The organism is Kineococcus endophyticus (assembly GCF_040796495.1).
GTDB classification, from domain to species: domain Bacteria; phylum Actinomycetota; class Actinomycetes; order Actinomycetales; family Kineococcaceae; genus Kineococcus; species Kineococcus endophyticus.
This window is the reverse complement of sequence record NZ_JBFNQN010000011.1, coordinates 173,015-230,005: the sequence shown is the minus strand read 5'-3', so window position 1 is coordinate 230,005 and position 56,991 is coordinate 173,015. Positions and strand designations below refer to the sequence as shown.

The 56,991-nt window shown below is 73.5% G+C and carries 55 protein-coding genes and 1 pseudogene (1 of these 56 running past the window's edge); 17 read left to right on the top strand and 39 right to left on the bottom strand.

The window, feature by feature from the left end; translation table 11 throughout:
- Together AB1207_RS16915 and AB1207_RS16910 are read left to right on the top strand one after the other, a co-directional pair.
- Positions 1-450 (top strand): HNH endonuclease signature motif containing protein (locus AB1207_RS16915; protein WP_367639553.1); only part of this gene is annotated, 450 nt, incomplete at its 5' end.
- A 63-nt stretch (positions 451-513) separates the two neighbouring features.
- Positions 514-2,454, top strand: coding sequence for a putative bifunctional diguanylate cyclase/phosphodiesterase (locus AB1207_RS16910; protein WP_367639552.1), 1,941 nt, complete (start codon positions 514-516; stop codon positions 2,452-2,454).
- On the opposite strand, the gene mnmA is transcribed toward AB1207_RS16910, so the two are convergent.
- Positions 2,367-3,479 (bottom strand): tRNA 2-thiouridine(34) synthase MnmA, encoded by a 1,113-nt coding sequence (gene mnmA / locus AB1207_RS16905; RefSeq protein WP_367639551.1) that lies wholly within the window; start codon positions 3,477-3,479, stop codon positions 2,367-2,369. The two genes, AB1207_RS16910 and mnmA, sit on opposite strands and share 88 nt — an antisense overlap.
- Positions 3,479-4,708 (bottom strand): cysteine desulfurase family protein, encoded by a 1,230-nt coding sequence (locus AB1207_RS16900; RefSeq protein ID WP_367639550.1) that lies wholly within the window; start codon positions 4,706-4,708, stop codon positions 3,479-3,481. The genes mnmA and AB1207_RS16900 overlap by 1 nt, the downstream gene beginning before the upstream one ends.
- A 34-nt stretch (positions 4,709-4,742) precedes the next feature.
- Between AB1207_RS16900 and glgX the strand changes: the two genes are divergently transcribed.
- A complete protein-coding gene (gene glgX / locus AB1207_RS16895; protein ID WP_367639549.1) occupies positions 4,743-6,914 on the top strand; it encodes a glycogen debranching protein GlgX in 2,172 nt (723 codons plus the stop codon).
- A 13-nt stretch (positions 6,915-6,927) separates the two neighbouring features.
- On the top strand, positions 6,928-7,602 hold the full coding sequence (locus tag AB1207_RS16890) for an alpha/beta fold hydrolase (RefSeq protein ID WP_367639548.1): 675 nt from the start codon (positions 6,928-6,930) through the stop codon (positions 7,600-7,602).
- Positions 7,603-7,614: 12 nt separating this feature from the next.
- On the opposite strand, the gene glgP is transcribed toward AB1207_RS16890, so the two are convergent.
- A complete protein-coding gene (gene glgP / locus AB1207_RS16885; RefSeq protein ID WP_367639547.1) occupies positions 7,615-10,179 on the bottom strand; it encodes an alpha-glucan family phosphorylase in 2,565 nt (854 codons plus the stop codon).
- A gap of 165 nt (positions 10,180-10,344) precedes the next feature.
- On the opposite strand from glgP, the gene AB1207_RS16880 reads away from it, so the two are divergent.
- The 4 genes from AB1207_RS16880 to glgB are packed head-to-tail and all read left to right on the top strand — an operon-like array spanning position 10,345 to position 17,703.
- Positions 10,345-12,357 carry an alpha-1,4-glucan--maltose-1-phosphate maltosyltransferase gene (locus AB1207_RS16880; RefSeq protein WP_367639572.1) on the top strand — a complete coding sequence of 671 codons (2,013 nt, stop codon included), beginning with the start codon at positions 10,345-10,347 and terminating at the stop codon, positions 12,355-12,357.
- Between the two features lie 24 nt (positions 12,358-12,381).
- Positions 12,382-14,076 carry a maltose alpha-D-glucosyltransferase gene (gene treS, locus AB1207_RS16875; RefSeq protein ID WP_367639546.1) on the top strand — a complete coding sequence of 565 codons (1,695 nt, stop codon included), beginning with the start codon at positions 12,382-12,384 and terminating at the stop codon, positions 14,074-14,076.
- 11 nt (positions 14,077-14,087) lie between these two features.
- Positions 14,088-15,479 (top strand): maltokinase N-terminal cap-like domain-containing protein, encoded by a 1,392-nt coding sequence (locus tag AB1207_RS16870; RefSeq protein WP_367639545.1) that lies wholly within the window; start codon positions 14,088-14,090, stop codon positions 15,477-15,479.
- A 37-nt stretch (positions 15,480-15,516) separates the two neighbouring features.
- A complete protein-coding gene (glgB, locus tag AB1207_RS16865) occupies positions 15,517-17,703 on the top strand; it encodes a 1,4-alpha-glucan branching protein GlgB (RefSeq protein ID WP_367639544.1) in 2,187 nt (728 codons plus the stop codon).
- Between the two features lie 29 nt (positions 17,704-17,732).
- On the opposite strand, the gene AB1207_RS16860 is transcribed toward glgB, so the two are convergent.
- From AB1207_RS16860 to AB1207_RS16840, 5 genes are read right to left on the bottom strand one after another with little or no spacing between them, the layout of a single operon-like run.
- Positions 17,733-18,710: an SDR family NAD(P)-dependent oxidoreductase gene (locus AB1207_RS16860; protein ID WP_367639543.1), complete on the bottom strand. Its 978-nt coding sequence runs from the start codon at positions 18,708-18,710 to the stop codon at positions 17,733-17,735.
- A gap of 33 nt (positions 18,711-18,743) precedes the next feature.
- A complete protein-coding gene (locus AB1207_RS16855) occupies positions 18,744-19,682 on the bottom strand; it encodes an ABC transporter substrate-binding protein (protein ID WP_367639542.1) in 939 nt (312 codons plus the stop codon).
- Positions 19,679-20,428, bottom strand: a complete 750-nt coding sequence (locus AB1207_RS16850; protein ID WP_367639541.1) for an ABC transporter permease — start codon at positions 20,426-20,428, stop codon at positions 19,679-19,681. Before AB1207_RS16850 ends, AB1207_RS16855 begins: the two co-directional genes overlap by 4 nt.
- A gap of 1 nt (position 20,429) precedes the next feature.
- Positions 20,430-21,086, bottom strand: coding sequence for an ABC transporter permease (locus AB1207_RS16845; RefSeq protein WP_367639540.1), 657 nt, complete (start codon positions 21,084-21,086; stop codon positions 20,430-20,432).
- On the bottom strand, positions 21,083-22,051 hold the full coding sequence (locus AB1207_RS16840; protein ID WP_367639539.1) for an ABC transporter ATP-binding protein: 969 nt from the start codon (positions 22,049-22,051) through the stop codon (positions 21,083-21,085). The genes AB1207_RS16845 and AB1207_RS16840 overlap by 4 nt, the downstream gene beginning before the upstream one ends.
- 136 nt (positions 22,052-22,187) lie before the next feature.
- Here AB1207_RS16840 and AB1207_RS16835 point away from each other — a divergent pair, with 136 nt between their 5' ends.
- Positions 22,188-23,693 (top strand): aromatic amino acid lyase, encoded by a 1,506-nt coding sequence (locus AB1207_RS16835; RefSeq protein WP_367639538.1) that lies wholly within the window; start codon positions 22,188-22,190, stop codon positions 23,691-23,693.
- On the opposite strand, the gene AB1207_RS16830 is transcribed toward AB1207_RS16835, so the two are convergent.
- Both AB1207_RS16830 and AB1207_RS16825 read right to left on the bottom strand, forming a co-directional pair.
- Positions 23,673-24,200: a cysteine dioxygenase gene (locus tag AB1207_RS16830; RefSeq protein WP_367639537.1), complete on the bottom strand. Its 528-nt coding sequence runs from the start codon at positions 24,198-24,200 to the stop codon at positions 23,673-23,675. The two genes, AB1207_RS16835 and AB1207_RS16830, sit on opposite strands and share 21 nt — an antisense overlap.
- Entirely contained in the window at positions 24,197-25,102 is a 906-nt protein-coding gene (locus AB1207_RS16825) for an amidohydrolase family protein (protein ID WP_367639536.1), read from the bottom strand. Before AB1207_RS16825 ends, AB1207_RS16830 begins: the two co-directional genes overlap by 4 nt.
- Between AB1207_RS16825 and AB1207_RS16820 the strand changes: the two are divergent.
- Positions 25,095-25,835, top strand: a pseudogene (locus AB1207_RS16820) (GNAT family N-acetyltransferase); the annotation flags it as partial. The gene AB1207_RS16825 and the pseudogene AB1207_RS16820 sit on opposite strands and share 8 nt — an antisense overlap.
- Positions 25,836-25,927: 92 nt before the next feature.
- A complete protein-coding gene (locus tag AB1207_RS16815; RefSeq protein ID WP_367639535.1) occupies positions 25,928-26,926 on the top strand; it encodes a LacI family DNA-binding transcriptional regulator in 999 nt (332 codons plus the stop codon).
- A gap of 10 nt (positions 26,927-26,936) precedes the next feature.
- On the opposite strand, the gene AB1207_RS16810 is transcribed toward AB1207_RS16815, so the two are convergent.
- Positions 26,937-28,379, bottom strand: coding sequence for an aromatic amino acid ammonia-lyase (locus tag AB1207_RS16810; RefSeq protein ID WP_367639534.1), 1,443 nt, complete (start codon positions 28,377-28,379; stop codon positions 26,937-26,939).
- A gap of 1 nt (position 28,380) precedes the next feature.
- Positions 28,381-29,775 (bottom strand): serine hydrolase domain-containing protein, encoded by a 1,395-nt coding sequence (locus AB1207_RS16805; RefSeq protein WP_367639533.1) that lies wholly within the window; start codon positions 29,773-29,775, stop codon positions 28,381-28,383.
- A 190-nt stretch (positions 29,776-29,965) separates the two neighbouring features.
- Here AB1207_RS16805 and AB1207_RS16800 point away from each other — a divergent pair, with 190 nt between their 5' ends.
- Positions 29,966-31,639, top strand: a complete 1,674-nt coding sequence (locus AB1207_RS16800; RefSeq protein ID WP_367639532.1) for an ABC-F family ATP-binding cassette domain-containing protein — start codon at positions 29,966-29,968, stop codon at positions 31,637-31,639.
- The gene (locus AB1207_RS16795; protein ID WP_367639531.1) at positions 31,624-32,208 is read left to right on the top strand and encodes a hypothetical protein; all 585 of its coding nucleotides are present in this window, start codon (positions 31,624-31,626) and stop codon (positions 32,206-32,208) included. Before AB1207_RS16800 ends, AB1207_RS16795 begins: the two co-directional genes overlap by 16 nt.
- Here the strand turns inward: AB1207_RS16795 and AB1207_RS16790 are convergent.
- The 3 genes from AB1207_RS16790 to AB1207_RS16780 are packed head-to-tail and all read right to left on the bottom strand — an operon-like array spanning position 32,189 to position 34,854.
- Positions 32,189-33,154 (bottom strand): co-chaperone YbbN, encoded by a 966-nt coding sequence (locus tag AB1207_RS16790; RefSeq protein WP_367639530.1) that lies wholly within the window; start codon positions 33,152-33,154, stop codon positions 32,189-32,191. The two genes, AB1207_RS16795 and AB1207_RS16790, sit on opposite strands and share 20 nt — an antisense overlap.
- Positions 33,155-33,178: 24 nt before the next feature.
- Positions 33,179-34,201 carry a DUF8094 domain-containing protein gene (locus tag AB1207_RS16785; protein ID WP_367639529.1) on the bottom strand — a complete coding sequence of 341 codons (1,023 nt, stop codon included), beginning with the start codon at positions 34,199-34,201 and terminating at the stop codon, positions 33,179-33,181.
- Positions 34,198-34,854 carry a hypothetical protein gene (locus AB1207_RS16780; protein WP_367639528.1) on the bottom strand — a complete coding sequence of 219 codons (657 nt, stop codon included), beginning with the start codon at positions 34,852-34,854 and terminating at the stop codon, positions 34,198-34,200. Before AB1207_RS16780 ends, AB1207_RS16785 begins: the two co-directional genes overlap by 4 nt.
- 311 nt (positions 34,855-35,165) lie before the next feature.
- On the opposite strand from AB1207_RS16780, the gene AB1207_RS16775 reads away from it, so the two are divergent.
- A complete protein-coding gene (locus AB1207_RS16775) occupies positions 35,166-35,627 on the top strand; it encodes a DoxX family protein (RefSeq protein ID WP_367639527.1) in 462 nt (153 codons plus the stop codon).
- 54 nt (positions 35,628-35,681) lie between these two features.
- On the opposite strand, the gene AB1207_RS16770 is transcribed toward AB1207_RS16775, so the two are convergent.
- On the bottom strand, positions 35,682-36,023 hold the full coding sequence (locus AB1207_RS16770; RefSeq protein ID WP_367639526.1) for a thiamine-binding protein: 342 nt from the start codon (positions 36,021-36,023) through the stop codon (positions 35,682-35,684).
- 109 nt (positions 36,024-36,132) lie between these two features.
- Between AB1207_RS16770 and AB1207_RS16765 the strand changes: the two genes are divergently transcribed.
- Positions 36,133-37,227, top strand: a complete 1,095-nt coding sequence (locus tag AB1207_RS16765) for a coiled-coil domain-containing protein (protein WP_367639525.1) — start codon at positions 36,133-36,135, stop codon at positions 37,225-37,227.
- A 9-nt stretch (positions 37,228-37,236) separates the two neighbouring features.
- Here the strand turns inward: AB1207_RS16765 and AB1207_RS16760 are convergent, their stop codons facing one another.
- Genes AB1207_RS16760 through AB1207_RS16750 form a run of 3 tightly spaced genes read right to left on the bottom strand, consistent with a single transcriptional unit; the run spans position 37,237 to position 39,359 of the window.
- Positions 37,237-37,956, bottom strand: coding sequence for an alpha/beta hydrolase (locus tag AB1207_RS16760; protein WP_367639524.1), 720 nt, complete (start codon positions 37,954-37,956; stop codon positions 37,237-37,239).
- The gene (locus AB1207_RS16755) at positions 37,949-39,040 is read right to left on the bottom strand and encodes a threonine aldolase family protein (RefSeq protein WP_367639523.1); all 1,092 of its coding nucleotides are present in this window, start codon (positions 39,038-39,040) and stop codon (positions 37,949-37,951) included. The genes AB1207_RS16760 and AB1207_RS16755 overlap by 8 nt, the downstream gene beginning before the upstream one ends.
- 22 nt (positions 39,041-39,062) lie before the next feature.
- Positions 39,063-39,359, bottom strand: a complete 297-nt coding sequence (locus AB1207_RS16750; protein ID WP_367639522.1) for an Rv1322 family protein — start codon at positions 39,357-39,359, stop codon at positions 39,063-39,065.
- 164 nt (positions 39,360-39,523) lie between these two features.
- On the opposite strand from AB1207_RS16750, the gene nucS reads away from it, so the two are divergent.
- Positions 39,524-40,219, top strand: a complete 696-nt coding sequence (gene nucS, locus AB1207_RS16745) for an endonuclease NucS (RefSeq protein ID WP_367639521.1) — start codon at positions 39,524-39,526, stop codon at positions 40,217-40,219.
- Here the strand turns inward: nucS and AB1207_RS16740 are convergent.
- Entirely contained in the window at positions 40,171-40,716 is a 546-nt protein-coding gene (locus tag AB1207_RS16740; protein ID WP_367639520.1) for an STAS domain-containing protein, read from the bottom strand. The two genes, nucS and AB1207_RS16740, sit on opposite strands and share 49 nt — an antisense overlap.
- A 228-nt stretch (positions 40,717-40,944) precedes the next feature.
- Between AB1207_RS16740 and AB1207_RS16735 the strand changes: the two genes are divergently transcribed.
- Positions 40,945-41,274 carry a hypothetical protein gene (locus tag AB1207_RS16735; protein ID WP_367639519.1) on the top strand — a complete coding sequence of 110 codons (330 nt, stop codon included), beginning with the start codon at positions 40,945-40,947 and terminating at the stop codon, positions 41,272-41,274.
- On the opposite strand, the gene AB1207_RS16730 is transcribed toward AB1207_RS16735, so the two are convergent.
- The 19 genes from AB1207_RS16730 to rho all read right to left on the bottom strand — a co-directional run.
- Complete coding sequence (locus tag AB1207_RS16730) at positions 41,271-41,723, bottom strand: DUF2550 domain-containing protein (protein WP_367639518.1); 453 nt, start codon at positions 41,721-41,723, stop codon at positions 41,271-41,273. The genes AB1207_RS16735 and AB1207_RS16730 overlap by 4 nt on opposite strands.
- Positions 41,724-41,739: 16 nt before the next feature.
- Complete coding sequence (locus AB1207_RS16725) at positions 41,740-42,015, bottom strand: F0F1 ATP synthase subunit epsilon (protein WP_380170086.1); 276 nt, start codon at positions 42,013-42,015, stop codon at positions 41,740-41,742.
- The gene (gene atpD, locus AB1207_RS16720; protein ID WP_367639517.1) at positions 42,015-43,475 is read right to left on the bottom strand and encodes a F0F1 ATP synthase subunit beta; all 1,461 of its coding nucleotides are present in this window, start codon (positions 43,473-43,475) and stop codon (positions 42,015-42,017) included. The genes AB1207_RS16725 and atpD overlap by 1 nt, the downstream gene beginning before the upstream one ends.
- 65 nt (positions 43,476-43,540) lie before the next feature.
- A complete protein-coding gene (locus AB1207_RS16715; protein WP_367639516.1) occupies positions 43,541-44,449 on the bottom strand; it encodes a F0F1 ATP synthase subunit gamma in 909 nt (302 codons plus the stop codon).
- A 49-nt stretch (positions 44,450-44,498) separates the two neighbouring features.
- Positions 44,499-46,136 (bottom strand): F0F1 ATP synthase subunit alpha, encoded by a 1,638-nt coding sequence (gene atpA / locus AB1207_RS16710; protein ID WP_367639515.1) that lies wholly within the window; start codon positions 46,134-46,136, stop codon positions 44,499-44,501.
- Between the two features lie 87 nt (positions 46,137-46,223).
- Positions 46,224-47,051 carry a F0F1 ATP synthase subunit delta gene (locus AB1207_RS16705; protein ID WP_367639514.1) on the bottom strand — a complete coding sequence of 276 codons (828 nt, stop codon included), beginning with the start codon at positions 47,049-47,051 and terminating at the stop codon, positions 46,224-46,226.
- Positions 47,048-47,623, bottom strand: coding sequence for a F0F1 ATP synthase subunit B (locus tag AB1207_RS16700; protein WP_367639513.1), 576 nt, complete (start codon positions 47,621-47,623; stop codon positions 47,048-47,050). Before AB1207_RS16700 ends, AB1207_RS16705 begins: the two co-directional genes overlap by 4 nt.
- Before the next feature lie 46 nt (positions 47,624-47,669).
- A complete protein-coding gene (gene atpE, locus AB1207_RS16695; protein ID WP_367639512.1) occupies positions 47,670-47,882 on the bottom strand; it encodes an ATP synthase F0 subunit C in 213 nt (70 codons plus the stop codon).
- A 65-nt stretch (positions 47,883-47,947) separates the two neighbouring features.
- Positions 47,948-48,736, bottom strand: coding sequence for a F0F1 ATP synthase subunit A (atpB, locus tag AB1207_RS16690; protein WP_367639511.1), 789 nt, complete (start codon positions 48,734-48,736; stop codon positions 47,948-47,950).
- A gap of 88 nt (positions 48,737-48,824) precedes the next feature.
- Positions 48,825-49,055: a hypothetical protein gene (locus tag AB1207_RS16685; protein WP_367639510.1), complete on the bottom strand. Its 231-nt coding sequence runs from the start codon at positions 49,053-49,055 to the stop codon at positions 48,825-48,827.
- Positions 49,052-49,489: a Cg1360 family ATP-synthase-associated protein gene (locus AB1207_RS16680; RefSeq protein WP_367639509.1), complete on the bottom strand. Its 438-nt coding sequence runs from the start codon at positions 49,487-49,489 to the stop codon at positions 49,052-49,054. Before AB1207_RS16680 ends, AB1207_RS16685 begins: the two co-directional genes overlap by 4 nt.
- 143 nt (positions 49,490-49,632) lie before the next feature.
- Positions 49,633-50,808, bottom strand: coding sequence for an MraY family glycosyltransferase (locus tag AB1207_RS16675; protein WP_367639508.1), 1,176 nt, complete (start codon positions 50,806-50,808; stop codon positions 49,633-49,635).
- Positions 50,805-51,536 carry an L-threonylcarbamoyladenylate synthase gene (locus tag AB1207_RS16670; protein WP_367639507.1) on the bottom strand — a complete coding sequence of 244 codons (732 nt, stop codon included), beginning with the start codon at positions 51,534-51,536 and terminating at the stop codon, positions 50,805-50,807. Before AB1207_RS16670 ends, AB1207_RS16675 begins: the two co-directional genes overlap by 4 nt.
- A gap of 57 nt (positions 51,537-51,593) precedes the next feature.
- Positions 51,594-52,439 carry a peptide chain release factor N(5)-glutamine methyltransferase gene (prmC, locus tag AB1207_RS16665; RefSeq protein WP_367639506.1) on the bottom strand — a complete coding sequence of 282 codons (846 nt, stop codon included), beginning with the start codon at positions 52,437-52,439 and terminating at the stop codon, positions 51,594-51,596.
- 9 nt (positions 52,440-52,448) lie between these two features.
- Positions 52,449-53,567 (bottom strand): serine hydrolase domain-containing protein, encoded by a 1,119-nt coding sequence (locus AB1207_RS16660; protein WP_367639505.1) that lies wholly within the window; start codon positions 53,565-53,567, stop codon positions 52,449-52,451.
- Between the two features lie 5 nt (positions 53,568-53,572).
- Positions 53,573-54,058 (bottom strand): ArsR/SmtB family transcription factor, encoded by a 486-nt coding sequence (locus tag AB1207_RS16655; RefSeq protein WP_367639504.1) that lies wholly within the window; start codon positions 54,056-54,058, stop codon positions 53,573-53,575.
- A 135-nt stretch (positions 54,059-54,193) separates the two neighbouring features.
- Entirely contained in the window at positions 54,194-55,255 is a 1,062-nt protein-coding gene (gene prfA, locus AB1207_RS16650; RefSeq protein WP_367639503.1) for a peptide chain release factor 1, read from the bottom strand.
- A 91-nt stretch (positions 55,256-55,346) separates the two neighbouring features.
- Positions 55,347-55,562, bottom strand: coding sequence for a 50S ribosomal protein L31 (rpmE, locus tag AB1207_RS16645; RefSeq protein ID WP_367639502.1), 216 nt, complete (start codon positions 55,560-55,562; stop codon positions 55,347-55,349).
- Between the two features lie 137 nt (positions 55,563-55,699).
- Positions 55,700-56,991, bottom strand: partial view of a transcription termination factor Rho gene (rho, locus tag AB1207_RS16640; protein WP_367639501.1) — the 3' portion only. Its footprint extends 889 nt past the window's final position; 1,292 of the gene's 2,181 nt are visible here — the last part of the coding sequence; the start codon falls outside the window, past its right edge; the stop codon is at positions 55,700-55,702.

Here is a 56,991-nt window from a genome sequence, read left to right as displayed (position 1 = left end):
GCCGCCACCTGCGACGCCGACCTGTCCGTCGCGGTCCTGGACCGCCTCGGCCGGCCCCGCTCCCTGCACTCCCAGGACCGGCACGCCACCCCCGCCCAGCGCCTCCTGGTCGCCGAACGCGACCGCGGCTGCACCGCCCCCGGCTGCGGCGCACCGGCGTGGGCCTGCCACTACCACCACGTCGTCCACTGGGCCGACGGCGGACCCACCAGCATCGAGAACCTGATCCTGCTCTGCGGCCGGCACCACCGCGCCCTGCACGCCGGACGACTCGAAGCAAGGTTCGGTGAGGACGGGCTCCCGGAAACGCGCACTCTGCACCGTCACCTCGGGCGGCTCGCCGACCCCGGACCGTGGACCCGCAACGACCACCCCGGCCTCCTCGACCGAGCCCGGGAACTCGCCCACGCCCTCCGAAGCGACGACCCACCCGAGCGCACTGCTGCCTGAAACGTCATCCGCCGATCGGGGGACGCTCCTGCAGTTGAGACGTCAAGCGGTCGAAGGTGTGGCGTGAGCTCCCCCCGCAGCCTGCTGCGACGTTCCACCGGCGCAGTGGTGTCCCTGCTGCCCCAGGGTCGGATGCTGCCCGACGAGGTGTGGCACCGCCGGCACGGCGCGATCGTGCGCGTCGCCGCGTTGCAGGCCATCGGTCTCGTGGTGTTCGGCGCGTTCCAGGGGCTGTCGCCGTGGACGGTGCTCGCCGGCGGCGCCCTCGTGCTGGCTCCGCTGGCTCTCGCGGTCCCCACCGGCTACTCGCGCAAGCTGCGGTCGGCGGGAGCCTCAGCCAGCCTGTTCACCGCCTCCACCGTCCTGGTGCAGTTCTGGGACGGGCAAACCGAGGCGCACTTCCACTTCTTCGTGATGATCGGTCTGGTGGCGCTCTACCAGGACTGGGTGCCCTTCTCGATCGGGCTCTTCATCGTCGTCGTGCACCACGGCGTCCTCGGCACCCTCGAACCCCGGTTCGTCTACAGCCACCACGCGGCGATGGACCACCCCTGGCGCTGGATGGTCGTCCACGCGGCGTTCGTCCTCGCCGCCAGCGTCACCCACCTCGCCTCCTGGCGGCTCAACGAGCAGCAGGGGTTGCGCGACCCGTTGACGGGGTTGGCGAACCGCACGCTGCTGCAGGAGTTCCTCACCCGCGCCCTGTCCCGACGCGACGACGTCGGCGTCCTGTTCGTCGACCTCGACGACTTCAAGAACGTCAACGACTCCCGCGGGCACGCGGCCGGCGACCAGTTGCTGCTCGCCGTCGCCCAGAGGCTGCGCGCCTGCGTGCGCAGCGGTGACCTCGTCGCCCGGCTCGGCGGGGACGAGTTCGCCGTCGTCATCCACGGCGGCGAGGCGGCCGCCCGGCGCGTCGGCGACCGGTTCCTGGCCAGCCTGTCCCAGCCGGTCCTGCTCGACGGTCAGCAGGTCCACGTCCACGCCAGCCTCGGCACGGCCGACGCCTCCACGCTGTGCCAGCAGCGCAGCGACCTGGACTCCGCCGCCGAACTCCTGCGCAACGCCGACCTGGCCATGTACTGGGCCAAGTCCAGCGGCAAGAACCGCCTCGTCGCCTACGCCGAGGGCATGTCCGCCGCCGCGCAGGACAAGGCGTCCCTGCGCGACGACCTCGGCCGGGCCCTGGCGGAAGGCCAGTTCGAGGTCTTCTACCAGGCGACGGTCGACTACCGGCGCCAGACCGAGGACTGCGGACCGGCCGGGCAGGCCGCGCGCGCCAAGGGGTACGAGGCGCTGCTGCGCTGGCGCCACCCCGAGCGCGGCATGGTCTCCCCGCTCGACTTCGTGCCCCTCGCCGAGGCCAGCGGCGAGATCCTCGCCATCGGGGCCTGGGTGCTGCGCACCGCGACGCACCAGGCCGCCGCGTGGACGGCCGAACGGGGCTACCCCGTGGGCATCGCGGTGAACCTGTCCGCGGTCCAGCTCGCGAACGACGACGTCCTCACCGTGGTGCGGGACGCGTTGCGCGACAGCGGGCTGCGGCCGTCCCAGCTCACGCTGGAGGTGACCGAGAGCGTGCTCGTGGGGGACCTCGAGGCGGTGTCGGCGCGCCTCGCGCAACTGCGCGCCGCCGGGGTCCTCGTCGCCATCGACGACTTCGGCACCGGCTACTCGAGCCTGTCCTACCTGCGCCGCCTGCCGGTCGACACCGTCAAGATCGACCGGTCCTTCGTCAGCGACCTCTCCCTCGGCGGGTCGGCGACGCTGCTCGTCGCCTCCATCATCGAACTCGCCCGCAGCCTCGGGCTGGACGTCGTCGCCGAGGGCGTCGAGACCGAGCAGCAGGCCGAGGTGCTCCGCGAGCTCAGCTGCACCTACGCCCAGGGGTACCTGTACGCCAAGCCGCAGCCGGCTCAGGAGGTCCGCGCGGAACTTCCCGGCGAACTCCCCGTGGACGTCCCCGCGATGGTCGCCGAACCCAGCACCCTCGTCCCCCGGTAGACGGCGACCGTCTGCCCCGGCGCGACGCCCGTCAACGACGTGCGCAGCGCCACGGAGATCCCGTCGCCCACGGGTTCGACGACCGCCGCAACGGCCTCGCCGTGGGCCCGCACCTGCACGTGGACCTCGACGGGCCCCTGCGGCGGCGGGCAGGTCCACACCGGGTCGACGGCGTGCAGGCCGCTCACGGCCAGCCGCTCGGCCGGGCCGACGGTCACCGTGCGGCGGACCGGTTCGATGCTCAGCACGTACCGGGGCCGGCCGTCGGGGGCGGGCCGGGAGATCCCCAGGCCCTTGCGCTGCCCCACCGTGAAGCCGTACGTCCCCGTGTGGTCGCCGAGGACCTCGCCGGACTCGTCGACGATCTGCCCGGGAACCTCCCCGAGCTTGTCGGCGAGGAACCCGCGGGTGTCCCCGTCGGGGATGAAGCAGATGTCGTGGCTGTCCGGCTTGTCCGCCACGGGCAGCCCGCGGCGGCGCGCCTCCTCGCGCACCTGCGCCTTCGTCGGGGCGTCGCCGAGAGGGAACATCGCGTGCGCGACCTGGTCGGCGTCGAGGACGGCGAGCACGTAGGACTGGTCCTTCGCCTCGTCCGCGGCGCGGTGCAGTTCGGCGCTGCCGTCCGGGCCCGTCCGCACCTGCGCGTAGTGGCCGGTCGCGACGGCGTCGAACCCCAGCGCGATGCCCTTGTCGAGCAGCGCGGCGAACTTGATGCGCTCGTTGCACCGGACGCACGGGTTCGGGGTCCGGCCCGCGGCGTACTCGGCGACGAAGTCCTCGACGACGTCCTCGACGAAGTCCTCGGAGAGGTCCCACACGTAGAACGGGATGCCCAGCAGGTCCGCGGCGCGGCGGGCGTCGAGGGAGTCCTCGATCGTGCAGCACCCGCGCGACCCCGTCCGCAGCGTCCCGGGGTTCCGGTTGAGCGCCATGTGGACGCCGACGACGTCGTGCCCGGCCTCGACGGCGCGGGCGGCGGCGACCGCGGAGTCCACTCCCCCGCTCATGGCGGCCAGGACGCGCATCAGGCGCCCCCCGCCAGGGCCGGGCGCCGCCGGTGGGCCCGGCCGGCCCGGGAACCGCTGGCCCGGCGCGCCCGCTCGACGGCCGGCCCCAACGCGGCCACGGCCGCGTCGACGTCGGCCTCGGTGGACGTCCAGCCGAGGGAGAACCGCAGCGCGCCCGCGGCCTCCGCCGGCGACAGGCCCATCGCGAGCAGCACGTGGCTGGGCTGCGGGACACCGGCCTGGCAGGCCGAGCCCGTCGAGCACTCCACGCCGGCCGCGTCGAGCAGGTAGGTCAGGGAGTCCCCCTCGCAGCCCTCGACGGTGACGTGCGCGTTGCCCGGCAGGCGCCCCGGCCCCGGCGCCGCCCCCCGCACGACGGCCCCGGGCACCTGCGAGACCCCGGCCAGCAGGCGGTCGCGCAGGGCGGCGAGCCGCTGCGCCTCGGCCGGCAGGCCGCCGGCCGCCGCGCGCAGCGCCGCCGCGGTCGCGCGTGCGCCGGGCGCGTCGAGGGTGCCCGAGCGCACGCCCAGCTCCTGCCCGCCGCCCTGCTGCAGCGGCACGAGCGTCGTCCCGCGCTTGACGAGCAGCGCACCGGTGCCGACGGGCCCGCCGAACTTGTGCGCCGACAGCGACAGCAGGTCCGCCCCGGAGGCGGCGAAGTCGACCGGCAGGTGGCCGACGGCCTGGACGGCGTCGGTGTGCAGCGGCACCCCCACGGCGTGGGCGGTCTCGGCGGCGGCGGCCACGGGCTGGACGGTGCCGACCTCGTTGTTGGCCCACATGAGCGAGACCAGCGCGACGTCCGCGCCGTCCCCGAGCACCTCGGCCAGGACCGCCGGGTCCACCAGGCCCGTGGCGTCGACGGGGACCCAGGTGACGACGGCGTCCTCGCGCGCCTCGAGCCACTCGACGCAGTCCAGGACCGCGTGGTGCTCGGTGGCGGCCAGGACGATGCGCCGACGCACCGGGTCGGCGTCGCGCCGCGCCCGGTACAGCCCGGTGAGGGCCAGGTTGTCGCTCTCGGTGCCCCCGGAGGTCCAGACGACCTCGCCCGGACGGGCTCCCAGCAGCTCCGCCAGCGTCTCGCGGCTCTCCTCCACGGCCACCCGGGCGCGGCGCCCGGCCGAGTGCAGCGACGACGGGTTGCCCGCGCCGCGGGCGGTCTCGGCCACGTACGCCTGCAGGGCCTCGGGCCGCAGGGCGGTCGTCGAGGCGTGGTCCAGGTAGGCCCGGTGGTCCGCCGTCACAGCGTCGAGTGTAAGGAACTGACAGACTGCGCCGGTGCCCGTCCCGATCCGTCCGGCCCCACCAGCACCTCCCGGCACCGGCAGCCGGAGCCACCCGCTGGGGGTGACGCTGCGCGCGGACGGGCACGGGGCCGACGTCGCGGTCTTCGCCGGGCACGCCGACGCGGTCGACGTCTGCGTCGTCGCGACCGACGGGTCCGAGACGCGCACGCGGCTGACCGACGTCGACCACGGCGTCTGGCACGGGCACGTCCCCGACCTCGTCGTCGGCGCCCGCTACGGCCTGCGCGTCCACGGCCGCTGGGACCCCGAACGCGGGCTGCGGCACAACCCCGCCAAGCTCCTGCTCGACCCGTACGCCCGGGGGATCGAGGGCGAGGTCGCCCTGGCCCCGGAGGTGTTCGGCCACACCGTCGACGAGACGCTGCGCGGCGACCTCGCCGTCGCGGACCCCCGCGACAGCGGGCCGCACGTGCCGCTCGGCGTCGTCCTGCCCGGACTCCCGCAGGAGCTGCGGGTCCGGGCCGACGAGCGGCCGCGCGTCCCGTGGGCGGAGACCGTCGTCTACGAGGCGCACGTGCGGGGTCTGACGCAGCGGCACCCCGGCGTCCCGGAGGAGCTGCGCGGGACGTACGCAGCGCTGGCGCACCCGGCCGTGCTCGAGCACCTGCACTCCATCGGCGTCACGACGCTGGAACTGCTGCCGGTGCACGCGAGCACGTCCGAGGTCGCCCTGCGCCGGCGCGGGCTGTCGAACTACTGGGGCTACAACACCCTGGCGTTCAACGCCCCCCACCCCGCGTACGCGACGGCCGCCGCCCGGGCCGCCGGCCCGGCCGCCGTGCGGGACGAGTTCCGCCGTGCCGTGCAGGACCTGCACGCGGCGGGCGTCGAGGTGCTGCTCGACGTCGTCTACAACCACTCCTGCGAGGAGGGGCCGGACGGGCCGCACCTGTCGCTGCGGGGCCTCGACGACGCGACGTACTACCTGCGCGACGCGGGCGGCCGACCGTTCGACGTCACCGGCTGCGGGAACTCCCTGGACTTCACCGAACGCCGCGTCGTGCAGTTCGCGCTGGACTCCCTGCGGTACTGGGTGGACGAGTTCGGCGTCGACGGGTTCCGGTTCGACCTCATGACGACGCTGGCCCGCGGCCGTGACGGGTTCTCCCCCGACCACCCCTTCCTCGTGGCGCTCGGCACCGATCCCGTGCTGGCCGCGACCAAGCTGGTCGCCGAACCGTGGGACGTGGGGCCCTTCGGCTGGCGCACGGGCCAGTTCCCCGCGCCCCTGCACGAGTGGAACGACCGCTACCGCGACGGGGTCCGGCGGTTCTGGCTGACCGACGCCCGCGAGATCGCGCTGGGCCACTCCGCCCCCGTCGCCGCCGGACGCGGTCTGCGCGAACTCGCGACGCGGTTCGCCGGGTCGGCGGACACCTTCGACGTCCAGCGCGGCCGGCTGACCAGCGTGAACTTCGTGACGGCGCACGACGGTTTCACCCTCGCCGACCTCGTCGCCCACGACCGCAAGCACAACGAGGCCAACGGCGAGGGCAACCGCGACGGCAGCGACTCCGACACGAGCTGGAACCACGGCGTCGAGGGCGCGACCGACGACGCGGACGTGCTGGACCTGCGGCGGCGGGGCATCCGGAACCTGCTCGCCACGCTCGTGCTGTCCTCGGGCGTCCCGATGTTGACGGCCGGCGACGAGTTCGGGCGCAGCCAGGGCGGCAACAACAACGCCTACTGCCAGGACAACGAGGTCAGCTGGATCGACTGGGACCTGCAGGACTGGCAGACCGAACTCCTCGACGACGTGCGCGAACTGCTCGCGCTGCGCCGCCGCTACCCCGTCCTGCGGGAGGCGGGGGTGCGGCGGGGTTCCCCCGTCCGCGACCAGCGCCAGGACCTGCTGTGGTTCGCCGAGGACGGCCGGCCGATGACGGTGGAGGACTGGCACCAGGCGGACCGCCGGATCCTGCAGGTCCTCGTCGACGGCCGCGACCGCGGGCACGACTCGGTCCTCGTCGTCGTCAACGGTGGGCCCCGCCAGCTCGACGTCACGCTGCCGACGGTCGAGGGCGTCACCACGTTCGCGCCGCGGTGGTCCTCCACCCCGGACCGGCGTCGCCGTGTCACCGGGGCGGGACAGGCGGTGCGGGTGGCCCCGTGGTCGGTGCGGGTGTTCGCCACCCCGTGACCGCGAGCTCCTCGTGACCGTCGTGCTCGTCCCCGGCATCGGGTGCGCGCCGTGGCAGTTCGACAGGGTCGCGCCGGGGTTCGCCCCGGAACCGGTGCGCCGGCTGGAGCTGCCCGGGCACGGCGCCGAGGCCGCGGTCGTCCCCGTGACGCTGGAGACGGTCGCGGACCGGCTCGCCGAGCAGGTGCCGACCGGGTCGGTGCTCGTCGGGCACAGCACCGGCGGGGTCGCCGGGCTCGTCCTCGCGGCCCGCCACCCCGGCCTGCTGAGCCGTCTCGTCCTGCTCGACGCGAACCTCCCCGTCACCGAGGACGCGCTGCAGCGCAAGGCGTCGCGCGCCGAGGCGGTGCTGCGCCCGGACTGGCGGCGGACGCTGGAGGCGTCCATGCGGTCCTCGTGGGGCCCGCACGACGCCGCGCTCGGCGAGGACGTCGTCGCCGGCGTCCTCGCCACCGACCCCGCCGCCGTCCGCCCGCTGTGGCACGCCGTGCTGGCGCTCGACCCGCGGCCGGTGCTGGCCGGGCTCGACGTGCCGACGCTCTACGTCCGGTCCAGCCGGGACGTCGACCTCACGGTGCTGCGCGGGCTGAACCCGCTCGTGGACGCGGTCGACCTCGGGGACCTCGGTGCGGGCCACTGGCCCCACCTCACGGTCCCCGAGGACGTCCTGGAGGCGATCGGTCGTTGATCGAGCGTCGGCTCAGGCGTTGACGACGAGCCCCAGCTCGGCCGACGTGGCCAGCCCCGGGTGCCGCGGCAGGATGCGCACGGTGTAGCCGAACGGCCCGGTCTGGCGCAGCGCGAACTCGCCCTCGAACCGGTGCCGCCCGTCGCCGAACGACTCCGCCGGCGTCAACCTGACCGTGCCGGAGGGCCGCAGCTCGTCGGACTCGCTGACGCGGCCGTGGACGACCTGGACCTCCACGTCGTCGACCGCGAGGTCACCGAGGGAGACGAAACCCCGCACGTGGACGACGTCGCCGATCTGCGCGGAGTCGCCGACCCCGGAGGACTCGACGTGGTCGACGCGCACCCCGGACCAGCCGTCCCGCACGGACGCCTTCCAGCGCGCCAGGTCCTTGGCCCCCGCCGCCGACGACGCCGCCGCCGCGCGGCCGGCCTGGGCCGCCGGGACGTAGAGCTGCTGGACGTAGTCGGTGACCATGCGGCTCGCGAGCACCTTGGGCCCGAGGGAGGCGAGCGTGTGCCGAACCATCTCCAGCCAGCGCGCCGGTAGGCCCCGCTCGTCGCGGTCGTAGAACCGCGCGGCGACGGAGTTCTCCACCAGGTCGTAGAGGGCCGCGGCCTCGAGGTCGTCACGGTGGTCGGGGTCGTCGACGCCGTCGGCGGTGGGGATCGCCCAGCCGTTGCCGCCGTCGTACCACTCGTCCCACCACCCGTCCAGGATCGACAGGTTCAGTCCGCCGTTGAGCGCGGCCTTCATGCCCGACGTCCCGCACGCCTCGAACGGCCGCAACGGGTTGTTGAGCCAGACGTCGCAGCCCGGGTACAGGGACAGCGCCATCGTGATGTCGTAGTTCGGCAGGAACACGATGCGGTGCCGCACGGCCGGGTCGTCGGCGAACCGGACCATCTGCTGGATGAGCCGCTTGCCCGTCTCGTCGGCCGGGTGCGACTTGCCCGCGATGACGAGCTGGACGGGCCGCTGCGGGTGCAGCAGCAACTGCTTGAGCCGCTCGGGGTCGCGCAGCATGAGCGTGAGCCGCTTGTACGTCGGGACCCGGCGGGCGAACCCGATCGTCAGGACGTCGGGGTCGAGCATGTCCTTCGTCCACGCCAGTTCCGCCTCGGACGCCCCGCGCTGCAACCAGGACAGCTTCAGCCGCCGGCGCGCGTCCTCGACGAGCCGGCCGCGCAGGACGCGGCGGGTGCGCCAGATCTCCTCGTCGGGGACCTGCCCGACCTTCTCGAACCCCAGGCCCTCCCGGGGCAGCTCGGGACCGATGTACTGCTTGCCCATGGCGAACACCTCGGGCGCCACCCAGGTCGGCGCGTGCACGCCGTTGGTGATCGAGGAGATCGGGACCTCGGGGGCGTCGAAACCCGGCCAGAGGCCGTCGAACATGCCGCGGCTGACGGCGCCGTGCAGCTGGGACACGCCGTTCGCGCGCTGCGCGAGCCGCAACCCCATGACCGCCATGTTGAAGACGCCCGGGTCGCCGCCGGGGTAGTCCTCCGCGCCCAGGGCCAGGATGCGCTCGACCGGGACGCCGGGCAGCGGGTTGTCGCCACCGAAGTACAGCCCGATCTGGTCGCGGCCGAACCGGTCGATGCCCGCGGGAACGGGCGTGTGCGTCGTGAACACGGTGGCCGAGCGCACGGCCTCGAGGGCCTCGTCGAACGTGAGGCCGCGCTCGACCTGCTCGCGGATCCGCTCGACGGACAGGAACCCGGCGTGCCCCTCGTTGGTGTGGTAGACCTCCGGCTCCGGCGCCCCGGTCAGCCGCGACCACAACCGCAGCGCCCGGACGCCGCCGATGCCGCACAGGAGTTCCTGCTGCAACCGGTGCTCGCCACCGCCCCCGTAGAGGCGGTCGGTGACGCCACGGGCGGCCTCGTCGTTGTCCTCGACGTCGGAGTCGAGCAGCAGCAGGGGCACCCGGCCGACCTGCGCCTTCCAGACCTGCGCGTGCAGGCGGCGACCGCCGGGCAGGTCCACCGACACCTTCGCCGGGCTGCCGTCGCTCTCGCGCAGCAGCGACAGCGGCAGGCCGTCGGGGTCCAGGACCGGGTAGGTCTCCTGCTGCCAGCCGTCGCGCGAGAGGGACTGCTTGAAGTACCCCGTCGCGTAGAACAGGCCCACGCCGACGATGGGCACGGCCAGGTCGCTGGCCGACTTCAGGTGGTCCCCCGCGAGGATCCCCAGGCCCCCGGAGTACTGAGGCAGCGCCCCGGTGATCCCGAACTCCATGGAGAAGTACGCGATGGCCTTCGGCGCGTCGGCGCCCAGGCCGGCGTACCAGCCGGGCCGGGACAGGTAGGCCTCGAGGTCGGTGGCCGCCGCGCGGACCCGCTCGACGAACTGCGCGTCCTGCGCGAGCGCGTCGAGCCGTTCCGTGCTCAGGGCACCCAGCAGCGCCCCGGGTTCGCGGTGGACCGCGACCCAGGCGGCGGGGTCCATGGACTCGAACAGGTCCCGGGTGGGCTTGTGCCACGACCACCTCAGGTTGCTCGCCAGGTCACCCAGCGGCGCCAGGGGCGCGGGGAGCACGGTGCGGACGGTGAAGCGCCTGATTGCTCTCACGGCGCCGACCCTAGACCGGTGATCACCCGACCGCGACGGGTTCGCCCCCATCCGCGCCCACTTCCCCGCGACGGGCGCCTCCCCTCTCGGTAGGTTCGCCCCGTGACGATCGACCAGCACCGTGACCAGGACCGAGTGCACGACCGAGCGCAGGACCGGCTGACGGTGCGGACGGGCCCGCTCACGGGGCCCGGGCAGCCCCCCGTGGGCCGCATCCCCGTGCTCGACGTCCAGCCCGTCGTGGACGGTGGACGTTGGCCCTCGCAGGCCGTGCCGGGTGAGCTGATCCCCGTCAGCGCCACCGTCTTCCGGGAGGGCCACGACGCCGTCGCCGCGACGGCCGTCCTCGTCCGCCCCGACGGCACCGACGGCCCGTCGGTGCGGATGACGTGCGTCAACCCGGGCAAGGACGCCTACGTCGCCACCCTGTCCCCCGACACCGAGGGCCTGTGGGGCCTGCGCGTCGAAGGCTGGTCGGACCCGTACGGCACCTGGGACCACGACGCGACGATCAAGGTCGAGGCCGGTGTCGACGTGGCCCTCATGCTCGAGGAGGGCGCCCGGCTGCTCGAACGCGCCGCAGCGCAGGGCGGGCGTCCCGCCGCCGACGCGGCCGTCCTGCAGGAGGCCGCCACCGGGCTGCGCGACACCGCCCGCGGCGACCACGAGCGCCTCGACGCCGGTCGCACCGAGGAGGTCCGGGCGGTCCTGGACCGCTTGCCGGTCCGCGAGCTGCTCAGCCCGTCCGCGACGTACCCCGTGCGGGTGGAGCGCAAGCTCGCCGCCTTCAGCGCCTGGTACGAGTTCTTCCCCCGGTCCGAGGGCGCGACCTTCGACGAGGAGTCCGGTCGCTGGACCTCCGGGACCTTCCGGACGGCCGCCGAGCGCCTGCCGGCGATCAAGGAGATGGGCTTCGACATCGCCTACCTCACCCCGATCCACCCCATCGGCCGCATCAACCGCAAGGGCCCGAACAACACCCTGACCGCCGGCCCGCTGGACCCGGGGTCGCCGTACGCGATCGGGGCCGCCGAGGGGGGCCACGACGCCCTGCACCCCGACCTCGGGACGTTCGAGGACTTCGACTTCTTCGTCGGGCGCGCCAAGGAGCTCGGCCTCGAGGTCGCGATGGACATCGCGCTGCAGTGCGCGCCGGACCACCCCTGGGTCACCGAGCACCCCGAGTGGTTCACCACCCGCGCCGACGGGTCCATCGCCTTCGCGGAGAACCCGCCGAAGAAGTACCAGGACATCTACCCGCTGAACTTCGACAACGACCCGGCCGGGATCTACGCCGAGGTCAAGCGCATGGTCCTGCTCTGGGTCGAGCACGGCGTCACGCTGTTCCGCGTCGACAACCCGCACACCAAGCCGGTGGAGTTCTGGGAGTGGCTCATCGCGGAGGTCAACGCCGAGCACCCCGAGGTGGTGTGGCTGGCGGAGGCGTTCACGAAGCCGGCGATGATGCACACGCTGGCCAAGGTCGGGTTCCAGCAGTCCTACTCCTACTTCGCCTGGCGCAACCAGGCCTGGGAGCTGCGGGAGTACCTCGAGCAGCTGACCACCGAGTCGGCGCACTACATGGTCCCGAACTTCTGGCCCACGACGCACGACATCCTCACGCCCACCATGCAGTACGGCGGGCCGCCGGTGTTCAAGCTGCGGGCCGTCCTCGCGGCGCTGCTGTCGCCGTCGTGGGGCATCTACACCGGGTACGAGCTCATCGAGCACGCCGCCCGGCCCGGCGCCGAGGAGCAGCTGGACAACGAGAAGTACCAGTACCGCCCGCGCGACTTCGCCAAGGCCGAGCGCGAGGGCTGGTCCCTGGCCCCCTACCTGGCCAAGCTGAACTGGGTCCGCAACCACCACCCGGCGCTGCAGCAGCTGCGGGGCACCGTCTTCCACGCGAGCGACGACGAGAACGTGCTGTGCTTCTCCCGCCGCCGGGTGGAGCTGGACGGCACCGAGGACCTCGTCCTCGTCGTCGTGAACCTCGACCCGCACGCGACCCGGGAGACGACGGTCCACCTCGACATGGGCGCCCTCGGCCGGCAGTGGTGGGAGCGCTTCACGGTGCGCGACGAGATCACGGGCGCGGAGTTCGAGTGGGGCGAGCACGCCTACGTGCGCCTCGACCCGTACGTCGAACCCGCCCACGTGCTCCACGTCACGGGCTGACGGCGGGGCGAGGGTGGCTCACCGGTGACCGGCCTGCGCGAGGACCCCGAGTGGTACAAGACGGCGGTCTTCTACGAGGTGCTGGTCCGCGCGTTCGCGGACTCCAACGGGTCGGGCACCGGTGACTTCACCGGGCTCACGGCGAAGCTGGACTACCTGCAGTGGCTGGGCGTCGACTGCCTCTGGCTGCCGCCGTTCTACGCCTCGCCGTTGCGCGACGGCGGCTACGACATCTCCGACTACAACGCCGTGCTGCCCGAGTTCGGCACCCTCGCCGACTTCCAGCACCTCGTCGCCCAGGCCCACGACCGCGGGATCCGCGTCGTCGTGGACCTGGTGATGAACCACACCAGCGACCAGCACCCGTGGTTCCAGGCCAGCCGCTCCGACCCCGAGGGCCCCTACGGCGACTTCTACGTCTGGAGCGACACCGGCGAGGAGTACCCCGACGCGCGCATCATCTTCGTCGACACCGAGACGTCGAACTGGACGTTCGACCCGGTGCGGCGGCAGTACTTCTGGCACCGCTTCTTCTCCCACCAGCCCGACCTGAACTTCGACAACCCCGACGTCGAGGAGGCGATGTTCGACACCGTCCGGTTCTGGATGGACATGGGCATCGACGGGTTCCGCCTCGACGCGGTGCCCTACCTCTACGTGCAGGAGGGCACGAACGGGGAGAACCTGCCCGCCACGCACGCCTACCTGCACCGGCTGCGGCGCATGGTCGACGAGGAGTACCCGGGCCGGGTGCTGCTGGCCGAGGCCAACCAGTGGCCGTTCGACGTCGTGGAGTACTTCGGCACCGAGGACGAGCCGGAGTGCCACATGTGCTTCCACTTCCCCGTCATGCCGCGCCTGTACTACGCGCTGCGCGAGGGGCGGGCCACGCCCATCACCGACATCCTCTCGGCCACCCCGCGCATCCCCACCTCCAGCGGGCAGTGGGGGACGTTCCTGCGCAACCACGACGAGCTGACCCTCGAGATGGTCACCACCGAGGAACGCGCGTCGATGTACGGCTGGTACGCGCCGGACCCGCGGATGCGCGCCAACGTCGGGATCCGGCGCCGGCTCGCTCCGCTGCTGGACAACTCCCGGCCGGAGCTGCAGCTCATCCACGCCCTCGTCCTGTCGCTGCCGGGCAGTCCCTGCCTGTACTACGGCGACGAGATCGGGATGGGCGACAACATCTGGCTCGACGACCGCGACGCGGTGCGGACCCCGATGCAGTGGACGCCCGACCGCAACGCGGGGTTCTCCGCCGCCGACCCCGGCAAGCTGTACCTGCCGACGGTCCAGTCGCTCGTGTACCACTACCAGTCGGTGAACGTGGAGGCGCAGCTGGCCACCGGTTCCTCGCTGCTGCACTGGGTCCGCAGCGTCCTGGCGGTGCGGCGCCAGCACCCCGCGTTCGGGCGCGGGACCTACCTGCAGCTCACCTCCCGCGACGAGGAGGCGCACTGCAGCAACGACGCCGTGCTCGCGTTCCTGCGGGTCCTCGAGAGGTCCGGCGAGGCCGGGGGTGAGACGGTGCTCTGCGTGAACAACCTCTCCGACCACCCCCAGGCCGCGTCCCTCCGCCTGCCCGGGTACGCCGGCGCGCGACTGCACGACGTGTTCGGCGGTGCCCCGTTCGGGACGGTGGACGGCGACGGCCGGTTCGAGGTGACCTGCGGGTCCCGCGGCTTCTACTGGCTCACCGTGGAGGGATCCTGATGGGCGTCCCCGTGAAGACCTCCGCCGCCTCCGACGAGGCGATCGCCGAGCTCCTGCGCACCTGGGCCCCCGCCCAGCGCTGGTTCGCCCACAAGGGCGTCGCCGTGCACGTCGAGCGCGTCGAACGCACCCCGCTCGACGAGGGGGGCGTGGCGCAACTCGTCGCGCTGACCGTCCGCGCCGGTGACGGGGACGACGCCCCGCGCACCGTCTACTCGGTGCCGATCTCGGTCCGCCCCTCCCCCGACCCCGACCTCGTGGCCGCGCTCGTCGGGGAACTGCCCGACGTCGACGGGGCGCCGGCGTGGATCTACGACGGTCCGCACGACCCGACGTGGACGCGGGCGCTGCTGACGCTCGTCGCCAGCGAGGAGGGGGCCGGTTCGCGGACCGTCGGCGTCAACGGGCACAGCGCCGAGGGTGGCCTGCCCGTGCCGGCCGGTGCCCGCACCAAGGTCCTCACCGGTGAGCAGTCGAACACCTCCATCGTCGTCTCGGCGGACGTGGGCGAGACCCCGCTCATCGCCAAGGTGTTCCGCGTCCTGTCCGCGGGCGACAACCCCGACGTGGTCGTGCAGACCGCCCTGGCCGACGCCGGGTGCGCCCGGGTCCCGCGCCCGGCGGGCTGGGTCGACGGCCGGTGGACCGCCCCGGACGGATCGGCCGCGGCCGGGCACCTCGCGCACGTCACCGAGTTCCTCGCCGGGTCGCAGGACGCCTGGCGCGTGGCGACGGCCGCGGTCGGTGCCGGTGAGGACTTCACCGAGCAGGCCCGGGAGCTGGGCCGCGCGACGGCCGAGGTGCACGCGGTCCTGGCCACCGAGCTGCCGACCGAGCCCGCCACCCCCGCACGCCTGGCGGCCGTGGCCGACGGCCTCCTCGAACGGGTCGCCTGGGCCTGTGCGGCCGTCCCGCAGCTGCACGAGGTCGCCGCCGCCGCCCGCGAGCGGGTCGACGCGGTCCGGCACGTGCAGGACGCCCCGCCGCTGCAGCGGGTGCACGGGGACTACCACCTGGGCCAGGTGCTGCACTCCGACGCCCGCGGCTGGGTGCTGCTGGACTTCGAGGGCGAGCCGCTGCGGCCCCTGGCCGAACGCAGCCTGCCCGACCTCGCCCTGCGGGACGTGGCGGGGATGCTCCGCTCGTTCGACTACGCGGCCTCGACCGTCGCCGACCCGGGCAGCTGGGGCCCCGACTGCCGCACGGCCTTCCTCGACGGGTACACCGCGGTGGTGGGCGCCGACCCGCGCACGGGCGGTCAGGCCGTCCTGCTCGCCGCCCTGGAACTCGACAAGGCGCTCTACGAGGTCGTCTACGAAGCGCGCAACCGGCCCGACTGGTTGCGCATCCCGCTGGACGCCGTCCACCGGCTCCTGCGCCCCGCCAGCCCAGACCCGTCCTGAGAGGCGGCCCCACGATGATCACGGGAGACTGCAACGCATGACCGGTGAAGCCCCCACCCCCCGACAGATCGACGCCGACGACCTCGCGCGCGCCGCCGCCGGGGCGCACTGGTCGCCGCACTCGGTGCTCGGTGCGCACGCCCACGACGGCGGGGTCACCTTCCGCGTCCTGAAGCCCTTCGCCTCCTCCGTCACGGTGGTCGGCGAGGACGGCACGCGCACGGGTCTCGTGCACGAGCACGACGGCGTCTGGGTCGGCGTCCGCCCCGACAGCGCGGTAGGCGACTACCGCGTCGAGGTCGTCTACGACGACGGCGAACCCCAGCTCGTCGACGACCCCTACCGCTTCCTGCCGACCGTCGGCGAGGTCGACCTGCACCTCATCGGCGAGGGTCGGCACGAGGAGCTGTGGAACGTCCTCGGCAGCCACGTGAAGCGCTGGAACGGCCCGCTCGGCCCCGTCGAGGGGACGTCGTTCGCCGTCTGGGCCCCCAACGCCCGCGCCGTCCGCGTCGTCGGCGACCACAACCACTGGAACGGGCGCACCGAGGGGATGCGCTCGCTCGGGTCCTCCGGCGTCTGGGAGATCTTCCTGCCGGGTGTGGTCGCCGGCGCGCGGTACAAGTACGAGATCCAGGGGCCGGACGGGCACTGGCGGCAGAAGGCCGACCCGATGGCCCGCTACAGCGAGGTGCCCCCGGCGACGGCGTCCGTCGTGACGGAGTCCTCCTACACGTGGGGCGACGACGCGTGGCTCAGCCAGCGGGCGGCGAAGAGCGCCCAGGACGGCCCGGTCTCGATCTACGAGGTGCACCTCGGTTCGTGGCGGCAGGGGCTGTCGTACACCGAGCTCGCGACCCAGCTCGTCGAGTACGTCAGCGCGGCGGGGTTCACGCACGTCGAGTTCCTGCCCGTCATGGAGCACCCGTTCGGCGGGTCCTGGGGCTACCAGGTGACGGGCTACTTCGCCCCGACCTCCCGGTTCGGCACGCCCGACGAGTTGCGGCACCTCATCGACGCCCTCCACCAGGCGGGGATCGGCGTCATCATCGACTGGGTCCCCGGGCACTTCCCCAAGGACGAGTTCGCCCTCGCCCGCTTCGACGGAACCCCGCTCTACGAGCACCCGGACCCCCGCCGCGGCGAGCACATGGACTGGGGCACCTACATCCCCAACTTCGGCCGCTCCGAGGTGCGCAACTTCCTCGTCGCATCGGGCCTGTACTGGCTCGAGGAGTTCCACGCCGACGGCCTGCGCGTCGACGCGGTCGCCTCGATGCTGTACCTCGACTACTCCCGCAACGAGGGCGAGTGGGAGCCGAACCAGTACGGCGGGCGCGAGAACCTCGAGGCGGTCAGCTTCCTGCAGGAGGCGAACGCCACGGCCTACAAGCGGACTCCCGGCATCATGATGATCGCCGAGGAGTCCACGGCCTACCCGGGCGTCACGGCCCCCACCAGCGGCGGCGGCCTCGGGTTCGGCCTGAAGTGGAACATGGGCTGGATGCACGACTCGCTGCAGTACGTCAGCGAGGACCCGGTCAACCGGCAGTACCACCACGGCGAGCTGACGTTCAGCCTCGTCTACGCGTTCAGCGAGAACTTCTGCCTGCCGATCTCGCACGACGAGGTCGTCCACGGCAAGGGGTCGCTGCTGCGCAAGATGCCCGGTGACCGGTGGCAGCAGCTCGCCAACGTCCGTGCCTACCTGGCCTACATGTGGTCTCACCCGGGCAAGCAGTTGCTGTTCATGGGCGCCGAGCTGGGCCAGGAGGCCGAGTGGTCCGAGGCCCGCTCGCTGGACTGGTGGCTGCTGGACACCCCGTGGCACGCGGGGCTCCACAAGCTGGTGTCGACACTGAACGCGGTCTACAAGGAGCACCCCGAGCTGTGGTCGGACGACTTCACGTCCGAGGGGTTCGGCTGGATCGACGGCGGCGATAACCAGCGGAACCTGCTGTCGTTCGTCCGCTGGTCCACCGACCGCAAGCCGCTCGTCGCCGTCTGCAACTTCTCCGGCAGCGCCTACGAGGACTTCCGCGTCGGTCTCCCCCAGCCGGGCGCCTGGCGCGAGGTGCTCAACACCGACGCCGAGGAGTTCGCCGGTTCCGGCGTCGTCAACACCGGGACCTTGCAGGCGCAGGACACGGAGTGGAACGGCCAGCGGTTCTCCGCGCAGCTGCGCGTGCCCCCGCTGGGCGTCACCTGGCTCGTCCCGGCCTGACCCGTCCGACCGCTAGGACCTGACGGGGGTCACGCGAAGGCGTCGACCCCCGTCAGTTCCGCCGACAGGGTCCACAGCCGCGCCGCGGCGTCGGGGTCGGTGGCGTGCGGGGCCACGCCCGTCGTGAACTGCGGGCGGTCGGCGTCGACGGGGAGCGCGACCTCGCAGTCCTCGCAGAACACCCCGCCCCGACCCTCCAGCAGGGGGTTCGTCGCGGCCCACACCTCCGTCGCGGCACCCGCCTGCGGGGACTTGAACCCGTCCATGAGCAGGTTGCCCTCGTCGTCGATCCAGCCGAGGGCCACCATCTCCTCGCGCGGCAGGTGCCGCTGCAGCGGGGTGAGGATGCCGCCGGGGTGGACGGAGAAGGCGCGGACGCCCTGCGGCGCGGCGAGGGCGTCGAGGTGCACCGCGAAGAGGGCGTTGGCCGTCTTGGCCTGCCCGTACGCCTCCCACTTGTCGTAGTCGCCCCGCGTGAACATGGGGTCCTCGAAGCGGATGGGCGAGCGGTGGTGGGCCGAGCTCGACAGCGCGACGACGCGCCCGCCGCCGGCGGCGATGGCCGGCCACAGCCGGTTGACGAGGGCGTAGTGGCCGAGGTGGTTCGTGCCGAACTGCGCCTCCCACCCGTCCCCGATCCGCGTCTCGGGACACGCCATGATCCCGGCGTTGCCGATGAGCGCGTGCACCGGGCGTCCGGAGTCGAGGAAGTCCTGCGCGAAGCGGGCGATGCTCGCCTGGTCGGCGAGGTCGAGGGCCGCGACCTCCACGCCGGGGACGTCCGCCAGCTCGGCGGCGGCGTGCTCCGGCCGCCGGGCCGGGACGACGACGCTGGCCCCGGCAGCGGTGAGGGCGCGCGTCGCCTCGAGACCGATGCCGGAGTAGCCGCCCGTCAGGACGACGGTGCGGCCGGAGAGGTCGAGGCCCTCGAGGACCTCGGCCGCCGTCGTGTCGTGGCCGAAGCCGGATCCGACGGGCGCCTGCGGGGTGCGGGTGTGCTCAGTCACCCGTGCGACGGTACGCCCGCACCCCGCCGCGGGTCAGACGAGCCCGTTGGCCGAGAGGAAGTCCTTGGCCACCGCGGCCGAGGTCTTCTTGTCCACCTGCACCTGCGCGAGGTACTGGGTGAGGTTCTCGGTCGTGAGCTTGGCCGAGAAGGCGTTGAGCGCCTCGGTGACGGTGCTGTTGTTCTTCGAGGACCGGATGAGCGGCAGGATGTTCTGGGCCAGGAAGAGGTTCTTCGGGTCCTCCAGGACGACGAACCCGTTCGTCTCGATGGAGGAGTCGGTGGTGAAGATGTTCCCGACCTGGATCGAGCCGTCCTTCAGACCTGCAACGGTCAGCGGGCCTCCGACGTCGAGGGGCTTGAACGTGCCGAACTCGACGTCGTAGAGCTCCTTGAGGCCCTTCAGGCCCTGGTAGCGCTCCTGGAACTCCGGTCCGGCCCCGATGGTGAGGTCCTTGGCCACGGGCGCCAGGTCGGCGATCGAGGTCAGGTTGTACTTCGACTTCGTCTCCGAGGTCACCGAGAGGGAGTCCTTGTCCTCCGCCGCGGACTGGTCGAGGACCTCCAGGCCGGAGGGGATCTCCTTCTTCAGCGCGTCCAGCACCGTCTCCGGGCTGGAGACCCCCTGCGGCGCGTCGCCCTTGAGGTAGTACGCGAGCAGCGCGCCGTTGTACTCGGGCAGCAGGTCGATCGAGCCGTCGTCGAGCGCCTTGAGGTAGAGCTCGCGGGCCCCGATGTTGAACTTGCGCTGCACCGTGACGCCCTTGGCCTCGAGGACCTGGCTGTACATCTCGGCGAGCAGTTCGCTCTCGGGGAAGTTGGCCGAGCCGACGATGATCGTCGCGGCGTCGGCGGAGCCGCCGGCGGCGGGGGTGCTGTCCGTGGCCAGCGGGTCGTCACCGCCGCCGCACGCGGCCAGCGTCGCCGTGAGGGAGCCCACGAGGGCGAGGCCGAGCAGGTTCCTACGGTTCATGACGTGCCTTTCGACGTGACGAGTTCTGGTTCCGGGACCGCCCCGGACTCTGCCACGGATCGGGTGCCCCGTGCTCGGGACAGTCCGCGACCCGTGATGCCGGGCGAGACGACGTAGCGCTGGACCAGGCCGAGCAGGAGGTCCAGGACGACGGCGAGGACGGCCACGACGACGGCGCCGGCGACCATGCGGCCGTAGTCGTTGAGCGCCAAGCCGTCCACGAGCAGACGGCCGAGGCCGGACAGCCCGACGTACGCGGCGACGGTCGCCGTGGCGACGACCTGGAGGACGGCGGCGCGCACGCCGCCGAAGACGACGGGCAGCGCCATGGGCAGTTCGACGCGGAACAGGACCTGCGAGGAACTCATGCCCATCCCCCGGGCCGCGTCGACCGCGTTCGGGTCCACCGACCGCAGCCCCGCGTACGTCGAGGTGAGGATCGGCGGGATCACGAGCACGACGAGGGCGATGAGCACCGGCAGGAACCCCTGGCTGCTCATGTAGACGACGAGCAGGCTCAACAGGCCCAGCGTCGGCAGCGACCGGCCCGCGTTCCCGGCGTTGATGGCGAGGAACGACCCCTTCCCGGTGTGCCCGATGAGCAGGCCGATCGGGAAGGCGATGACGAACCCGACGAGCACGGACAGGCCCGTGTACCCCAGGTGGGACAGCAGCAGGTGCGGGATGCTGCCCGGCGAGGACCAGGCCCAGTTGGCCCCGTCCAGCAGGTACGGCGTTCCGTCCACGTCAGGCCCCCTTCACGGCGCGGGTCCACGGGGTGACGGCCCGCTGGAACAGGACGATGAGCAGGTCCGCGACGGCCGCGAGGGCGATCGACAGGACGATCCCGACGATGATGGGCGCGGTGTAGAACAGCTGGAAACCGCGGGTGAACAACGCCCCGAGACCCCCGACGCCCAGCAGCGCACCGACGCTGACGAGGGAGATGTTCGAGACGGCGGCCACCCGGACCCCGGCGAGGATGACGGGCGCCGCCAGCGGGAGTTCGACCTCCAGCAGGCGACGGGTCCGCTTGTAGCCCATGGCGGTCGCCGCCTCGGTGAGCGTCGGGTCCACCGACCGCAACCCGTCGGCGACCGTGCGCGCCATGAGCGCCACCGTGTAGAGCGCGAGGGCCACCACGATGTTCACGGGCGAGAGGATCTTCGTCCCGAGCACGTACGGCAGGGCGACGAACACCGCGAGGGAGGGGATCGAGTAGATCAACCCGGAGACGTTGAGGATCGGGTGGTACAGCCAGCCGTACCGGACCCCGAGGTACCCCACGGGCAGAGCGACGACCACGCCGATGAGCAGCGGGAGCACCGCGAGGACGACGTGCTGCTGCAACGCGTCCAGCACTGTCGACTGGTTCTGCGACAGGTACGTCCAGACGTCGTTCACCGGCGCTCCGCCAGCAGGTCCGCGACGTCGTGGTGGTGCACGAGTCCGGTGGCACGGCCGTCCCCGTCGACCTGCACGGCGGTTCCCGTGCGCGAGGTGAGGGTCAGGTCGAGGACCACGCGCAGGGAGTCCCCGGCGCGGAACGTCCCGTCGACGTCGAGCGGCCGGCCGGCCTCGTCGAGGCGGACACCGTCGAGAGGACGCAGCACGAGGCCGTCGGCGGTCCGGAAGCCCAGGCCCCGGTACCCGCGGTCGCGGCCGACGAAGTTCCGGACGAAGTCGTCGGCCGGCCGGGTCAGCAGTTCCTCCGGCGACCCGACCTGGGCGAGGTGCCCGCCCTCGCGGAACACCGCGATGCGGTCGCCGAGGACGACGGCCTCGTCGATGTCGTGGGTGACGAGGGCGATCGTCTTGCCGAGGTCGCCCTGCAGCCGCAGGAACTCCTCCTGCAGCTGGTGGCGCACGATCGGGTCGACGGCGCTGAACGGCTCGTCCATGAGCATGACGGGCGGGTCGGCCGCGAGCGCCCGCGCGACGCCGACGCGCTGCTGCTGCCCGCCGGACAGCTGCGCCGGGTAGCGGTCGGCGAAGGCCGTCGGCAGGCCGACGCGCTCGAGGAGTTCGAGGGCGCGCGAGCGTTCGCGCCCGCGGCCCACGAGCTTGGGGACGGTGAGGACGTTGTCGAGCACCGTCTTGTGCGGGAAGAGCCCCGCGTGCTGGATGACGTAGCCGATGCCGCGCCGCAGCTCGGCGGGCGGCTTGCTCCGCACGTCCTCACCGTCGATGCGGACGGCGCCGCCGGTGGGCTCGACCATCCGGTTGATCATGCGCAGGGAGGTCGTCTTGCCGCACCCGGAGGGTCCGACGAAGACCGTGATCCGGCCGGTCGGGAGCTCGAGGTCGAGGTCGTCGACCGCGACGGTCCCGTCGGGGAACTGCTTGCGGACGGCCTCGAACGTGATCACTGGGGCGGCTCCGATGTTGGACCGGGGGGCTGGTACATGCTGGGCACAGGACGAGGACCGGTCAACGAGGCTCGAACGGCCGTCACCCGATCGTGACCTCTCCTCAGACGGACCAGCGGGCGTGGTGGAGGACCTAGTGGATCAGCAGCACGTCCCGACCGCGACCGCGGGGGTCGAGCGGGTGGTGCGGCTCGACGGCCGGGAGCTCCCGCTGGACGACCTCGACGCGATCGCCCACGGCCGGGCCCGGCCGGTCGTGGACCGCGCGGTGCTGGCCTCGCTCGGCGCGCTGCACGCCGCGATGGAGACGGCCCGCAGCGAGGGCACGGTCTACGGGGCGACGACCGGGGTCGGCGCCAACAAGGACGTCGACGTCGACGAGGAGCAGGGCGAGCACCCGCGCGCGCACGGGCTGCGGCTGCTGCGCTCGCACGCGGCGTCGCTCGGGCCCGTCGAGGACGAGCCGACGACGCGGGCCGCGCTCGTCCTGCGCCTGAACCAGCTGCTCGCCGGGGCCCGCGTCGGCGCGGGCGCCGGGCTGAGCCCGGCCGTGCTGGACGCCCTGGCCGACGCCGTCGAGACCGGCGCCCTGCCAACGCTGCACCGGTTCGGCGGCATCGGGACGTCCGACCTGGCCCCGCTCGCCGAGCTGGGGCTGACGCTCGTCGGTGAGCGTCCGTGGCGGACGGGGTCGGTCCCGCCGGTGGCGCTGGGGGCGGCGGACGCGCTGCCGCTCATCTCCTCGCACGCGCTCACCCTGGCGACGGCCTCGCTCGCCCTCGTCCGGTTGCGGCAACTGCTGGTCTCGGGGCTGGGCATCTCGGCCCTGTCGTTCCTCGCCCTGCGCGGCAACCCGCAGGCCTGGGCACCGTCGGTGCACGCGGCACGCCCGCACGCCCGGCAGCCGGAGGTGGCCGCCGCCCTGCACGCCCTGGTGGAGGGCGGGCCGGAGCCGACCCGGCTGCAGGACCCGTTCGCGCTGCGCACTGCACCGCAGGTGCTCTCCCCCGCGTTCGCGGCCGCGGACCTGCTGGCGGACGTGCTGCAGCTGGAGGCCTCGACGCCCGGGGAGAACCCGCTCGTCTCGCGCGAGGGGGTCTTCCACCACGGCCAGTTCCACGCGGCGTCGCTGGCCACGGCCCTGGACACGTTGCGCGCCACGACCTACGGCGTCCTGACGTTGTCGGCGGCGCGGCTGGCGCTGCTGCTGCGACCGGAGCACACCGGGCTGCGGGCGTTCCTGGCGGCGGGTCCACGCGGGAGCTCGGGCCTGATGATCGGCGAGTACGTCGTGCAGGACGCCCTGGCGGAACTGCGGCCGGCGACGGCGCCCATGACCGCGGGGACGGTGTCGATCTCGCTGGGGCTGGAGGAGCACGCGAGCTTCGCGACGCAGGGGGCGCGGGCGTTGCGGCAGACCGCGGACCTGGCCCCGCTCGTGCTCGCCGTCGAGGCGCTCGCCGCGGTCCGGGCGCTGCGGGCGGCCCCGGACCGCCTCTCCCCCGGCGCCGCCGCACTGTTCGGGGTCTTCGACGAGGTGCTGGACCGGGACGCGCGCGACGCGCCCATCGGTCCGGACGTCGAGGCCGTCGTCGCGCGGGTGCCCGACCTGGCGCTGCTGCTACGGCTCGAGGGGCCGTAGCTCGTCGGCGTAGCTGACCGACGTCCGGCGCAGGACGCCGGCGGGCGAGATCGAGTACTGGCCCATCCGCCACAGCGGCGGGGAGTAGGCGTGGATCGAGACCGAGCCGTCGACGGCGCCGCTCATGCGGTGGATGTGGTCGGGACCGAAGCCGAAGGAGCGGCCGGCCGGGACCGTGCGCACGACGGGTTCGCCGCCCATCCGCGGGGTCGCCTCGAGCACCGCCCCGCGCGTCACGGCGACGGCGCCCGACGACGTGTCGTGGTCGTGCCAGCCCGTGTCGTCGACGGTGTTCCAGCACAGCAGCCAGACGTCGAGGTCGCCGTCGCGGTGCAGGGAGGCGAAGTGCCGTCCGCCCGTGTCGTGCCGGACGAGGTGCGCCCAGGCGTGCGGCCGGCGGGCGGCCTCCTCGACCCAGGCCTTCAGCTCCACCGGGTCCAGGACCCGGCCGGGAGCGGGCGGCAGGTCGGGGTGGGTGCTGGGGGGCGTGCTGGTCGTGGTGGTCACGGTCGGCTCCCTTCGAGGAGGTGGGCGGGGTTGGTGACGGTGAGGGCGTGGGCGAAGGCGGCGCCGAACCCGGGCAGGTCGGCGGGGGCGAACGGGTCGGCGTAGGGCCGGTCGCTGCCGAGCACGACCGGGTCGACGCCCACGACGCGGACGAGCGCGTCGACCGCCCGCGCGCCGTAGGAGCTGGTCTCGTAGTGCACGAGCGGGTCGAGCGCGCCGAGGGCCCCGCCGCGGGCGGTGAGCCGCTCGTGGTGCAGGGGCGCCAGGCCCGCGAGCGCCACGAAGGCGAGGCGCAGGGTCGGGTGGTTCGCCCGGCCCGCGACGTGCCACGTGCACCACGCCGCGTGGAGCTGCTGGACGTACGGGACGACCGCGGGCCACCAGCCGGGGACGTCCACGGGCGCGCCCGCCGGGCCGGGGTGGACGAGCAGCGGTGCGCCTGCGCGCTCGCACACCTCGAGCAGGGGGCCCACGCGCTCCAGGCCGGCCGGGTCCGCGAGCGCCGTGGCGGGCAGCTGGAGCCCGACGACGCGGTCGCGCCCCAGCTGCTCGGTGAGGGCTCCCGGATCGACGTCGTGGACGCCCGCCGCCGCCCACACGCCGAAGGGGTCCGGCAGGGCGCACGCTCCGTCGTGCCAGGCGGCGAGCAGCGGGGCCGCCTCCTCGCCGGGCAGGTGCTCGACGCCGAGGGGCGAGGACAGCGAGACGAGCGCCCGGGCCGTGCCCTGGGCCCGCTCCAGCGTCGCGCGGGCCTCGACGTCGTGGGCCGCCGGGTCGACGGGGTGGGGCGCCTCCCCCGTCAGGTGCAGCGTCCAGCCGTCCAGGAACGGGGGTGCGCTCCGGGCGCGGAGGGCGTCGACGAAGGGGGCGGGCCAGAGGTGCTGGTGGCAGTCGGTGCGCACGTCACTCCTCTCCGTCCGCCGTGAAGCGCTTCACTCATTAGTGAAGCGCTTCACTCAGGAGGTCGTCAAGCTGGTCGCGGACACCCGTGCACGCGATGCTGGCTCCGTGCAGCGACCGGTCGACCGCGTGCTGGCGCTCTGGGCCGGTCTCGCCGGCCCGGGCGCCGCCTTCCACGACGGTCCCGTCCTGCGTCCCCTCGTCACCGAGGTGGCGGGAACCTGCCCACCGGGGTGGTGCGGGATCGTGACCATCGGCGACCGGCACCTGAGCACCGCACCCGACGCCCGCCGCGCACGGGCTCTGGCGGACGCTCCGGCGGGAGACCCGAGCAGCGTCGCGACCGAGGTCCTCGGCCCGGCGCACCTCGCCTACCTCGACGGGCCCCCGGCCGCGACGCCGTCCGAGGAGGTCCACACCGACCGACCGGTCGACGCCCTGCTCCGGGCGTGCTCCCCGGCCGACGTCGACGAGGGCGGACTCGCGGACACGACGTCCCCCACCTTCGTCGTCCTGCGCGACGGCGTCCCCGCCGCCGCGGCCGGCTACCAGCGCTGGACCGTGGCCGGCGGTCCGGTGGTGGCGCACCTGTCGGTCCTCACCCACCCCGCGTTCCGCGGACACGGGCTGGCACGGACGGTCGGTGCCGCCTCCACCGCCCACGCGCACGCCCACGGGCTGCTCTGCCAGTGGCGCGCGCGGCCCGCGGCGTCCCTGCGGGTCGCCCACGCCCTCGGCTACACCGTCCTGGGTCGCAGCTCAGCCTGCTGCTCCCCTGACCACCGCGCCCTCGGGCCGGCGCCCACCCGCCCGGTTACTGTGCAGCCGTGCCGAGGGACGCGCGCAGGACCCTGCAGGACGTCGCGGACGCGGCGGGGCTCTCGCTGGCGGCGACGTCGTACGCGCTGCGCGGGACGCGCGGTTCGGCCGCGACCATCGAACGCGTCCAGGCCCTGGCCGACGAGCTCGGGTACCGCGTCGACCCCATCGCCCGAGCGCTGGCGAGCGGACGGACGGGGACGATCGGGATCAGCGGATCGCTGCGGGACCTGTGGCAGCAGGACCTGTCCGTCCAGCTCACGCGCGCCCTGCGCACGGTCGACCGGGACGCGTCCATCGCCGACGCCGACGCCGACCCCGCCAGCGAACGCCGTGTGCTGGAACGGTTCGCGGCGCAACGCGTCGACGGCGTGCTGGCCTCGCCCGTCGACCCCTCCGGCGAGCACTGGCGCCTGCTGGACGCCTCGACGGCCGTCGTCTCCATCGGGGACGCGCTCACCGCCCGCCCGGGCAGCGGGGCGGTGCTGTTCGACAACCGGTTCGGCGTCGCGGCCGTCCTGGAGCACCTGCACGACCTCGGGCACCGCCGGGTCGCCCTGCTGACGCCGTCCTTGCCGACGACCCCCGGGAGGCCGTCGGAACTCCTCGCGGTGGACCTGGCCGCGCCGCTGGGCGTCGACCTCGTGGTGGTCCCCGCCCCCGCGAACCCCGAGGGGGCGACCGCTGCCGCCGCCGGGGTCCTCGACGCCGCGGACCGTCCGACGGCGGTCTTCTGCCTGTCGGACTCGCTCGCGTTCGGCGTCTACCGCGCCGCGGCGGACCTCGGGCTGCGCGTGCCCGACGACGTCTCGGTCGTGGGGTTCGACGACCACCAGCTCGCCGCGCTCGTGGCCCCCGCCCTGACGACGGTCTCGTGGGACGAGGACGCCATCGTGGCGGCGGCCGTCGAGCAGCTCCTCGCCCTGCAGGAGCACGGGGAGGCGCCGGACCCCGTGACGTTCCGCCCGCACCTCGTCGTCCGGGGGTCCACCCGCTCCACCCGCTGACGACGACCCCTCAGAACCGCCCGTCGCGCAGCAGGTCCACCACCCGGTCGACGTCGAGGCCGTAGGGCCGATCGGTCACGACGGGGTCCACGCCGTCGCCCACGGAGTCGCCCAGGGCGGCGGCCAGCGCATCCAGACCCGACGTCACGTCGTCGGACACCCCGGCCAGTCCCCCGCGCAGCAGCCGCGCCCGGTGGACGGCGAGGAGTTCGACGGCGAGCACCTCGCGCAGCCCGTCGAGCAGTTCGCCGAGGCACTCGGCCGCCTCCAGCCCGAAGCTCTGGACGTCCTCCTGCCCGAGCGAGGTCTCCACCGCACCCCCGAGCGCGGGGACGGCGAACCGCCGCAACCGGTGCGCGACGCCCACCGCCCGCTTGTGGAGGGCCACGAGCCCCGCCTGCACGCCCGGCTCCGGCGACAACTGCGGGGTCAGGCCGGTCAGCCGCGGGTCCAGCGTCCGGTGGGTCCGCGCCACCGACGTCTCCGCGACGTGGAGCACCGCGGCCGCGAGCGCGTCCGACGACGCCGCCAGTTCCGTCCCGGCAAAACCCGCCGTCCCGGCGAACGACGCGTCGTCGAGGAAGGCCGGTGAGTCGGTGACCCCGTCGAGGGCGCGGTCGACCGCGTCGGCGAGGTCCCGCACGCGCCGCCGGGCCACGGCCAGCGCCGCGGGCGCGACGCGGACGGACAGGGGTGCCTGCAGCCCGGCGACGGTCGGCGCCGGGCGCAGCGACCGGAGCTGCGCGTGCAGGTCGTCGAGCACGTCGTCGGCGCGGGCCAGCCCGGGGCGCAGCGGGTCCGGGCTCGCGCGCAGCACCTCCGCGGTCGCCGCCAGGACGCGGACGGCCTGCTCCAGCAGTCCCTCGGCCGCCGCGGACTGCAGGACGGCCAACGCCGTGGCGACGGGTACGCCCTCGAGGAACGCGACCCCCTCCTTGGCGCCGAACCCGAACGGGCCTGCGTCGCGACCGTCGAGCGTCCGGCCCGCCCCCAGGACCACGGCACCGACGTGCGCGAGGGGGATGATCTCCCCCGCGGCCCCGTTGCCGCGCAACGGGATGCACGGCAGGACGCCGCGGCCGAGGAGGTCGGCGAGCCGCACGCACAGCCCCGGCGACACTGCGGCCTCGGGGTGCAGGAACGTCCGCAACCGCACGGCCAGCACCGCCCGGGCCTGCGCCGGCGTCAACCACGGCGCCGACCCGACGGCGCGGCCCACGACGAGGTTCTCCTGGTGCCGGGCCCGGGCGGCCGCGTCGAGCGTCACCCCGGCGAGGGCCCCCATGCCCGTGGTGACGCCGTACACCGGACCCGACGTCTCCAGGGACGTCACCAGGTCCTCGCGGCGACGGCCCAGAGCGGCGAGGAGCCCCGGCGACAACTCCACCGGGGTGCCGGCGGCGACGCGCCGCACGGCGTCGGCGTCGAGGTCGGCGCCCCGGTGGAGGATCACCTCAGGAGGACGGCTCGGGCTTGCGCAGGACGGACAGCGCCGGACCGTGCAGCGGCCACGTCTCCCACCGTCCCGAGAACGTGCCGTCCGAGAACGTCAGGTGCAGCAGGTGCGGGGTCTCGGCGAACCGGACGTCGACGCGGTCCCCCGCCCCCGAGACCGACAACGGGCCGGTGTCCGTCCAGCGACCGCGACCCACGGCCGCGCGCAGTTCCGCACCGGAGTCGCTGAGGACGAGTTCCCCGTCGCGGACGGAGACGGCGGTCAGGGTCGGGGGTTCGCTGCCGGGGGCGGCGCTGAACTCGCCCTCGACCACGTCCGGGCCCTCCAGCGGTGCCAGCGCGAGCGAGGACGTCCGGCGGGCCAGCGCCTCGTCGTGCGCGGCGGCGTCCGCGGGCAGTTCCGGGTCGGACACCGCGGGCAGCAGGTGCTCCCACGCCGCGTCGAGCACGGCCTGCATGTCGGGGCTCTGCGACGTGATGGCCACGACGACGTCCTGCTCGGGCAGCACGACGCAGAACTGGCCGTAGGCGCCGTCGCCGCGGTACCCGTGGCGGGCGATCCAGAACTGGTAGCCGTAGCCCTGCTGCCAGTCCGGGTTCGCGTTGAACGAGGCGTTGTCGACGTGCGAGGTGGTGGCCTCCTCGACCCAGCTCTCCGCCAGCAACCGCCGGCCCTCCCACACCCCGCGCTGCAGGTACAGCTGCCCGAGCTTGGCGATGAGTTCGGTGGGCGCGTGGAAACCGGAGAAACCCAGTTCGCGGCCCTGACCGTCGGACAGCCAGCCGAGGTTCTCGACGTCCACTCCGAGCGGGTCCAACAGCCTGGGGCGCAGGTACTCCAGCAGACCCTGGCCGGAGGTGCGCTGGACGATCGCGGAGACCGAGAACGTGCAGGGCTGGTTGTAGCAGAACAGGGTGCCCGGTTCGGCGTCCGGCGGGATCCGCAGGAAACCCCGCACGACGTCCCCCGTCGGGTCGGCGGACGCCTGCTCGATCGTCTCCTCGCGGTGGCCGCTGGCCATGTTGGCGACGTGCCGGACCAGGATGCGCCGCGACCGCTCGTCGGTGACGTCGGCGTCGAACTCGGGGAAGTACGACAGGATCGTGGCGTCGAGGTCGACGAGCCCCTCGGCCACCGCGAACCCGAGGGCCGTGGACGTGAAGCTCTTGGACAGCGAGTAGAGCAGGTGCGGGCGGTCGGGGTGGAACGGCGTCCACCACCCCTCGGCCACGACGTGACCGTGGCGCAGGACCTGCAGGCTGTGCGGTTCGACCCCGGCCGTGCTCTCGAGGGCGTCGACGAACGCGGTGAGGCCGCGCGCGTCCACCCCCTGGGCCGACGGGGTGCTGCGCGGGAGGGACCGCGAGGACACGTGGGTGGCTTCGGTGCTCACGCGGTCGACTCTAGGCCGGGCCCTGCCGAAATGCGGTTGCGGGGTCCCGGTGCCCCGGCGCACCATCGTCGGGTCCTGGTCCCCACCCGAGGAGCCGCTGCGGTGCTCATCTGACGTGCCCCGATCCCCCGGACCCGCCGACCCACACCGGTCGCGCGGGCCCTCTCGGTACACGTCACGAGGAGACCGCATGCCCGCCACCGGAACCACCAGCAGCACCACCACCACCACCAGCCTGTCCCTGACCGGGGTGACGAAGGGCTACGGCCACGTCCCCGTCCTGCAGGACGTCTCCCTCGCCTTCGCCCCCGGACGGGTGAGCGGCGTCATCGGCGAGAACGGTTGCGGCAAGTCGACGCTGCTGCGGCTGCTCGCCGGCGTCGAGGCGCCCGAGGCGGGGCGCGTCGTGGCGACGGCAGCGGGCGGGACGGGCTACCTGCCCCAGGACGCGGGAGCCCCGTCGGAGACCACCGTGGGCGCCGTGCTCGAGGCGGCCTTCGCCGAGCTGACCGCCTTGCGCCGGCGGATGCGGGAGCTCGAGGACGCGATGGCGTCGGGGACGGACCTGGACCCCGTCCTGGCCGAGTACGGCGACCTGCAGACGCGCTTCGAGCTGCGGCACGGCTACGACGCGGACACCCGGCTCGAGCAGTCGCTCACGGGCCTGGGGCTGCCCCGGCTCGACCGGGAACGCCCGGTCGCGACCCTGTCCGGAGGCCAGCGCTCGCGCCTGCACCTCGCGGCGCTGCTGGCCGCAGGGCCGGAGGTGCTGCTCCTGGACGAACCGACCAACCACCTCGACGTCCAGGCCGCGCACTGGCTGGAGCGGCACCTCGTGACCCGACCCGGCACGACGGTGGTCGTCTCCCACGACCGGGAGTTCCTCGACGCGGTCGCCGGCGAACTCGTGGAGGTCGACCCGTACCGCGACCGCGGTGTCGCCCGCTACCCCGGCGGGTACGCGGACTACCTGCAGGCCAAGGCGAGCGAACGCGCGCGGTGGGAGCAGGCCCGCGCGGAGTGGGAGTCTGCGGTCGAGCGGCTGGCCACCACCGGCGACGCCACGGCCCGGGCGGTGAACCACGCCCGCGAGCGGCCGGACAACGACAAGATGCAGTACGACTTCAAGGGCGGGCGCGTGCAGGAGTCCCTCGCGGCGCGGGTGCGGGCCAACGCCGAGAAGCTGCGCCGACTGCGGGAGGCGGAGGTCCCGCGGCCACCGGACCCGTTGCGCTTCGTCCCCCCGGCCGGGGCCTCCGGCCGTCGCGGGTCCGTCCACGCCGAGGGTGTCTCCGTGGCGGGCCGGCTGACGCCCGTCGACGTCCACGTCGGACCCGGTGACCGGTTGCTCGTCACCGGCCCGAACGGCAGCGGCAAGTCGACCTTGTTCGACGTGCTGACGGGCGCGCTGGCCCCGGACACCGGCACCGTCCGACGGCGCGGGCGCACCGGCCTGCTCCGGCAGGACCCGGCCACCGACGGGCTCGACCGGACCGTCCTGGCCGCCTTCGCCGCCGGCCGCCCCGGCAGCGCCGACGAGCACGCCCACCGCCTGCTCGGGATGGGCCTGTTCGACCGCGAGCGCCTCGGCGTCCCCGTGCGGTCGCTGTCCACGGGCGGGCGGCGCCGGCTCGACCTGGCGCGCCTGCTCGCCGACCGCCACGACGTCCTGCTCCTGGACGAGCCGACGAACCACCTGGCGCCGCAGCTGGTGGAGGAGCTGGAGGCCGCCATCGACGCGTTCCCCGGCGCGGTCGTCGTCGTCAGCCACGACCGCTGGTTCCGCCGGTCCTTCCGCGGGGACGTGCTGGAGCTGACGGGGCTGGACCTGACGGAGGTGGAGTCGACGTGCTCCTCCTCGTGACCGGGGCCAGCGGCCAGGGCAAGTCCACGGTGCGGCGGGCGGTCGCGCCGCGGCTGGCCGACGAGGGTGTGGAGTGCGTGGAGTTCTCCGACCTCGTGGCGATCCCCGCGGCGCCGGACACGGCGTGGCGCCAGCGCAGCGCGGAGGAGGTCGTCCGGCACGCGTTGACCCTGGAGCGCTCCGGCCGGCACCTGCTCTTCGCCGGCGACCCGCTGGCCCCCGGCGAGGTCGTGGGCGCGCCGTCGGGGCCCGCGTTGGGCGCGTTCGACGTCCTGCTGCTTGACGCCGACGAGGCGACGCAGAGGACGCGGCTCACCGGCCGGGGTCCGGTCGACGGGGAGCTGGTGCACCACGTGGCGTTCGCGACGTGGTTCCGGGGGCACGTCCGCGACGCCGGTCACCGGTCCGAGGTGCTCACCGCCGAGGGCTGGGACGGGCTGGCCGCCGAGCGCCTCGTGGGGCAGCCCTGGCGAGCCGCCGTGCTGGACACGACGGACCTGGCCCCCGACGCCGTCGCGGACGCCGTGGAGGCCTGGGCCCTGCGGTGCCTCAGAAGAGGGCGCGGGTGAGCGCCTGCCGGGCCTTCACGACGCGCGGGTCGGTCGCGCCGACGACCGAGAAGAGGTCGACGAGGTGGGTGCGGGCCGCATCGCGGTCCTCCCCCACGGTGCGCTGCACGATGCCGAGCAGGCGGGCGAACGCGTCCTCGACGTGGCCCCCGACGAGGTCGAGGTCGGCCACGACGATCTGGGCCTGCACGTCGTCCGGGGCGTCGGCGGCGGCCGCCCGCGCCTGGGCGAGGTCCACGCCGGCGACGCGGCGCAGGACACCGACCCGGGCCAGGCCCTCGGTCGCCTCGGCGTCGCGCGGGTCCTGGGCCAGGGCCTTCGTCCAGGCGGCGGTCGCGGCGTCGAAGTCGCCGGCCTCGACGGCGGCGAGGGCCTCGGCGTGCAGCGGCGGGACCGGCGGCGCGGCGGGCTCGGCCTCGGCTGCCGTCGCGGCGCCCTCGACCCGGCCGGTGACACCGTTGGCCTCGGCCACCCGCAGGACCTCCTCCAGGACCGGGCGGATCTCCTCGGCCGTGGGGTAGGACCCGGTGAACAGCGGGATGGGCTGGCCCTTGACGATGGCGGCGACGAGCGGGATCGCCCTGGCCTGCAACGACTGCACGAGCGACTGGGCCAGACCCGGCTCGGCCTGGGCGTCGATGCGGCCGAGCAGGAAGGCGCCGGCGTACTCGTCGGCGAGGGCCTGCAGCGCCTCGGCGCCGGTGTCGTAGCCCTCGGCCCACAGGTCCAGGACCAGGGGGACCTGCACGGAGCTCTGCACGAGCTCGGCGAAGGTCTCCTCGGTGACGTCGACGACGAAGGGGGACCCCTGGGTGACCGCGTCGGGGTCGGCCGCCGCGCGACGGGCGACCTCCTCACGACGGGTGTTGCGGGCTGCGAGGGCACCGAGGTCCACCGCTCCGCGCAGGTTGAGCTTGGCGCTGGGGGGCGTCGGCTGGGTCGTCATGCGGCTCACCTTCTCACGAGGCGTTCAGCCGGTCGTCACCTGGACGGGACCGCTCTCGGCCGCCACGACCTGGGCCTGGACCTGCCCACCGCCGGCCCCCGGCGGCACCGAGAACACGACCACCTCCTGGCGCGTGACGGTCGCCCGCAGCGCCTCGTCCGTGCCGGCGAGCGCGGCCAGCGCGGGCTCCAGCTTCCCGGCGCGGCCGCCGGCGGGACCTGCCGACGTCGTGGACCACGAGTAGGCCGCGACGACGAGCGCGCCCCCATCCCGCGTGCGGACGGCGAGGACCCCGTCCGGCAGGACCGAGCGCTCCTGGGTGAACGTGCCGCCCGCCGCCTGCAGGGAGGCGACCTCGGCGGCCGTGGCCGACTCGACGCCCGACCGGTAGGCGTCGGGGGCGAACTCCCCCGCGTAGGCGCTCGTCGTGCCGTTGGTCAGGACGTCGCCGTATTGCGCGGCGAGGTCGGCCGGCGTGGCGGGCAGGTTGGTGTCCTCGTCGGGCGCGACGCCGGCGACACCGTCGGCGGGCGCCGCCAGGGTGGGCAACGAGGCGCCCGGCAGGAGGGTCGGCGTGGCCCAGACCGTGTACGGGCTGCGGGCGTCGGACGTGCGGAGCACCACGAGGGAGGGCGCCTGGTCCGCCCCCGGAGCGGTCACGGTCGCGAACCAGCGCGGGAAGTCCTCCGCCCGCGGCAGGATCGAGGTGATGGCCTCCAGGTCGTCGGCGCCGCCGGTGTCGGCCGGGGTCGCCCCCGCCGCGGCGATGGTGTGCGCCGCCGTGCGCAGGGACAGCTCCGGGCCGCTGACCCGTGCGGCGAGGGCCGCGGGGTCGGCCGTCGCCGGGTCGGCGCCGGCGTCGAGCACGGCGGTGGCGGCCGCCACGACGCGACCGGCCTGCGCGGGCTGGACGACGAGGGGTTCGCGGCCGGTGTCGGCCGGGGCCGACGACGTCGGCAGCTGGGCGCAGCCGGCGAGCACGGTGGCGGTGGCCAGCGAGGCGAGGGCCACCAGGGGGCGGGCGGGGCGGGTGCGGTGGGGGGTCACGCGCGCCTCCGGGCGTCGGGTCGGGTCCGGCGGGGGGCGAGGAGGACGCCGAGCGCCCCGAGCAGCGCCAGGACCCCGCCGGCCACGACGAGGGGGATCCCCGCGGGGTGGCTGGCCGCCCGGCCCTCGGCGTGCCAGCTGAGCCGGACGGTCCCCGGCGCGGCGGCGACACCGTCGGTCGCGGTGAGCAGGACGATCCCGCCACCGTCGCGGTAGTCCGCGTCGGAGCCGGTCGGCCAGGTGAGGGTGGCCGAGCCGCGGCCGGTGGTGCTCGCGAGCCAGACGTCGGCCGCACGCGGGTCCGCGGCGGCGCCCGAGCCGGTGGTGCTCGTGCGGGCCCGCGGGTCGGACAGGTCCCCCGTGACGCCGCTGACGACCGTGTGCCGGGCCTGCGCCAGCCAGGCCTCGGCGTCGTCCGCGCGGGCGACCGCGACGAAGACGTCGGCGCCGTCGGCGGCCTCGGCCGAGATGCGGGCGTCCGGCCCGGACAGGTCGACGAGGCCGGGGCTCGTCACGACGGCGACGCCCGGGTCCTCCGAGCGCTCGACGACGTCGATGGTCGCGGGCGGGGCCAGGACCGTCAGGAGGGCTGCGCCCGTGAGGCCTGACACCAGGCCGACGACGAGCAGGAGCCAGGCGACGAGTCGTCTCACCGTGCGCGGTTCCTTCCCGGGGCGGGGTGGTGGTGGGCAGGTCGGGGCGGGGCGTTCGACGGGTCACCCTAGGCCCACCGGGTGACGCCCCAGCCCGTTTACTCACTCTCCGTGACGCCAGGACACACCCGGGGTGGCGGATGTGGCGCACGCCACGTCCGATCAGGTGAACCCGTCACCGCGGAGCCTCGTGTCCAGGTCGTCGGACGGGTGCCCCGCGCCCGTCCGACGCCGTGCGGTACCCCTGCCGCACCGGCACCCCTGCCCGCCCGAAGAGCCGCCCGGCTCCCTCCCGACGCAGAGGACGACGAATGAGCACCCCGACCCCCACCCAGGACCGCACCGACGCACCGCGCCTCGCGCACACCCCGACCCCGCTCGCCTCCACCGGCCTGCTCGCGCTGCGCCTCGTCGCGGGCGTGCTGCTGCTCGTGCACGGCATCCCCAAGCTGCAGGACCCCGCGATGGCCACGGGGTACGCGGCCTCGCTCGGCGTGCCGGCTCCGACGTTCCTGGGCTGGCTCATGATCCTCGGCGAGCTCGGCCTGGGCACCCTGCTGGTCCTTGGCCTGGCGACCCGGATCGCCGGCACGCTCCTGCTCGTCCAGATGACCGCGACGTGGGTCCTGGCCCACGCCCCCCAAGGCTTCCTCGTGGACGGCCAGATCAACGGCGAGAACGCGCTGCTCTACGCGCTCCTGGGCCTGACCCTCGCCCTGACGGGGCCGGGCCGGTTCAGCGCCGACGGCCTCCTGCTGCGTCGCCGCAGCTGACGGGACGGCCGACCCCCGGTCCGGGGGTCGGCTCCCCCGGCCCGCCGCCCCAGGTCACTGACCGCGGCCCGCCTCGCCCTGCGCCCGCTCCACGGCCGCCTCCAGGCGTTCGAGCTTGCCCTCCATCTCGCCCGTGCGACCGGGACGGATGTCCGCCTTGAGCACGAGGGAGACCCGCGTCCCGTGCCGGCCGACGGCCTCGGTCGCCCGCTTGACGACGTCCATGCACTCCTCCCACGACCCCTCGATCGTGGTGAACATCGAGTCGGTGCGGTGCGGCAGACCGCTGCCCCGGACGACGAGCACGGCGTCGGCGACGGCGGCGCTCACGGAGTCGGCGTCCTCACCCACCGGGACGGGACCACCGGACGGGGCGACGGAGAAGGCGACGATCACCGGCGTGACGCTACGCGACCGGCGTGCCCGTGTCCCGCCCGGTTCGCACACCTCGCGCGGTTACGCTGCGCAGGTCCCTTCCGCCCTCGCCCTCGCCGGAGGTCCGCCGGTGTCCACCGACTCCCACGACGCGTTCAGCATCGTCGTCCGCGGTTACGAACGCAGCCAGGTCGACGCCCGCCTGAAGCACCTCGACGACGCCCTCTCCGAGGCCCGCGCGCGGGTCGCCCAGGTCGACCACGAGAAGCTGCAGGCCCAGGAGAAGCTCGCCGAGGCGCAGAAGGAATTGCGCGAGCACGAGAAGCCCTCGTACGCCGGGCTCGGCGCCCGCATGGAGAAGCTGCTCCGGCTCGCCGAGGACCAGTCCTCGGAGATCCTGCGCTCGGCCCGCCGCGACGCGGACCGGCTGCGCGAGGAGGCCCGCGCCGAGGCCTCCAGCACCCGCGCGCAGGCCGACGAGGACGCCCGCCGCCGCACCGGTGAGGCCAGCCGTGACGCCGAGGAGATCGTCTCCCGCGCCAAGCACCAGGCCGACGGCATGGTCGACGCCGCCCAGCGCACGGCCGCCGAGCTGACGGCCGCCGCCCACCGGCAGGCCGAGCAGCTCCTCGCCGCGGCGCAGCACGAGACGGCCGAGACCATCGCCGCCACCGAGCGCCAGGTCGCCGCGCTGCGCACCCAGACCGAACGCGAGGTCATCGAGCTGCGCTCGAGCACCGACGCCCGCGTGCGGGAGCAGGAGCTGGCGCTCGCCGCGGCCCGCGAGCAGGCGGCCGAGGAGGACCGGCAGCGCCTCGAGGTCGCCGCGGCCCGCACCGCGGCCCGCATCGCCGAGGCCGAGCAGCGTGCGGCCGAGGCCGAGGAGCGCGCGCGGGAGGCCGTCGAGGCGGCCGAGTCGATCCGGGCCGACGCCGTCGCCCAGGCCGCGGTGCGCGCCGAGACGGCCCGTCGCGAGTCCGACGAGCTGCTCGCCGACGCCCGGGCCCGCGCCCAGGCGATGGTCGAGACGGCCCGCGAGCAGGCCGAGCGGTCCCGCACGGGGGCGCAGGCCGAGGTCGACGAGCTGATGAACCAGCGCGACCAGATCACCGACCAGCTCGACGACCTGCGCGGTCTGCTGGGGCTCGCGCCCAAGCTGCCCGCTCGCGAGAACGCCCACGAGGTGGACGTCCGCGACGAGGAACCGGTGCAGCAGCCGGGCTGAACGAACGGTTCAGGGGGCTGCGGGGTGCTCCGTCGGCAGGGGTGAGCGCGCGGGGACGACCCGCGCGACCACCTCGTCCAGGACGCGGCGCACCGCGCTCTCCCCCACCCACAGGTGGCGGGCACCCGCGACGGGGACGACCTCGGCCTGGGGCAGCGGGGCGAACCGGCGCACGGCCTCGTCGGGGCGCAGGAAGTCGTCGAACTCCGGCACCAGCGCCGTCACGGGCCGCCCGAACTCCGACCAGGCCCGCAGGTCGTCCTCGGTGGACCAGCGCAGCGGCGGGGACAGCAGCAGCAACCCCTCCACGAGCGGGTCGCGGCCGTGGACGAGCGCGAGGTCGGTGCCGAAGGACCAGCCCAGCAGCCAGACGTGCGGCAGGTCGCGGAACTCCGCGAACTCCAGGGCCGCCGCGACGTCGTAGCGCTCGGCGCCGCCGGCGTCGAACGTCCCGCCGCTGCGCCCGCGCGGCGACTCCGTCCCCCGCGTGTTGAACCGCAGCACCGCCAGGTCGGCGAGCGCGGGCAGCCGGTTGGCGGCCTTGCGCAGGACGTGCGAGTCCATGAACCCGCCCGCGGTCGGCAACGGGTGCAGCGTGACGAGCGTCGCGACGGGGTCCCGGTCGGCCGGCAGCGCCAGCTCCCCCACGAGCGTGACCCCGTCGGCCGTGTGCAGCTCGACGTCCTCGCGCCGCGCCGGCAGGACGGTGTCGGAACGGATCTCACCCACGCGCCAGCTCCTCGCGCAGCACGGTGGCGAAGCCCTCGACGTCCTGCGTCGTCGTGTCGAAGCTCGCGACGAGGCGGACCTCGACGAGACCGGGTGCCCACCGCTCGTCCCAGACGTGGAACGGCACGCGCGCGGCGGCCCGTTCGGCGACGGCCGGCGGCAGCGCCGCGAAGACCGCGTTGGCCTGGACCGGCCGCGTCGTCTCCGCGCCGGCGGACCGGACGGCCTCGGCCAGTGCGGTGGCGGCGTCGTTGGCGGCGGTGGCCGTGCGCCGCCACAGGTCGCCGCCGAACAGGGCCAGCAGCTGGGCGCTGACGAACCGCGTCTTGGAGGACTGCTGCATCGTCGGCTTCACCAGGCGACGCAACGCCTCTGCAGGCCCCTCGCCGCGCACGACGACGGCCTCGGCCAGCGCGGCACCGTTCTTGGTGCCGCCCACGGAGACCGCGTCGACGCCGAGTGCGGTCGTCGTCTCCCCCAGCCCGCAGCCGAGGGAGACCGCGGCGTTGGACAACCGCGCGCCGTCGACGTGCACCCGCACGCCGAGGCCGTGGGCGACCCGGACGAGGTCGCGCAGCTGGTCCAGGCCGTAGGCCGTCCCGAGCTCGGAGCTCTGGGTCAGGGTCAACGCCCCCACGGGGGCGCGCATGGGGCTGTCCGCGTCCCGCACCGCGCGTTCGACGTCGGCGGGGTCCACGAGGCCGTCGACCGTGGGCAGGGCGATGACCTTGACCCCACCGACGTGCTCCAGCCCACCGGCCTCGTCGTGCAGGACGTGGGCCTGGTCCGAGGCGAGCACCGACTCCCAGCGCGACGTCAGCGCCTGCAGCGCCACGACGTTCGCGCCGGTGCCCGTCAGGACGGGGACGCTGGTGGTGTCCGGACCGAAGTGCCCGTGCAGCGCCTCGGTGAGCGCGCTCGTGTACGCGTCCGCGCCGTAGCTGGGGACGTGGCCGCCGTTCGCGGCGACGAGGGCCTGCAGGACCTCGGGGTGCATGCCGGCGGCGTTGTCGCTGGCGAACCCGCGGGCGGTCTGGTCGTGCAGGGGTGCCGAGGCGTGCAGGGACGGGGTGGCGGTGCTCACCCCGGCACGTTACCCGCGGCCCCTAGAAGCGCCGGCCACGGGCGCCGAAGCAGGCCCGGTGCCAGTGCCGCCGCTCGGTGGCGCCGTCGGCGGGGCTGAAGGTCCCCCGCGAGGGCCAGACGACGAGGTGCGGCGTGCCGGGCTGGATGTCCTGCCGGCAGCCGGGGCAGGTGTACGTCTTCTCCGACGAGGTCCCGCGCAGCTCGCGGACGACCCACTCCCCGTCCGGACCGGAGACGGTGCGGTCGACCCCACGACCTAGCGGCGCACGGGGCGGCGGGTCGGGGCGGCGGCGGTTCGAGCGGGGCACGGGCGTCATGCTCTCAAGCCGTGCCCCGGTCGGCCTGACCGGGCGCTGCCGCGGTGGTGTCCCCTCCACACCACCGTGGCCACGCTCGGTTCGACCGGTAGTCGTGCCGGGGCCCGGTTTCGTTACACGCGCCTGCCCGGGGCGTCCGCGGGCGTCTCGTAAGCTCGCCCCTCGTGCGTCTCGTCATCGCCCGCTGCTCCGTCGACTACGCGGGCCGGCTCACCGCCCACCTCCCGCTGGCCACCCGGCTCCTGCTCGTCAAGGCCGACGGCAGCGTGCTCGTGCACTCCGACGGCGGCAGCTACAAGCCGCTGAACTGGATGAGCCCGCCGGCGCGCCTGACGGTGGCCGTGCCGGAGGAGGAGGCGCGGGAGGCCGGCGTCGTGGAGACGTGGACGGTCCAGCACACCAAGACCGACGACCGCCTCGTCGTGTCGATCCACGAGGTGCTGCACGACTCCGAGCACGAGCTGGGCGTCGACCCGGGACTCGTGAAGGACGGCGTCGAGGCGCACCTGCAGAAGCTGTTGGCCGAGCACATCGGCACGCTGGGCGAGGGGTACACCCTGGTCCGCCGCGAGTACATGACGGCCATCGGCCCGGTCGACATCCTCGCCCGCGACGCCGGCGGCCGTGCGGTCGCCGTGGAGATCAAGCGACGCGCCGAGATCGACGGGGTCGAGCAGCTCACGCGCTACCTCGAGCTGCTCAACCGCGACCCGCTGCTGGCCCCCGTGACCGGCGTCCTCGCCGCCCAGGAGATCAAGCCGCAGGCCAGGACCCTGGCCGTCGACCGCGGGATCCGGTGCGTGACGCTGGACTACGACGCCTTGCGCGGGATCGACGACGTGGATTCGCGGCTGTTCTGAGCGCCCCCGGTGCGTCCCGGACCGAGCAGGAGGGCCTCGGCGCGCGCCCGCCGCACGGCCGTCCGGTCGACGGCCTGGGCCGGGGCGTCCTCGACCTGCAGCACGAGGTGCAGCCGCGTGACGCGCAGCAGGCGCAGCGCGGGCAGCGGCACCTCGCGCAGGACGAGGCGGCGGCCGGTCCGCTGAGCGCGGCGGTGCGCCCCCACGAACACCCCGAGCCCCGTGGCGTCGGCGACGACGATGCCGTCCACCTGGACCACGAGGTCGCCCGTCCCGGCGTCGACGGCCGCGTGCAGCGCAGCGCGCACGTCGGGCACGGTGTGGACGTCGAGCCGTCCGCCGACGTGCAGGACCTGGCCGTGGACGACGTCGTCCACGGTCGCCGCACTGCCGGGAGCCGAGCGCGCGGCCCGGCGAGCTGCGACGTCGTCCGCGGCGCTGGGCACCGTCGCGTCGTTGCGGACGGTGCCTGGCACCGTCGCGAGTCCGATCGCCATCTGTTCCTCCCCCGAGGACGCCGGTCGTGATCGTGTGATCGTCACCGGTCAGACGCAGCGGACCGCCGGTCGGTTGCACCCCGTTCTCGTCACGTGACGACTGGGGACCATGAGACCGACGGTGACACTGTGAGCACACTCTGCCACCGACCGACACCGCTGAGCGGGCGAAGCACCGAGCCGTTGCCCAACGGTGACCTGCGGCGTCACCGGGGGGAGGATGGGGCCGTGCAGATCAGCTGGAGCAGCTACTCCTACGCCTTCGGCCCCGTCGTGGCCCTCGTGGCGGTCACCGTCCTGGTGCTGCTGCTGCGCTGGACGTTCTCGCACGGGAAGTCGGTCGTCGAACGCCGCCCGAAGCAGGGGTCGAGCGAGGAGTACGGCCTGCTCGAGGTGGTCAGCGCTCCCCCGACGTTCGTCGAGGCCGAGGTGCAGCGGCGCACGCTCGTCGACGCGGGGATCCGGGCCACCCTGGCGCCCACGACCGAGGGGCCGCGGGTGATGGTCTTCCCCGCCGAGGCCGGTCTGGCCCGGCAGATCCTGGAGCAGCGGGGTTAGGCGACGTTGACGCCCTGGCCGGGCGGGGCGGACTCCAGCCAGCTCGCGAAACCGGTGTAGGCGTCCCGGCCCATCGCGAACTCGATCTCCTCCCCCGCACCCTCGGCCTCGAGGCGGCACTCCACGATCATCGCGCCCGGCTGCACGGCCACGAGTTCGGGTCCCTCGGCCTCGCGGAACAGGGTGACGGCCAGCGCCCGCCGTGCGTAGCTGCACGACGGGCGCGGGGAGAGCGAGAAGGTGCGGTACCAGTCCAGGCGGTCGCGCTCGTACTGCGCGACGCCCAGGGCCCAGCGCCGGCGGCCACCACGGGCCTGCCGGATGGAACAGTCGAACGTGCCGAGACGCGCCATGAGGCGGCGGCGGCGCAGCACGACGAGCACGAGCACCACGACGAGGGCGACGGCGCACGCGCCTGCGATCTCCAGGGAGAGCAGGACCTCGTGCACCGTCGCCCAGCCGTTCTCAGCGCGTGCCGGAGCCCGCGGTGACCTCGACCTGCTCGGCGACGATCGTCACCTTGTCGTGGTCCACGGAGAAGAACCCACCGCTGACGGTCGCGGTCACCCCGTCCGCACCGGAACCGGAGATCGCCACGTCGCCGGGGGCGAGGATGGCGAGCAGCGGCTCGTGCCCGGACATGATGCCGATCTCACCCTCCGCCGTGCGCGCGCGCACGAGCGAGGCCTCGCCGGACCACACCGAGCGGTCCGCCGCGACGAGTTCGACCTGCAGAGCCATCAGGCGGTTTCCTTCTGGATGCGCGCCCAGTTGCGCTCGACGTCCTCGAGGCCACCGACGTTGAAGAAGGCCTGCTCGGCGATGTGGTCGAGCTCGCCGTCGGCGATCTTCGAGAAGCCCTCGATCGTCTCCTTGAGCGGGACGGTCGAGCCGGAGACACCCGTGAACTTCTCCGCCATGTAGGTGTTCTGGGAGAGGAACTGCTGGATGCGGCGAGCGCGGCTCACCGTCAGCTTGTCCTCCTCCGACAGCTCGTCGACACCGAGGATGGCGATGATGTCCTGCAGTTCCTTGTTGCGCTGCAGGATCTGCTTGACGCGGACCGCCGTGGAGTAGTGGTCCTTGGAGATGTACAGCGGGTCGAGGATGCGCGACGTAGAGGTCAGCGGGTCCACGGCCGGGTACAGACCGCGCGAGGCGATCTCGCGGGACAGCTCCGTCGTCGCGTCGAGGTGCGCGAACGTCGTGGCCGGCGCCGGGTCGGTGTAGTCGTCCGCGGGGACGTAGATCGCCTGCAGCGAGGTGATCGAGTGACCACGGGTCGAGGTGATGCGCTCCTGGAGCACACCCATCTCGTCGGCCAGCGTGGGCTGGTACCCGACGGCCGAGGGCATGCGGCCGAGCAGCGTGGAGACCTCGGAACCGGCCTGGGTGAACCGGAAGATGTTGTCGATGAAGAGCAGCACGTCCTGCTTCTGCACGTCGCGGAAGTACTCCGCCATCGTCAGGGCGGACAGGGCCACGCGCAGACGCGTCCCCGGCGGCTCGTCCATCTGGCCGAAGACCAGCGCGGTCTTGTCGAAGACACCGGCCTCGGCCATCTCGGCGATGAGGTCGTTGCCCTCACGGGTGCGCTCGCCGACACCGGCGAACACCGACACACCACCGTGGTCCTGGGCGACGCGCTGGATCATCTCCTGGATGAGGACGGTCTTGCCGACGCCCGCACCACCGAAGAGGCCGATCTTCCCACCCTGGACGTACGGGGTGAGCAGGTCGATGACCTTGATACCGGTCTCGAACATCTGGGTCTTGGACTCGAGCTGGTCGAAGCTCGGGGCCTTGCGGTGGATCGGCCAGCGCTCGGTCACCTCGAGGCGCTCGCCCTCCTCGAGGTTCAGGGCCTCGCCGATGGCGTTGAAGACCTTGCCGAGGGTCACGTTGCCGACGGGCACCGAGATCGGCGCACCGGTGTCGACGACGGGCGCACCGCGGACCATGCCGTCGGTCGGCTTGAGGGAGATGGCGCGGACCATGTTGTCGCCGAGGTGGGAGGCCACCTCGAGCGTCACCGTCGACGTCTGGCCGCCCATGCTCACCTCGGTGGTGAGGGCGTTGTTCTGGTCCGGCATGGCGTCGGCCGAGAACTCGATGTCGACGACGGGCCCGATGACTCGGGCGATGCGTCCGGTCGCACCCTTGCTGGTGCTGGTGGGCGCTTCGTTGACGGTGGCGGTCATGTCGCTCCTCGGGCTTCCTTCGTCGAGTGAGTTCGTGCAGAAGTGTGGGGTGGGCCCGGCAGCCGTCAGGCGCGCGAACCGGAGGAGGCGAGGGCGTCGGCGCCGCCGACGATCTCGCTGATCTCCTGGGTGATGTCGGCCTGACGGGCGTTGTTCGCCAGTCGGGTCAGCTTCTTGATGAGCTCGTCCGCGTTGTCGGTCGCGCTCTTCATGGCCCGCTGACGCGCCGCGAGCTCGGAGGCCGCCGCCTGCAGGAGGCAGTTGAAGATGCGGCTGTTGACGTACTGCGGCAGCAGCGCGTCGAGCACCGCGTCAGCGCTCGGCTCGAACTCGTACAGCGGCTGCAGGTCGCTGCCCGAGGGCGCCTCGACACCCTCGACGACCTCCAGCGGCAGCAGCCGGATGACCCGGGGCTCCTGCGTCACCATGCTGACGAAGTGGGTGTAGACGACGTGGATCTCGTCGATCCCGCCCTGCGCGAAGTCCTGCGCGAAGTCGGTCAGCAGCCGGTCGCCGATCTTCTTCGCGTCGTCGTAGGCCGGGGAGTCGGTGAACCCGACCCACGAGTCCACGACCGGCCGGCGGCGGAAGCCGTAGAACGCCACCGCCTTGCGGCCGACCAGGTACGGGGCGACCTCCTTGCCCTCCTCGCGCAGGGTCGCGACGAGCCGCTCCCCCTCGCGCAGGACGCTGGAGGAGTACGCCCCCGCCAGACCGCGGTCGGACGACAGCAGCAGGACCGCCGCGCGCTTGACCTCGGCCTTCTCGGTGATCAGCGGGTGGTCGAGCGAGGAGTTCGACGCCGCCGCCGACACGGCGCGGGTCAGCGCCCGCGCGTACGGGGTCGACGCGCGCACGTTCGCCTGCGCCTTGATGATCCGCGACGCGGCGATGAGCTCCATCGCGCGGGTGATCTTCTTGGTCGCCTGGACCGAGCGGATCTGCCGCCGGTAGGCCCTCAGCTGGCCTGCCATGTCCTGCTCCTCTTCCTTGCTCCGCTCGGTCCTGCGACTGCCACGCGACTCAGCGCTTGGTGGTGGTGATGCGCTCCTGCGAGATGTCGTCCGCGTCGGTCCGGCCGTGGTCCTCGTCGGCCGGGACGGCCGAGTCGGTCGAGCCCGCCGAGAACTGCGGCTTGAAGGCGTCGACGGCCTTCTTCAGCTCGTCCTTGGCGCCGTCGGAGAACTGCTTGGTCTCGCGGATGCCCTGCATGAGCTCGCCGTGGTTGCGCTTGACGTACTCGAGGAACTCGCGCTCGAAGCGGGAGATGTCCGAGACCTCGACGGAGTCCAGCTGACCGGTGGTGCCGGCCCAGATCGAGACGACCTGCTCCTCGAGGGAGAACGGCGTGTACTGCGGCTGCTTGAGCAGCTCGACGAGGCGCGCACCGCGGGCGAGCTGGTTGCGGGAGGCCTGGTCCAGGTCGGAGGCGAACATCGCGAACGCCTCCATGGCGCGGAACTGCGCCAGGTCCAGCTTCAGCGTCCCGGAGATGCCCTTGATGGCCTTCGTCTGGGCCGCACCACCGACGCGGGACACCGAGATGCCGACGTCGATCGCCGGACGCTGGTTCGCGTTGAACAGGTCCGACTGCAGGAAGATCTGGCCGTCGGTGATGGAGATGACGTTGGTCGGGATGTACGCCGAGACGTCGTTGCCCTTGGTCTCGATGAACGGCAGACCCGTCATCGACCCGGCGCCGAGCTCGTCGGACAGCTTCGCGCAACGCTCCAGCAGACGGGAGTGCAGGTAGAAGACGTCACCGGGGTAGGCCTCGCGGCCCGGCGGGCGGCGCAGCAGCAGCGACACGGCGCGGTAGGCCTCGGCCTGCTTGGACAGGTCGTCGAACACGATGAGGACGTGCTTGCCCGCGTACATCCAGTGCTGGCCGATGGCCGAACCGGTGTAGGGCGCGAGGTACTTGAACCCGGCCGGGTCGGACGCGGGGGCCGCGACGATGGTCGTGTACTCCATCGCGCCGGCCTCCTCCAGCGAGCGCTTCACCGAAGCGATCGTGGAGCCCTTCTGACCGATGGCGACGTAGATGCAGCGGACCTGCTGCTTCGGGTCGCCCGAGGCCCAGTTGTCCTTCTGGTTGATGATCGTGTCGATCGCGATCGCCGTCTTGCCGGTCTGGCGGTCACCGATGATCAGCTGACGCTGGCCGCGGCCGACGGGGATCATGGCGTCGATCGCCTTGATGCCGGTCTGCAGCGGCTCGCGGACCTCCTGGCGCTGCACGACCGAGGGGGCCTGCAGCTCGAGCGCACGACGGGTCTCGGCCTCGATCGGGCCCATGCCGTCGATCGGCGCACCGAGGGGGTCGACGACGCGGCCGAGGAAGTTGTCACCGACGGGGACGGAGAGGACCTCGCCCGTGCGGTGGACCTCCTGGCCCTCCTCGATGCCGGCGTAGTCGCCCAGGACGACGACACCGATGTCGCGGACGTCGAGGTTCTGCGCGAGGCCGAGGGTGCCGTCCTCGAAGCGCAGCAGCTCGTTCGCCATGACCGAGGGAAGGCCCTCGACGTGGGCGATGCCGTCGCCCGCGTCGGTCACGCGGCCGACTTCCTCACGCGCGGCGGTGCCGGGGTCGTACGACGCCACGAAGGCGTCGAGAGCGTCCCGGATCTCCTCCGGGCGGATGGTCAGCTCGGCCATGGGAAGCCCTGCTCTCCTTCTCGGGTCCTGCAGTTCTCGAAGTCCATCATCCCCCGCGTCCCGCGGGGTGGGGTGTTCAGGGCGGGCTCAGCCGGCCAGGCGGCGACGGGCCTCGTCGATGCGGGTCGAGATCGACCCGTCGATGACGTCGTCGCCGATGCTCACGCGCAGACCGCCCACGAGGTGGGGGTCGACGTCGACCGTGACGCTGATGGCCCGGCCGTACTGGCGCGACAGCGAGGCCGCGAGGCGCTCGCGCTGGGTCTCGCTCAGGGGGGTGGCGCTCACGACGTGGGCGACGAGCTGCTCGCGGCGCGCGGCCACGACCTCGACCCACTCCTCGAGCAGCCGCTCGGCGCGCATGCCGCGCGGCGAGACCGCCACCCGGCGGGCCAGCTGGACCGTCTCGGGCGCCGCCTTGTCGAGCAGCAGCCGGGAGACCAGCGAGGCGCGGTTCGCGTCCGGAGCCGTGCGGTCGGCCAGGGCGTCGCGCAGCTGCGCGTTGCCGGCGATGGTGCGGGAGAACCGGAAGAGCTCGTCCTCCAGCGCGTCCAGGTGCCCCGACCGCTCCGCCTGCGTCACGACCGCGACGACTGCGAGCCGCTCGGTGGCGTCCGACAGGTCACGACCGGCCGTCCAGCGCGAGGACGCCAGCGCGGCGACCGTCTCGACGGCGGCCGTGCCGATCTTGCCGGTGAACGTGCGACGGACGAACTCGGCCTTGGCCGAGCTCTCCCGCGACGGGTCGGTCAGCGCCCGGCGCAGCCCCACCGAGGAGTCGAGCAGGCTGGTGACGGCGAAGAGGTCCTCCCCCGTCCGGCCTGCGTCGGCCCCCTCGGTGGCGAGCTGCGCGTCGAGCACCCGCTGCGCGGCGGCGAGGCTCGCCTTCGCGACGCCGGAGTCGAGCTCGCTCATCGGGAGGTCGCCCCCGACTCGCTGCGCTCGAGGTCGGCGAGGAAGCGGTCCACGACGCCGCTCTGGCGAGCGGAGTCCTGCAGCGACTCACCGACGATGCGGGACGCCAGGTCGGTCGCGAGGCGACCCACCTCGGCACGCAGCTGCGCAGTCGCCTGCGCGCGCTCCGCTTCGATCGTGGCGCGAGCCGCGGTCGTGATGCGCTCGGACTCGGCCTGCGCCTGCTCCCGCATCTCGGCGAGGATCTGCGCACCCTGCTGGCGCGCCTCCTCACGGATGCGGTTGGCCTCGCCGCGGGCGTCCGCGAGCTGGGCCTTGTACTCCTCGAGGGCGGCCTGGGCCTCGGCCTGGGCCTTCTCCGCCTTCTCGACGTTGCCCTCGATGGCCGCGCGCCGCTCCTCGTACATCGCTTCGAGGCGCGGGACGACCTTCTTGGCGACCACCGCGTAGATGATGATCGCGAAGATGATGCCGACGATCAGCTCACCGAGGTGCGGCAGGATCGGGTACAGCGGGTCGCCCGGGACCGCTTCGGTTTCCTCACCGGCGGCGGCGAAGCCTGCTACGAGCACGTTTCCTCCTTCGGGCTAGGGCTGCTGTGACGAGCCGTCAGGCTGGTCAGCTGCCCTGGAAGACGAAGGCGAGGGCGATGCCGAAGATGGCCAGCGCTTCCGCGAGGACGAAGCCGAGGATGGCGATGCTCTGGAGCATGCCGCGGGCCTCGGGCTGACGGGCGGCGCCGTTGATGTACGCCGCGAAGATGAGGCCGATGCCGATGCCCGGGCCGATGGCGGAGAGGCCGTAGCCGACGATGGCGAGGGAGCCAGTCATGGTCCTGCGTCTTCCTTTCGTTGCCGGTGCGCACGTCCGCGCCCCGGAGTCCTGGGTGGGGCGGGTCAGTGCTCGTCAGCGAGGGCGCTGGCGATGAACGTGGCGGCGAGCATCGTGTAGACGTACGCCTGGAGGAACTCGACGAAGAGTTCGAAGAGGGTCAGGGCGAAGGCCATGACGATGGTCGGGATGCCGACGATCTTCAGGCCCAGACCACCGTCGAGCAGCATGTACTCGGCGCCGCTGATGAACAGCACGAGGATCAGGTGGCCGGCGAACATGTTGCCGAAGAGCCGCAGCGTGATCGTGATGGGCTGGATGACCACGATCGAGAGGACCTCGAGCAGGAAGACCAGCGGCACGATCGGCTTGGGCAGGCCGTGCGGCACGACGCCCGCGAAGTAGGCCGCGAAGCCCTTCTTGCGGATCCCGACCGTGTGGTAGGTCAGGTACAGGATGATGGTCAGCGCGAGCGGGAAACCGATGCGCGCCATCGTCGGGTACTGGATCGGCGGGATGACGCCGAAGAGGTTGTTGACGAGGATGACCGAGAAGAACGTGAAGAGCAGCGGGACGAACTTCAGGAACTCCTTGGACCCGATGATGTCCCGGCCGATGGAGTTGCGGACGAAGCCGTAACCCGCCTCGACGACCATCTGCTTCTTGCCCGGCACGACGCTCAGACGCTTGGTCCCGGCGAGCAGCAGCCAGATGATGAGCACGGCGGACAGCGCGAAGACGATGGCCGGCCGCGTGATGGCGAACGGCCCGCTCCCGATGAGCGGCTGCCAGAAGATCTTCTGGTCGGGCGCGGTGTACCCGTGTTCCGCGGCAGCCAGCATGGCCAGGCTCACGTCAACTCCTCCGTGCGAACTTCATCGTGGGAACGGGGCCGGTCTGCCGGCCGCGTGGCCCCCTGAACAGTGGTCGGGCGTCCCGCGGTCAGTGCGTACCGTACCGGAGCCACACGTAGTACAAAGTCAACGCCTTGCCGAGGACCAACCCGATCCCCACGATGAAGTGGGTGCCGAGCAGGTGGTCCACTCCCCAGCCGGCGAGGCCGCCGAGGATGGCCCCGGAGATGAGGTAGGACGTGATGCTCCACGCCACCTTCTCGGTGAGGCCGTTGCCGATGTCGGTGCTCGGGTCGTCCGAGGGCTTGGCGAGGCTCACTTCGACTGCTCACCGCCCATGAAGACCGGGATGCGCATCGTCATGAACCCGCGCAGTTCCGCGGCGAGCCAGACGACGGCCGTGAGGATGACGGTGAACCCCAGCGCCGGGCCGGAGATCCCGTCGACGCGGATGAGCAGCAGCATCGCGACGCCCAGCAGGACGATCTTGACGCTGTAGACGACCATCGCGGTCAGCATGATCATGTGCGGGTTCTTCTCGGTGACCTTGCGCATCACCACCAACCGCGCCCCGAAGAACGCGATGACGATGGCGGCGCCGATCAGCGACGAGAGCCCCGCGGACGGACCCTTCCAGACCCACGCGACCGCGACGCAGACGACGGCGGCGATGCCGGTCACGAGGGACGCCCGGCGCAGCAGGAAGCCGAAGGCCTGCGCGGCCTGGACCCCTGCGTCGGTGCTCGTGCTCACGGATTCCACTTTCGTCGTCGGCGGGTCGTCCGGCTGGACAGGCTCATCGGCGGCAGCCCCAGGTCCGTCGCGAACCGGGGAGACTTCGTGAAAGCTATCACGAGCTCCGGCACCTCCTACACCGCGTCGTCGTCGACCTGAGGTCATGTGCGCGACGTCTCACTCGGGGCCGGGGCGGGACGGTCCGGCGCCTCCGGGGCCGGCACCCCGAGGTCCTCGACCGTCGGCCGCTTCCGCCGCCAGTACAGGGGCAGGAACGTCAGAGCCAGCACCAGGCAGCCGGCCGCGAAGGCCACCGCGAGCGCCTGCGGCAGCGGCAGGAAGGCCGAGGTGGCGGCGCCGAAGCTGAGGAACGCCGCCCACGAGTACATGACGAGCACGGCGACGCGGTGGGAGTGGCCGATCTGCAGCAGGCGGTGGTGCAGGTGCTTCTTGTCGGGGTGCCAGAACGCCTTGCCCGCGCGGGTGCGGCGCACGACGGCCAGGACCATGTCCATGAACGGCACGAGCAGGACCGCGATGGGCAGCAGCAGCGGGAAGAAGGCGGGCGCGATCTGCTCGTTCTCCACCGTCTCGGGGTCCACCGTGCTCGTCGCCGCGATGGTCGAGCTCGCCATGAGCAGGCCGAGCAGCATCGAGCCGGAGTCGCCCATGAAGATGCGTGCGGGGTGGAAGTTGTGCGGCAGGAAACCCAGGCACACGCCGACCGTGATGGCGGCGATGAGCGTGGCCAGGGAGGAGAAGTCGTCCGGCACGCTCCCCCGCTGCAGCGTGTAGGAGTAGCCGAAGAAGGCGATGGCGCCGATGCCGACGATCCCCGCCGCGAGGCCGTCGAGACCGTCGACGAAGTTCACCGCGTTCACCGACACGAGCACGACGAGGATCGTGATGATCATCATCGTCCGGCCGGACAGCAGCGTGACACCGCCGATGGGCAGCTGGAGCAGGCTGACCCCCTGCCAGCCCATGATCCCGGCGGCGAGCACCTGGCCGGCCAGCTTGGTGACGGCGTCGAGCTGGACGATGTCGTCGGCGACCCCGACGGCAACGACCACCGCGGCGCCGACCAGCACCCACAGCGGGCCCGGGTCGGTGTCGAACACGCGGGACAGGAAGGGGATGCGGCTGGCGACGACGAGCGCCGCCACCATCCCGAAGAGCATGGCGAGCCCTCCGAGCCGCGGGATCGGGACGGTGTGCACGTCCCGGTCCCGCAGCGGCGTCACCGCACCCACGCGCTGGGCGATGCGCCGCACGAGCGGCGTCGTCAGGTACGTCACGGCCGCGGCCACGACGATGACGAGCAGGTAGGCCCTCATCCGCTGGTGAGCGGCGCCGTCCCGGGCTCCTGCTCCGGTGCGTCGCCGTCCGGCTGGTCGCCAGGCCGGTCGAGGGGCTGCTCGGGCTCGGCCCAGCCGTCGGGGACGGCGGCGCGCAGCTCGGCCTCGCTGATCGCCCCGAGCCGCAGGATGCGCAGGGGCCCGTCGGAGGCGTCGACGATGGTCGAGGGTGCGCCCTTGGGGCTGGCGCCGCCGTCGAGGTAGACGCGCACCGACTCACCGAGCTGCGCGACGGCCTCCTCGACGAGGGTCGCCGCCGGTCGGCCCGACTTGTTGGCGCTCGAGACCGCCATGGGACCGGTGCGCTGCAGCAGTTCCAGTGCGACGGGGTGCAGCGGCATCCGCAGGGCGACCGTGCCGTTCGTCTCCCCCAAGTCCCACGTCAGCGACGGCTGGGCCCGGCACACGATGGTGAGGGCGCCAGGCCAGAACGCGTCGACGAGCTCGCGCACGGCGAAGGGGATGGAGCTGGCGAGGCCGTCGATCGTACGCGTCTCGGGCACGAGGACCGGAGGCGGCATGTCGCGGCCGCGACCCTTGGCCTCGAGCAGGCGCTTGACCGCGGCGGCGTTGAACGCGTCGGCACCGATGCCGTAGACGGTGTCGGTCGGCAGCACGACGACCTCACCGCGCTTCACGGCGTTGTGCGCGGCGGACAGCCCGCGGTCGCGGATGACGGGGTCGGCGCAGTCGAACGGGGGTCTCACGGGGCAAGAGTCTCCCACCGCGGCCGCTGCGCGGAACGGCAGGCGTGCGTCGGCGCGTCAGCGGCGCCGGGCCGTGGTCGCGCGGGGACGACCCGTGAGGTCCCGGTGGCTCTCCACGTCCGTCCACGAGGCAGCGCCGAACATCTCCCGGGCCGACCGCTCCTGGACCTCGGCGTGCTCGACGACGACGTACCCGCCGGGCCTCAGCAACCGCGCGGCCGCGGCCACGACCCGGCGCGGCACCTGCAGTCCGTCGTCCCCCAGGCCGTAGAGCGCGACCTCGGGGTCGTGCTGGGCGACCTCGGGGTCGACGGGCACCGCGCCCGGCGGGACGTACGGCGGGTTGCTGACGACGACGTCGACCGTTCCGTCGAGGTCGTCGAAGGCCGTGGCCGCGTCGCCCAGGCGCAGCTCGACCGTGGGGGCGAGGTCCTCGACGTTGCGCCGGGCCCAGGCGTGCGCCATCGGGTCGAGCTCGACGGCGTGCACGCGGGCCGACGGCACCTCCGTCGCCACCGCCAGGGCGATGGCCCCGGACCCGGTGCAGAGGTCGACGACGCGGGGACCGTCGAGACGCGAGGCCTCCGCGATCGCCAGACCGGCCACCGTCTCGGTCTCGGGCCGCGGGACGAACACGCCCGGACCGACGCGCAGCTCCAGCGCCCGGAACCCGGCGCGACCGGTCAGGTGCTGCAGCGGCACCCGGTCGGCGCGCTGGTCGAGCAGGTCGGCGAACGCACCGGGGTCCACCGGGTCCCCCAGCGCCACGAGAACCCCGAGCCGGGAGCGGGTGACGCCGAGCGCGTGCGCGAGCAGCGTCTCGGCGTCCGCGGCGGGGGTGGGAACGCCGGCCTCGGCGAGCCGCCGCTCGGCCTCGACGAGCAGCTGACGCGCGGTGACCACCCGCGCAGGCTAGGCCAGGCCGAGCAGGCGGAAGGCCACGGTCTGGGTGTCCGCCTCGTCGGTGCTGCCGCTCGGGGAGGTGACCGCCACCCACTGCCCCGTCGAGGGGACGGCCCAGACGGACGTGCGGACGCCCGTCGTGGCGCCGTTGACGCCGACGACCTGCCGTCCACCGAGGTCGGCGGACAGCCACCCCCACCCGATGCCCGCACCCGGGGTCTGCACGACGGGCTGCAGCGCGCGGGCGCCCGGCACCTCGCCGCGCGCGACGGCCGCCGCCAGTCGCCCCAGGTCGTCAGCGGTGGAGTAGACGCCGACCCCGGCCGGGGTGCTGCCGGTCGAGCGCCAGGGCGCGCTGGGCCGACCGTCCGGGCCGAGCTCACGGGCGCGGTCGGCGGGGAGCTGCGCGGGGGCGGCCTCCGTGGCAGCCATCCCCAGCGGCTGCAGGACGCGGTCGTGCACGAGCTGGGGGTAGGGCTCCCCCAGCCGCTGGGCGAGGGCGTTGCCCAGCAGCGCGTAGCCGAGGTTGGAGTAGGCGTACTGCCCCTTCGGCCCACGCAACGGCGTCCAGGCGGCGTCGCGCAGCAGGTTCTCGGGGGTGTCCCACCGGTACGGATTTCCGTAGGTGATGGCCGTGAGCGGCGCGGCGAGCGCTGCGCGTGTGCTGAGCCGCGGCAGCCCCGACGTGTGCGTGGCCAGCTCCTCGAGCGTCGTGGCGGCGAGGGGTCCGGACAGCCACGGGTACACGTCACCGAGCGTCGTGGTGGGAGCGACCTCCCCGCGCTCCACGGCGTCGGCGAACAGGAGGCCCGTGAGCCCCTTCGTCACCGAACCGATCTCCTGCGGCGTGGCGGACGTCAGGGCCCGTCCGGGGGCGACGGTCCCGATGGCGGCGGACGCGCTCGTGGTGGCGTCGCCGGCGGCGACCGCGAACCCCTGGCCCGCCACGTCCGCCGTGGCGGCCCGGAGGCGCTCGGCGAGGGCCGGGTCGCCGGTCGCGTCCACCGACGGTGTCGGTGGGGTCGCTCGGGTCGGCGCGGCCGCGGCGGTGAGACCGAGGACAGCGGCGCAGAGGGCGGCCAGCAGGCCGCTCGTGCGCAGGACGGGTCGGAAGGGGTTGACGGACAACGCGATCACCTCAGTCCAGCGGTGGCGAGCAGGGTCAGGAGCGGGACCACGCGCTCAGCCGGGACGTCGTACAGGCCCCGACCGGACGTGGTCAGCCAGCCTTCGGCGACGAGCTGGCGCAGGTGGTGGTAGAGCTGACCGGAGGTGCCGAGGCCCTCCCCCAGCTCCGGGACGGTGCGCCGGCCGTGGAGCACCTTGTGCAGCAGCTGCAGACGGACCGGGTGGGCCAGGGCGGACAGCGCGGCGACGGCCTGCGTCGGGTCGGCCTCGAGCATCGAGGACACCTCGACGGTCTCCTGCCACTCGTACTGCGCGCCCGTGGGCAGCGTGACGCTGCCGGTGAAGAGGACGTGCGAGCGCCCCTCCGCCTGCCGCTTCAGCTCCCGCAGCGCCCAGAAGGTGTCGTCGTCCCGGGGGTCCGCCCCGTCGGCGACGCGGGCCTCGAGCGCCGCGAGGCGCTTCTCGAGGAGGGCCCACCGTTCGTCGTCCACGCGTCGATCCTACGCACAACCGTAGCGACTACGCATCCCCGTGGCGCGAGGCTCGTGGAAAACACTCTTTCCGCCCTCGACACGCCGATGTCGAGGGCGGAAAGTGTGTTTTCCACGAGGGAACGGGGCCTGAGGTCAGGGGGCGGCGAGCTGGGCGGCCTCGTCGGCGTCGATGGCCGACTGGATGACGGGGTCGAGCTCGCCGTCGAGCACCGTGTCGAGGTTGTACGCCTTGAAGCCCGTGCGGTGGTCGGCGATGCGGTTCTCGCCGTAGTTGTACGTGCGGATGCGCTCGGAGCGGTCGACGGTGCGCACCTGGGACCGGCGGGCGGCCGACGCCTCCGCGTCCGCGGCTTCCTGGGCCACCGCGTGCAGCCGGGCGCGCAGGATCCGCAGCGCCGACTCCTTGTTCTGCAGCTGAGACTTCTCGTTCTGGCAGCTGGCGACGATGCCGGTGGGCAGGTGGGTGATGCGCACGGCGGAGTCGGTGGTGTTGACGCTCTGACCGCCGGGGCCCGACGAGCGGAAGACGTCGATCCGCAGGTCGTTCGGGTCCACGTCCACCTCGACCTCCTCGGCCTCGGGGACCACGAGCACCCCGACCGCCGACGTGTGGATGCGCCCCTGGGACTCCGTGACGGGGACGCGCTGGACGCGGTGGACCCCGCCCTCGTACTTCAGGCGGTGCCAGACGCCCTCGGCCGCGGCACCGCGGCTCTTCACGGCCACGGACACGTCCTTGTAGCCGCCGAGGTCGCTGGGGGTGGCGTCGAGCAGTTCGGTCGCCCAGCCGCGCTGCTCGGCGTACCGCAGGTACATGCGCAGCATGTCCCCGGCGAAGAGGGCGGACTCCTCCCCGCCCTCACCGGCCTTGATCTCGAGGATCACGTCGCGGGCGTCGTCGGGGTCGCGCGGCAGGAGGACGCGGCGCAACCGCTCACCCGCGTCCGTGGCCGCCTGCTCGAGCACCGGCAGCTCGGCGGCGAAACCGGGGTCTTCGGCGGCCAGCTCGCGGGCGGCCTCGGCGTCGTCCGTGGCCGCACGCCAGGCGGTGTGCGCCTCGACGACCTGCTGCAGCTCGGCGTAGCGCCGGCCGAGCCGGCGGGCCAGTCCTGCGTCGGCGTGCACGGCGGGGTCGCCCAGGCGGCGTTCGAGCTCGGCGTGCTCGTCGAGCAGCGGCTGGACGGTCTCGAACACGCAGAGCTCCTGAGAGGACGGGGTGGGGTGGGAACGCGACAGCGCCGGCCCCTCCACCCCGTGGGGCGGTGGGACCGGCGCTGCGAGCGGACTACTTGGCGGTCTTCTTGCCGTAGCGCTGCTGGAAGCGGGCCACGCGGCCACCGGTGTCCAGGATCTTCTGCTTGCCCGTGTAGAAGGGGTGGCAGGCGCTGCACACGTCGGCGCGCATCTCGCCGCTCTTCTCGGTGCTGCGGGTGGTGAACGTCGCGCCGCAGGTGCAGGTGACCTGGGTCTCGACGTAGTCCGGGTGGATCCCAGCCTTCATGGTTCTCTCCTCAAGGCGCTCAGTCGGCACCGGGTCGCCGATCCTGCTGGCGTGAGCCGGTGCCTGCGGTGTCAAAGCAGTCTCCCACAGGAAGCCGCCGGTCCTTCACAACCGGCGGCCCCCCGGGGATGTTCCCGTCAGTCCTTGTTGACCAGCGGGGTGGACGTCTGGACCTGGTGCAGGAACTCGAGGTTGCTGCGGGTCTTCTTGAGGCGGTCGAGCAGCAGCTCGATGGAGGCCTGCGCGTCGAGCGCGGTGACGACGCGGCGCAGCTTCCAGACGGTCTGCAGCTCCTCGCGGGACATGAGGATCTCCTCGCGCCGCGTGCCGGAGGCCGGCACGTCGACGGCGGGGAAGATGCGCTTGTCGGCCAGCTGGCGCGACAGGCGGACCTCCATGTTCCCGGTGCCCTTGAACTCCTCGAAGATGACCTCGTCGGCCTTCGAGCCCGTCTCGACCAGGGCCGAGGCCAGGATCGTCAGCGAGCCGCCGTTCTCGACGTTGCGGGCCGCCCCGAAGAACCGCTTCGGCGGGTACAACGCCGAGGCGTCGACACCACCGGACAGGATGCGGCCGCTGGCGGGCGCCGAGATGTTGTAGGCGCGGGACAGGCGGGTCAGGGAGTCCAGCAGCACGACGACGTCGTTGCCGAGCTCCACGAGGCGCTTGGCCCGCTCGATGGCGAGCTCGGCGACGGCCGTGTGGTCCGACGCGGGACGGTCGAAGGTGGAGGCGATGACCTCACCCTTGATCGTCCGCTGCATGTCGGTGACCTCTTCGGGCCGCTCGTCCACGAGGACGACCATGAGGTGGCACTCGGGGTTGTTCGTCGTGATCGCGTTGGCGATGGCCTGCATGACCATCGTCTTCCCCGCCTTCGGCGGCGCGACGATCAGACCGCGCTGCCCCTTCCCGAGCGGCGACATCAGGTCGATGATGCGCGTCGTCAGGACGTTGGGCTCGGTCTCCAGGCGGAGCCGCTCCTGCGGGTACAGCGGCGTCAGCTTCGTGAACTCCGGACGGTGCCGGGCCTGCTCGGGCGCCGCGCCGTTGACGGTGTCGACGCGGACGAGCGCGTTGAACTTCGCGCGGGCCCCCGTCTGCTCACCCTCGCGGGGCTGACGGACCGCACCGGTGACGGCGTCGCCGGGGCGCAGGTTGTTCTTCTTCACCTGGCCGAGGGAGACGTAGACGTCGTTCGCGCCGGCGAGGTAGCCGGAGGTGCGGATGAACGCGTAGTTGTCGAGGACGTCGAGGATGCCCGCGACGGGCAGCAGGACGTCGTCCTCGGAGACGTTCTCGTCGACCTCGGGCGCGCCGCCGCCGTCACGGCCGCCGCGGCGGCCCTTGCGGTCGCGGTAGCGGTTGCGACGGCCGCGGCGGCCGCCCTCGCCGTCGAAGTCGTCCGGCCCGTTCTGCGCGGCCTGCG

Bases quoted from the DNA above. Each gene is read 5' to 3' on its own strand.
- AB1207_RS16750 (WP_367639522.1), bottom strand. From the start codon at position 39,359: ATGACGCCCGTGCCCCGCTCGAACCGCCGCCGCCCCGACCCGCCGCCC.
- AB1207_RS16740 (WP_367639520.1), bottom strand. From the start codon at position 40,716: ATGGCGATCGGACTCGCGACGGTGCCAGGCACCGTCCGCAACGACGCG.
- AB1207_RS16705 (WP_367639514.1), bottom strand. From the start codon at position 47,051: ATGAGCGAGCTCGACTCCGGCGTCGCGAAGGCGAGCCTCGCCGCCGCG.
- rpmE (WP_367639502.1), bottom strand. From the start codon at position 55,562: ATGAAGGCTGGGATCCACCCGGACTACGTCGAGACCCAGGTCACCTGC.
- AB1207_RS16725 (WP_380170086.1), bottom strand. From the start codon at position 42,015: ATGGCTCTGCAGGTCGAACTCGTCGCGGCGGACCGCTCGGTGTGGTCC.
- glgB (WP_367639544.1), top strand. From the start codon at position 15,517: ATGACCGGTGAAGCCCCCACCCCCCGACAGATCGACGCCGACGACCTC.
- mnmA (WP_367639551.1), bottom strand. From the start codon at position 3,479: ATGCGCGTCCTGGCCGCCATGAGCGGGGGAGTGGACTCCGCGGTCGCC.
- atpD (WP_367639517.1), bottom strand. From the start codon at position 43,475: ATGACCGCCACCGTCAACGAAGCGCCCACCAGCACCAGCAAGGGTGCG.
- AB1207_RS16775 (WP_367639527.1), top strand. From the start codon at position 35,166: ATGAGCACCCCGACCCCCACCCAGGACCGCACCGACGCACCGCGCCTC.
- AB1207_RS16790 (WP_367639530.1), bottom strand. From the start codon at position 33,154: ATGACGACCCAGCCGACGCCCCCCAGCGCCAAGCTCAACCTGCGCGGA.
- AB1207_RS16715 (WP_367639516.1), bottom strand. From the start codon at position 44,449: ATGGCAGGCCAGCTGAGGGCCTACCGGCGGCAGATCCGCTCGGTCCAG.
- AB1207_RS16855 (WP_367639542.1), bottom strand. From the start codon at position 19,682: ATGAACCGTAGGAACCTGCTCGGCCTCGCCCTCGTGGGCTCCCTCACG.
- atpE (WP_367639512.1), bottom strand. From the start codon at position 47,882: ATGACTGGCTCCCTCGCCATCGTCGGCTACGGCCTCTCCGCCATCGGC.
- AB1207_RS16675 (WP_367639508.1), bottom strand. From the start codon at position 50,808: ATGAGGGCCTACCTGCTCGTCATCGTCGTGGCCGCGGCCGTGACGTAC.
- atpA (WP_367639515.1), bottom strand. From the start codon at position 46,136: ATGGCCGAGCTGACCATCCGCCCGGAGGAGATCCGGGACGCTCTCGAC.
- AB1207_RS16800 (WP_367639532.1), top strand. From the start codon at position 29,966: ATGCCCGCCACCGGAACCACCAGCAGCACCACCACCACCACCAGCCTG.